The sequence below is a fragment of the Mesorhizobium sp. M0701 genome (assembly GCF_040320365.1).
Taxonomy (GTDB): Bacteria; Pseudomonadota; Alphaproteobacteria; order Rhizobiales; family Rhizobiaceae; genus Mesorhizobium.
In genome coordinates, this window is the sequence record NZ_JAMYPO010000031.1 from 1 (window position 1) to 57,671 (window position 57,671).

General features: G+C 57.6%; 48 protein-coding genes and 6 pseudogenes (1 of these 54 running past the window's edge). 15 read left to right on the forward strand and 39 right to left on the reverse strand.

Annotated elements, in window-relative coordinates; translation table 11 throughout:
* Together NKI24_RS24625 and NKI24_RS24630 are read left to right on the forward strand one after the other, a co-directional pair.
* On the forward strand, positions 1 to 547 hold a 547-nt coding region (locus NKI24_RS24625), incomplete at its 5' end, for a dihydrodipicolinate synthase family protein (RefSeq protein WP_352749071.1).
* 150 nt (positions 548 to 697) lie between these two features.
* Positions 698 to 1,225, forward strand: coding sequence for an FMN-binding negative transcriptional regulator (locus NKI24_RS24630; RefSeq protein ID WP_352749185.1), 528 nt, complete (start codon positions 698 to 700; stop codon positions 1,223 to 1,225).
* Between the two features lie 386 nt (positions 1,226 to 1,611).
* Here NKI24_RS24630 and NKI24_RS35995 read toward each other — a convergent pair whose 3' ends face one another.
* The gene (locus tag NKI24_RS35995; RefSeq protein WP_352642844.1) at positions 1,612 to 1,911 is read right to left on the reverse strand and encodes a recombinase family protein; all 300 of its coding nucleotides are present in this window, start codon (positions 1,909 to 1,911) and stop codon (positions 1,612 to 1,614) included.
* Here NKI24_RS35995 and NKI24_RS24640 point away from each other — a divergent pair.
* Positions 1,801 to 2,289: pseudogene (locus NKI24_RS24640) on the forward strand (Tn3 family transposase); the annotation flags it as partial. The gene NKI24_RS35995 and the pseudogene NKI24_RS24640 sit on opposite strands and share 111 nt — an antisense overlap.
* Here the strand turns inward: NKI24_RS24640 and NKI24_RS24645 are convergent.
* A pseudogene (locus NKI24_RS24645) lies at positions 2,282 to 2,620 on the reverse strand (Tn3 family transposase); the annotation flags it as partial. The pseudogenes NKI24_RS24640 and NKI24_RS24645 overlap by 8 nt on opposite strands.
* Positions 2,621 to 4,113: 1,493 nt before the next feature.
* On the opposite strand from NKI24_RS24645, the gene NKI24_RS24650 reads away from it, so the two are divergent.
* The gene (locus tag NKI24_RS24650) at positions 4,114 to 4,887 is read left to right on the forward strand and encodes a MurR/RpiR family transcriptional regulator (protein ID WP_352529055.1); all 774 of its coding nucleotides are present in this window, start codon (positions 4,114 to 4,116) and stop codon (positions 4,885 to 4,887) included.
* Between the two features lie 844 nt (positions 4,888 to 5,731).
* Positions 5,732 to 6,001, forward strand: a complete 270-nt coding sequence (locus NKI24_RS24655) for a DNA -binding domain-containing protein (protein ID WP_352579573.1) — start codon at positions 5,732 to 5,734, stop codon at positions 5,999 to 6,001.
* 275 nt (positions 6,002 to 6,276) lie between these two features.
* Here NKI24_RS24655 and NKI24_RS24660 read toward each other — a convergent pair whose 3' ends face one another.
* The 6 genes from NKI24_RS24660 to NKI24_RS24685 all read right to left on the reverse strand — a co-directional run bounded on the left by NKI24_RS24660 (position 6,277) and on the right by NKI24_RS24685 (position 11,813).
* Positions 6,277 to 6,870 carry a hypothetical protein gene (locus NKI24_RS24660; RefSeq protein WP_352749075.1) on the reverse strand — a complete coding sequence of 198 codons (594 nt, stop codon included), beginning with the start codon at positions 6,868 to 6,870 and terminating at the stop codon, positions 6,277 to 6,279.
* A complete protein-coding gene (locus NKI24_RS24665; RefSeq protein ID WP_352529059.1) occupies positions 6,867 to 7,547 on the reverse strand; it encodes a methyltransferase in 681 nt (226 codons plus the stop codon). Before NKI24_RS24665 ends, NKI24_RS24660 begins: the two co-directional genes overlap by 4 nt.
* Complete coding sequence (locus NKI24_RS24670; RefSeq protein ID WP_352749079.1) at positions 7,544 to 8,374, reverse strand: nucleoside-diphosphate kinase; 831 nt, start codon at positions 8,372 to 8,374, stop codon at positions 7,544 to 7,546. Before NKI24_RS24670 ends, NKI24_RS24665 begins: the two co-directional genes overlap by 4 nt.
* Positions 8,371 to 9,123 carry an amino acid kinase family protein gene (locus NKI24_RS24675; protein WP_352749081.1) on the reverse strand — a complete coding sequence of 251 codons (753 nt, stop codon included), beginning with the start codon at positions 9,121 to 9,123 and terminating at the stop codon, positions 8,371 to 8,373. Before NKI24_RS24675 ends, NKI24_RS24670 begins: the two co-directional genes overlap by 4 nt.
* 36 nt (positions 9,124 to 9,159) lie before the next feature.
* On the reverse strand, positions 9,160 to 10,428 hold the full coding sequence (locus tag NKI24_RS24680; protein WP_352529065.1) for a DegT/DnrJ/EryC1/StrS family aminotransferase: 1,269 nt from the start codon (positions 10,426 to 10,428) through the stop codon (positions 9,160 to 9,162).
* Positions 10,429 to 10,892: 464 nt separating this feature from the next.
* A complete protein-coding gene (locus NKI24_RS24685; protein WP_352749085.1) occupies positions 10,893 to 11,813 on the reverse strand; it encodes a transposase in 921 nt (306 codons plus the stop codon).
* 521 nt (positions 11,814 to 12,334) lie between these two features.
* Here NKI24_RS24685 and NKI24_RS24690 point away from each other — a divergent pair.
* The gene (locus NKI24_RS24690; RefSeq protein ID WP_352749088.1) at positions 12,335 to 13,192 is read left to right on the forward strand and encodes a sulfotransferase domain-containing protein; all 858 of its coding nucleotides are present in this window, start codon (positions 12,335 to 12,337) and stop codon (positions 13,190 to 13,192) included.
* A 414-nt stretch (positions 13,193 to 13,606) separates the two neighbouring features.
* Here the strand turns inward: NKI24_RS24690 and NKI24_RS24695 are convergent.
* Positions 13,607 to 13,860, reverse strand: a pseudogene (locus NKI24_RS24695) (transposase); the annotation flags it as partial.
* Between the two features lie 245 nt (positions 13,861 to 14,105).
* A pseudogene (locus NKI24_RS24700) lies at positions 14,106 to 15,064 on the reverse strand (IS110 family RNA-guided transposase).
* A 193-nt stretch (positions 15,065 to 15,257) separates the two neighbouring features.
* On the opposite strand from NKI24_RS24700, the gene NKI24_RS24705 reads away from it, so the two are divergent.
* Positions 15,258 to 16,283 (forward strand): IS110 family RNA-guided transposase, encoded by a 1,026-nt coding sequence (locus NKI24_RS24705; RefSeq protein WP_352642666.1) that lies wholly within the window; start codon positions 15,258 to 15,260, stop codon positions 16,281 to 16,283.
* An 88-nt stretch (positions 16,284 to 16,371) separates the two neighbouring features.
* Here the strand turns inward: NKI24_RS24705 and NKI24_RS24710 are convergent.
* From NKI24_RS24710 to NKI24_RS24775, 14 genes and pseudogenes are all read right to left on the reverse strand, one after another.
* Positions 16,372 to 17,045: pseudogene (locus NKI24_RS24710) on the reverse strand (IS630 family transposase); the annotation flags it as partial.
* A gap of 625 nt (positions 17,046 to 17,670) precedes the next feature.
* Positions 17,671 to 18,381 (reverse strand): HAD-IA family hydrolase, encoded by a 711-nt coding sequence (locus NKI24_RS24715; protein ID WP_352579681.1) that lies wholly within the window; start codon positions 18,379 to 18,381, stop codon positions 17,671 to 17,673.
* Positions 18,378 to 19,187 (reverse strand): phosphodiesterase, encoded by an 810-nt coding sequence (locus tag NKI24_RS24720; RefSeq protein WP_352579680.1) that lies wholly within the window; start codon positions 19,185 to 19,187, stop codon positions 18,378 to 18,380. The genes NKI24_RS24715 and NKI24_RS24720 overlap by 4 nt, the downstream gene beginning before the upstream one ends.
* A gap of 60 nt (positions 19,188 to 19,247) precedes the next feature.
* Positions 19,248 to 20,504 carry an ABC transporter substrate-binding protein gene (locus tag NKI24_RS24725; protein ID WP_352642660.1) on the reverse strand — a complete coding sequence of 419 codons (1,257 nt, stop codon included), beginning with the start codon at positions 20,502 to 20,504 and terminating at the stop codon, positions 19,248 to 19,250.
* Positions 20,505 to 20,544: 40 nt separating this feature from the next.
* The gene (locus NKI24_RS24730; protein ID WP_352579683.1) at positions 20,545 to 21,378 is read right to left on the reverse strand and encodes a carbohydrate ABC transporter permease; all 834 of its coding nucleotides are present in this window, start codon (positions 21,376 to 21,378) and stop codon (positions 20,545 to 20,547) included.
* 2 nt (positions 21,379 to 21,380) lie between these two features.
* On the reverse strand, positions 21,381 to 22,331 hold the full coding sequence (locus NKI24_RS24735; RefSeq protein WP_352579678.1) for a carbohydrate ABC transporter permease: 951 nt from the start codon (positions 22,329 to 22,331) through the stop codon (positions 21,381 to 21,383).
* A gap of 1 nt (position 22,332) precedes the next feature.
* Positions 22,333 to 23,481, reverse strand: a complete 1,149-nt coding sequence (locus NKI24_RS24740; RefSeq protein WP_352693667.1) for an ABC transporter ATP-binding protein — start codon at positions 23,479 to 23,481, stop codon at positions 22,333 to 22,335.
* Positions 23,482 to 23,556: 75 nt separating this feature from the next.
* Positions 23,557 to 24,396, reverse strand: a complete 840-nt coding sequence (locus NKI24_RS24745) for a MurR/RpiR family transcriptional regulator (protein WP_352749095.1) — start codon at positions 24,394 to 24,396, stop codon at positions 23,557 to 23,559.
* Between the two features lie 135 nt (positions 24,397 to 24,531).
* Positions 24,532 to 26,010 carry a sulfatase family protein gene (locus NKI24_RS24750; protein WP_352579675.1) on the reverse strand — a complete coding sequence of 493 codons (1,479 nt, stop codon included), beginning with the start codon at positions 26,008 to 26,010 and terminating at the stop codon, positions 24,532 to 24,534.
* Positions 26,011 to 26,090: 80 nt separating this feature from the next.
* Positions 26,091 to 27,392 (reverse strand): ABC transporter substrate-binding protein, encoded by a 1,302-nt coding sequence (locus tag NKI24_RS24755; protein ID WP_352749099.1) that lies wholly within the window; start codon positions 27,390 to 27,392, stop codon positions 26,091 to 26,093.
* Between the two features lie 24 nt (positions 27,393 to 27,416).
* A complete protein-coding gene (locus tag NKI24_RS24760) occupies positions 27,417 to 28,241 on the reverse strand; it encodes a carbohydrate ABC transporter permease (RefSeq protein WP_352579673.1) in 825 nt (274 codons plus the stop codon).
* 2 nt (positions 28,242 to 28,243) lie between these two features.
* Complete coding sequence (locus tag NKI24_RS24765) at positions 28,244 to 29,122, reverse strand: carbohydrate ABC transporter permease (protein ID WP_352749103.1); 879 nt, start codon at positions 29,120 to 29,122, stop codon at positions 28,244 to 28,246.
* A gap of 138 nt (positions 29,123 to 29,260) precedes the next feature.
* Positions 29,261 to 30,274: an SIS domain-containing protein gene (locus NKI24_RS24770; RefSeq protein WP_352749106.1), complete on the reverse strand. Its 1,014-nt coding sequence runs from the start codon at positions 30,272 to 30,274 to the stop codon at positions 29,261 to 29,263.
* Positions 30,271 to 31,245, reverse strand: coding sequence for an N-acetylglucosamine kinase (locus NKI24_RS24775; protein WP_352749109.1), 975 nt, complete (start codon positions 31,243 to 31,245; stop codon positions 30,271 to 30,273). Before NKI24_RS24775 ends, NKI24_RS24770 begins: the two co-directional genes overlap by 4 nt.
* A gap of 229 nt (positions 31,246 to 31,474) precedes the next feature.
* Between NKI24_RS24775 and NKI24_RS24780 the strand changes: the two genes are divergently transcribed.
* Positions 31,475 to 32,302, forward strand: a complete 828-nt coding sequence (locus tag NKI24_RS24780; RefSeq protein ID WP_352530987.1) for a MurR/RpiR family transcriptional regulator — start codon at positions 31,475 to 31,477, stop codon at positions 32,300 to 32,302.
* On the opposite strand, the gene NKI24_RS24785 is transcribed toward NKI24_RS24780, so the two are convergent.
* From NKI24_RS24785 to NKI24_RS24795, 3 genes are all read right to left on the reverse strand, one after another.
* The gene (locus tag NKI24_RS24785; RefSeq protein ID WP_352749113.1) at positions 32,299 to 33,516 is read right to left on the reverse strand and encodes a D-arabinono-1,4-lactone oxidase; all 1,218 of its coding nucleotides are present in this window, start codon (positions 33,514 to 33,516) and stop codon (positions 32,299 to 32,301) included. The genes NKI24_RS24780 and NKI24_RS24785 overlap by 4 nt on opposite strands.
* 1,331 nt (positions 33,517 to 34,847) lie before the next feature.
* Complete coding sequence (locus tag NKI24_RS24790) at positions 34,848 to 35,630, reverse strand: metallophosphoesterase (protein WP_352530991.1); 783 nt, start codon at positions 35,628 to 35,630, stop codon at positions 34,848 to 34,850.
* Between the two features lie 377 nt (positions 35,631 to 36,007).
* Positions 36,008 to 36,178: a hypothetical protein gene (locus NKI24_RS24795; RefSeq protein ID WP_352579771.1), complete on the reverse strand. Its 171-nt coding sequence runs from the start codon at positions 36,176 to 36,178 to the stop codon at positions 36,008 to 36,010.
* A gap of 301 nt (positions 36,179 to 36,479) precedes the next feature.
* Here NKI24_RS24795 and NKI24_RS24800 point away from each other — a divergent pair, with 301 nt between their 5' ends.
* From NKI24_RS24800 to NKI24_RS24810, 4 genes are all read left to right on the forward strand, one after another.
* Complete coding sequence (locus NKI24_RS24800; RefSeq protein WP_352749116.1) at positions 36,480 to 37,073, forward strand: DUF6088 family protein; 594 nt, start codon at positions 36,480 to 36,482, stop codon at positions 37,071 to 37,073.
* Entirely contained in the window at positions 37,066 to 37,287 is a 222-nt protein-coding gene (locus NKI24_RS36000) for a hypothetical protein (protein ID WP_502894689.1), read from the forward strand. The genes NKI24_RS24800 and NKI24_RS36000 overlap by 8 nt, the downstream gene beginning before the upstream one ends.
* 257 nt (positions 37,288 to 37,544) lie before the next feature.
* Entirely contained in the window at positions 37,545 to 37,997 is a 453-nt protein-coding gene (locus NKI24_RS36005; RefSeq protein WP_502901487.1) for a nucleotidyl transferase AbiEii/AbiGii toxin family protein, read from the forward strand.
* 305 nt (positions 37,998 to 38,302) lie between these two features.
* Positions 38,303 to 38,791, forward strand: a complete 489-nt coding sequence (locus NKI24_RS24810; protein WP_352749118.1) for a hypothetical protein — start codon at positions 38,303 to 38,305, stop codon at positions 38,789 to 38,791.
* A gap of 66 nt (positions 38,792 to 38,857) precedes the next feature.
* Here the strand turns inward: NKI24_RS24810 and NKI24_RS24815 are convergent, their stop codons facing one another.
* The 6 genes from NKI24_RS24815 to NKI24_RS24840 form a co-directional block, all read right to left on the reverse strand.
* Positions 38,858 to 40,519 (reverse strand): DUF6119 family protein, encoded by a 1,662-nt coding sequence (locus NKI24_RS24815; RefSeq protein WP_352749120.1) that lies wholly within the window; start codon positions 40,517 to 40,519, stop codon positions 38,858 to 38,860.
* 238 nt (positions 40,520 to 40,757) lie between these two features.
* Entirely contained in the window at positions 40,758 to 42,095 is a 1,338-nt protein-coding gene (locus NKI24_RS24820; RefSeq protein ID WP_352749122.1) for a ComEC/Rec2 family competence protein, read from the reverse strand.
* A complete protein-coding gene (locus NKI24_RS24825; RefSeq protein WP_352749125.1) occupies positions 42,077 to 44,011 on the reverse strand; it encodes a gluzincin family metallopeptidase in 1,935 nt (644 codons plus the stop codon). The genes NKI24_RS24820 and NKI24_RS24825 overlap by 19 nt, the downstream gene beginning before the upstream one ends.
* A gap of 70 nt (positions 44,012 to 44,081) precedes the next feature.
* On the reverse strand, positions 44,082 to 45,290 hold the full coding sequence (locus NKI24_RS24830; RefSeq protein ID WP_352749127.1) for a T6SS phospholipase effector Tle1-like catalytic domain-containing protein: 1,209 nt from the start codon (positions 45,288 to 45,290) through the stop codon (positions 44,082 to 44,084).
* 565 nt (positions 45,291 to 45,855) lie between these two features.
* Positions 45,856 to 46,191 (reverse strand): hypothetical protein, encoded by a 336-nt coding sequence (locus NKI24_RS24835; protein ID WP_352693688.1) that lies wholly within the window; start codon positions 46,189 to 46,191, stop codon positions 45,856 to 45,858.
* Positions 46,192 to 46,453: 262 nt separating this feature from the next.
* Positions 46,454 to 46,705 carry a DUF982 domain-containing protein gene (locus NKI24_RS24840; protein WP_352749130.1) on the reverse strand — a complete coding sequence of 84 codons (252 nt, stop codon included), beginning with the start codon at positions 46,703 to 46,705 and terminating at the stop codon, positions 46,454 to 46,456.
* 294 nt (positions 46,706 to 46,999) lie between these two features.
* On the opposite strand from NKI24_RS24840, the gene NKI24_RS24845 reads away from it, so the two are divergent.
* The 3 genes from NKI24_RS24845 to NKI24_RS24855 all read left to right on the forward strand — a co-directional run bounded on the left by NKI24_RS24845 (position 47,000) and on the right by NKI24_RS24855 (position 48,059).
* A complete protein-coding gene (locus NKI24_RS24845) occupies positions 47,000 to 47,239 on the forward strand; it encodes a hypothetical protein (protein WP_352749133.1) in 240 nt (79 codons plus the stop codon).
* A gap of 84 nt (positions 47,240 to 47,323) precedes the next feature.
* The gene (locus NKI24_RS24850) at positions 47,324 to 47,635 is read left to right on the forward strand and encodes a hypothetical protein (RefSeq protein WP_352749136.1); all 312 of its coding nucleotides are present in this window, start codon (positions 47,324 to 47,326) and stop codon (positions 47,633 to 47,635) included.
* On the forward strand, positions 47,607 to 48,059 hold the full coding sequence (locus NKI24_RS24855; RefSeq protein ID WP_352749139.1) for a Shedu immune nuclease family protein: 453 nt from the start codon (positions 47,607 to 47,609) through the stop codon (positions 48,057 to 48,059). Before NKI24_RS24850 ends, NKI24_RS24855 begins: the two co-directional genes overlap by 29 nt.
* Before the next feature lie 139 nt (positions 48,060 to 48,198).
* Here the strand turns inward: NKI24_RS24855 and NKI24_RS24860 are convergent, their stop codons facing one another.
* The 6 genes and pseudogenes from NKI24_RS24860 to NKI24_RS24885 form a co-directional block, all read right to left on the reverse strand.
* Positions 48,199 to 48,858, reverse strand: coding sequence for a hypothetical protein (locus tag NKI24_RS24860; protein WP_352749142.1), 660 nt, complete (start codon positions 48,856 to 48,858; stop codon positions 48,199 to 48,201).
* A 172-nt stretch (positions 48,859 to 49,030) separates the two neighbouring features.
* Positions 49,031 to 50,866 (reverse strand): hypothetical protein, encoded by a 1,836-nt coding sequence (locus tag NKI24_RS24865; RefSeq protein ID WP_352749193.1) that lies wholly within the window; start codon positions 50,864 to 50,866, stop codon positions 49,031 to 49,033.
* Positions 50,867 to 51,321: 455 nt separating this feature from the next.
* Positions 51,322 to 52,152 (reverse strand): annotated as a pseudogene (locus NKI24_RS24870) (T6SS phospholipase effector Tle1-like catalytic domain-containing protein); the annotation flags it as partial.
* Between the two features lie 92 nt (positions 52,153 to 52,244).
* Positions 52,245 to 55,583 (reverse strand): DEAD/DEAH box helicase, encoded by a 3,339-nt coding sequence (locus NKI24_RS24875; RefSeq protein WP_352749144.1) that lies wholly within the window; start codon positions 55,581 to 55,583, stop codon positions 52,245 to 52,247.
* Positions 55,584 to 55,972: 389 nt separating this feature from the next.
* Entirely contained in the window at positions 55,973 to 57,133 is a 1,161-nt protein-coding gene (locus NKI24_RS24880; protein WP_352749147.1) for an HNH endonuclease signature motif containing protein, read from the reverse strand.
* 198 nt (positions 57,134 to 57,331) lie between these two features.
* Positions 57,332 to 57,671 carry the 3' portion of a hypothetical protein gene (locus NKI24_RS24885; protein WP_352749150.1) on the reverse strand. It continues 1,232 nt past the right edge of the window, so only the last 340 of its 1,572 coding nucleotides appear in the window; the start codon falls outside the window, past its right edge; its stop codon occupies positions 57,332 to 57,334.

Consider the following 57,671-nt stretch of genomic DNA (forward strand, 5'->3'; position numbering starts at 1 on the left):
ACATTTCTCGACGGTGGCGTGCGAGAGCGGCCTGCCGATCGTCGTCTACGACAATCCAGGAACGACGCATTTCCATTTCACCCCAGCACTCGTCAGCCGCCTGGCAAAGGTGGGTGGGATTGTCGCTATCAAGAATCCGACAGACAAGGGCGATGCGATCAAGAGCCATCTGGCCGACCAGAGGCGCACTGTGCCGGAAGGGTTCTCGATCGGCTACAGCGGCGACTGGAACGCTGCAGAGGCCATGATCGCCGGCGCCGACACATGGTGCAGCGTCCTCGCCGGCATCCTGCCCGAGGTCTGCGTGAAGATCGTCACGGCGGCGCAACAGGGCGATGCGGCCGAAGCGCGACGGATCGATGCCACGCTTGCGCCGCTCTGGAGCCTCTTCAAGGAGTTCTCGAGCCTTCGCGTCGTCTATGCACTTGCCGAATTGCTCGACATTTGCCGTGCCGACCCCCCGCGTCCCATCCTGCCTCTGCCCTCAGCAGCGAAGCGCCAGATCGCCGCCGCGTTGGAACGCTTGCCATCGGATGCCAGCCGGTGAACAGCGAACCCGGCGGCCAGTGAAAGGAACTGTCATGTATTTACCCGCTCATTTCGATGAACCGAGCCGAGAAGTCCTTTACGAACTGATCGAGAACAACGCACTCGGCGTTCTGATAACCATGGCTGGAGCGGTCTCGACGCCGATCACATCCCCTTCGAACTCGACACGTCACAGGGAGAAAACGGTACCCTTCGCTGCCACGTCGCACGCAACAATCCAGTTTGGCAGGACGTGGCGACCGGCGATGAGGTGCTCGTGGTGTTCCGCGCCGCCGACGCCTACATTTCGCCGCGGTGGTATCCGAGCAAGCAGGAGTTCCACAAGCAGGTGCCGACCTGGAACTACCTCGTCGCACATGCATATGGACGGATCACAATCCACGACGACGAACGCTATGTCCGCCGCAATGTCGCCAAACTGTCTCACAGGCACGAGGCGACTGAGCCTGTCCCATGGAAGATGGGTAACGCACCGAAGGACTTCATCGACACTATGGTCAAGGCGATCATCGGCCTGGAGATCGAGATCACCCGCCTTGTAGGCAAAGCCAAGCTCAGCCAGAACAAGGAGGCACGTGATATCTGCAATGCCGGCGAAATGCTGAACGCCCAAGGCGACCGGCGCGTCGGTCAGGCGATGCTTGCAGCCGCCCGCCGGAAGCCCGAACAAGGCTGAAGAGCGTGGCCCATCGCACTTTGATGAATGTCAGCAAAGCTTGCCCTACTGGATGGTACTGCGAAAAGCCGAGCGAACGATAAGCGCCTGGCACACGAAATTGCACGCCGCCTTCCAGAGACCGGTCCAGCCGACCCAGCAACGTCAGCCTTCCAGGCGTAGCGGTCGGCCCAATTGAGCAGTCAACGACGAAAACGGGTCACGCTTTGCCCTTGAAGTTCCCAGAGCGAGAGTTTGCAAAGCGTCGGAAGTGCTCACTACGCTGGCCGACTGATGCCCAGTCGCCTCATTTCGGCGATAGACGGTCGATCGGCCGAGACCCAGTGCCTCGCAGCTTCGGTCGGCGACATGTTGGCCTTGATCAGCTTGATGGCGGCCTCGACCTTTTACATGTCGAGCGGTTGCCGACCGGGTTGTCTGGCTTTCGCCCGTGCTGCAGCCACGCCATCTTTCGTGCGCTCGGAAATCAGCCGTCGCTCGAAATGAGCGATCGCACCGAATACACGGAACACGAGCTCGCCTGCGGCTGAGGATGTATCGATCTTCTCTTCCAGACTGAGCAGGTCGATCTGGCGTTCGCCTCGACGCTGATCGAGGCCTTGGAATTCAAAGGCGGGCGGAGAAGCGCCCGCACGATCGCCGGAATCCGTATGCTCCGCGAACTGAAGAGATCGGGCAAACGCGATGTTCCGCCCGATGCGCCGATGCCATTCAAGAAGGACTGGCGCAAGCTGGTGATCGGCCCGGATGGCAAGATCAATCGCCCGCTCTATGAAACGGCAATGCTCGCCCATTTGCGCAACAAGCTGCGTTCTGGGGACGTGTGGGTGGAACGGTCTTCCGCGTACCGTCGTTTCGACAGCTATCTCTTGCCCGAGCCGGTGGCCGCACCGATCGTTTCGAAACTTGGGTTGCCGTCAGCCGCCGACGAATGGCTCGATCGGCGCGGCCGGAAGCTCGATTGGCGGCTGAAAAAATTTGCGCACCGCCTCAAGCGGAACAAGCTCGACGGCGTGCGCCTGGTTGAAGATCGCTTGCAGATTTCTCCTGCCAAAACCACGGCTCTTCGCGGACGTAGGCATCCTGCGTCCAGACGAGTTGGTCGCAGGTGACTCCTTGACTTGCGGCAGCCATGCGGGACAGGCCGAGATTCGTGGCATCGGCAAGGATGGTGGCCAACAGTGCGCTCTCGTTGGGACAGTTTTCGCCGGTGCGCATATTGGTGAACGCCGTCATGAAGCCTGTTTCGCGGGCGACTTCGTGCAGAAGTTCGGTGATGCGAATGCGTGACATCATGGCCGAGCCGGTCGGCGAGCGCTTCGGCATCGGCGGGACCGTGGTTTTGGCAGGAGAAATCTGCAAGCGATCTTCAACCAGGCGCACGCCGTCGAGCTTGTTCCGCCGGGCAGCCGATGCGTCTCAAGGAACTGGCTGTCGCATTCGGCAAGGCAACGTCGCGGTGCTCGGCGGCGTCTCGTCGGCCTTCATGCTGCTCGCATGGGCCCCTTTTCGATGTGGGAAGTCGCGGGTCGCCTCCAGGCCGGCGCCACGGCCCTGCACAAGGCCAAACCGGCGTGCTGCTTGGCGGTCAGTTGAATAGGTGTTCTCCCAGTTGCGCGGTACGAACCTGGTTCTGCGGAATCGGGCGGTGTGATCTTCAAGCAGCTCAAGCGGCTCGGCGCATGCTGCGACTGGTCGCGCGAGCAGAGGCAGAAGACGCTCAGCCATGCTCAACGATATGCCATTGCGGGACCGCTCGGCGATACCGGCAATTCAAGCGGTCGCGTGCCGCAGGCCTCCATCCCTCAACTGGGCTCATCAAGGGAAGCACAGCCGCCGCACGCCGGTGGCGGCGGGGCGATCTTGGGCGCCTCGGCGCTGCAGCCAGGTCGTTCAACAACAGTTTGCGTAGGTGCCGATAGGGCGTCCTCTTTACTCCGAAGATGCATCCCTTATCGAGGGTCTCAGGGCGGCACTCGTCGACCGGGGGAACAAAGAGGTAAGACGATCCGACTGTTTCGCCGCGTGGGCGGAGAAGAATTCGTCCTGGTGTTGCCAAACACATTAGCTGCTGCAGCGGAGCTGATCATCGCAAGGATGCTCAACTGTGTTCGCAACTCACGGCCGCTCAGGGAGACTTAGAATTTGGATACACCTTCTCGGCTGGAGTCGCTACTGCTCGCGCGGGCGACACCACCACCGAGATATGCTGGCTCGGGCTGATACGGCTCTCTATTCCGCCAAGATGGCGGGGCGCAATCGCATCCATCTTGCAGCTTGAACCAATCTGCGCCGATACTGCGTTACATAGGTGAAGAACGCCAAGGTGGGTTCGTCTTCGTAGCCGTGGGAGTGGCTCAGACCCAGTCAATCGTAAGAGTGCACAAGACCTAAAGCGCTAGGACCAACGGAGGGCTCAGCGGAGCAGGTTGGCCCCCGAAAGGTGCGACTCCGGCCTCGTCCCGGGGACTTGCGCCGCTGGAGAATGCGATGTTTGGTCGATCTGGCTGCCACACAGCGGGCCACCTTGGCTGGCTTACACAAACTTTGCCATCAGGTCGGCATGAACCTGTGCTCCAGCTGGAATGCGTGTACCCGAAATTCGCGGACACCGATGGAGAATCCGGTTTTTGGGTCGGAACGCCGTTGTCGTCGGAATCCGCACTGACATCTAAAGCGTGGTGCTCGGAATGGCTGCCGCCGCGAACGAAGCAGGCCGGAAATCCGGCATCGAACTTGTCTTTGATCTGCGTCAATGCACCTGCAGCAGACTCGAGTTATTCAGGGGATTTCCCTTGCCTTCGGGTAGGGGAGTTGAGTTCCAATTGAATCGAACACCTTAGGACAGTATGCGAGAGCCCCGACAGACACAGCAATCACTGCTAGACATGATCCATGATGTAATCAATACGGCTCCGAATGCGCTCGCACGTATAGCTCTGTATATTGAGCAAGATCCGAAGGCTGTTCTAACGATGTCCATCGCCGACCTAGCGCACGACACCGCAACTGGGCCTGCTTCAATAATAAGATTTTGCCGAAGGCTGGGACTCTCGGGATTCCGCGAGTTTAAGATTGCGCTCAGCGGCGACATTGAGCGGGTAACGCTGATTGAGCTGGCTGAACGCGCCGCACCAGAAGATATAGACGTAGCACCGGGGGTCGCCGCTCTCAGTACTGCTTTACAAAGCTCAATTGCCGCGTCCGCTCGAGGTTTTGACGATCTTCAAATTACTGGGCTTGCCAACCGCGTCCGAGCGGCCCGTCGCGTCGAAGTGTTTGGCGCGGGGCCGTCTTCAGTCTGCGCTGATATTTTGGCCATGCGGCTGATCTGGCTAGGGTTCCCCGCGCATTCCTCGGGGTCCGCCACCATGTCTCACGCTCTTGCGCGGAGACTTGGCTCGTCGGGCCTTGCTCTTGGCGTTTCCTCGCTTGGCCACACTGAGGAAACCAGGGCTTTTCTGGCAATTGCGCGCAAAACCGGAGCATATACGATTGCCATTACGACCCGCGCGGACTGCCCGATCGCTCAGACTGCCGACGAGGCGGTCTTGTTTACCTCGGCTGGAGCTTGGCCACAGTCCGGGTCGGCGATGCATGTTCCGCCTGTAGTATTGCTGAGCGAATATCTCTGCCAGTGTCTGCAGGTGAGGGAAGTTTGAACGCCTGACTAGGCCAATCCGGCCAGTTTCGACGCCATACCCGAATCTCACTTTGGGCACGTGCTCGAGCCAGAGGCGGCGAACATGAACCGCCGCGTTTCCTGCGAAGGTCGAGCCGCGCCACCTGGTGCTTGCTGCCAGCCCCCAGCACCGGAGATGAGATCAGGCAAGGGGGACGAGCGTGAGTAAACTCGACGAGCACCCGCCGCAACAGACATTTTAGCCTATTTGGCAAGCCACGGCCTAGCCGGAACGGTGCTGGGTCCAGACGGTATCATCAGCGCAATAGCTCGAGGATGCGAAGCGACCACTTTGTTGATCGTGCCGTGGCTCGAAAGAGGGTGTCAACTGCTGTCGGGCCTTTTCGATTGCCGGCAATCTGCGCATTTCGCAAAAGCCGGACAGGGGTGGGGTACACTCCAGGGCTGTGTCCGGGAATTGCCGAAACACGCAGGCAATCTGCACTATGGGTCGGCGAGTCAAGCAGCGGGGATTGGTCAAGCCCCGTCGTCATGACGCGGATCAAAAGACGATTTTGAGCTGATTCCGAGTTCGCGGGAGCGGTTGCGCAGGACCGACTACGCTTCTCATCCTGTTGGAGGTTCTTTACGAAGCCCTGTCCGAGCAGTCCTCGAAAACAGATGTGCAGCCGCATGGTATTGAGCCTTTTGCGATTCCTTTCTAACCTGGGCCTGATTTGCCCCGCAGATGCGCACATCGCCACGAGCGGGGGCTTGCGGACCTTAATCGGGACCTCGTCTTGGAGACGATGTTTCCTCTCCGCTTAGCCCGCGTGTCGAAGGAAATTCTCGACTTCCGATTCTTACTTCCGGAGCCCGATGTGATGGTGAAATACCCAGACGTTGAACCAGGCCTTAAAGAGGAAGTCCCTTGGTCCGACAGCCTGACCACCTACGATAGGGAGCACTTCAGGACCTATCTAAGGTTTGTCGATGCATCTGCCGACAACGCCAGCTATGAGGAGATGGCTCAGATCATCCTCGGCATCGATCCGGTGGAAGAACCGGAGCGCGCGCGGAAAGCCGCGCGAAGCAATCTCGAGAGAGCGAACTGGATGGCGACCGCAGGTTACAGGGAATTGTTCGCCGACTGAGCCGAACAGGCAGCAACACCCTGCTCTTGCCAACGGCAGATATGATCACGCGTAAGGGGAAGAGGCGACGCAAAAGGGAGCGCCCCAATCTGGCGAAGCCGGAAGCTTGCGGAAAGCCGGAAAGCCAATGAATGGTTCGGTGAGCGACATGATGGATGAAGGTTCCGCTATCGGATCAAGCCGTGGACGAAGTTCTCTCGTCCGTCAGGAGTTCTGTCAGAGCGGCCGAGCAGACCTCATGTGCCGACCTTTAGGTTCACATGTATAGTCTTAGTCTAGTCTATGAAAGATCGTTCCGTGACTGGCCAAATGTGGTCATATATCGATCTGTGCGGGCAAGAAGATTGGATTTGACCCGTGTCCTGCGAGCCCTGGACTAGCGCGGAAATCATAGCAACCAATTTGTCCCGGCTGATTTCGGGAGCCATTAAGGCGGAATGATCCAGGAGTGCAAGCAGATCATCCCGATGCTTCGAATGATGGTCCTCCAAGCACATCTCAATCTTTCGCGCGATGACGTCCGCGAAGCTCGCCCGTGTCCCAAGAAGCGGATCATCAACTAACGCCGTTGGTCGTTCCTCTTCGAGAACCCAATTCAGCGCCAAGGTCCCGTTCGACCTCAAAAACACGATCTCCAACTCCGCGCCGGCAGGTCGCTGTGAAGCGATGGAGAACCCGGCGTACGCCAGAGCCCTTGTATCCTTGTCCACAGCTTCCGTAAATGCGTCCAAATTGACATGATGAATGTCAACATCACTCGGCACACGATGGATGAATTGCGAAAGGACGCTGCTGCCGGCCACCCAACTATCTTTGCACCGATTGGGCGAAATAGCGACAAATCCAGTGTGCATCAGGTCGGAAATCATATCCTTATATCCTTCTTGGATATTGAGAACAGCCTGTAAACTACCTTCACGTGGGGATAGGTTCCGGACCGCAGCATCACAGTTGTGAGATCATTCGAAGCCGCAATGTGTTCAAGGAGATCGTCACGGGCATTAGTCCCGAATCCTAGAACGATACGACCTGTTTTTGTAAGAAAATTTGGGCCTTCCGACAAAAAGCGCTTGAGCAAATTATACCCTGGATCAATCGCGCCACATTCGATGTCATCCACATACTTGTAGTCTTCTGCAGCGAAGTTCGACGGGTAATTCCAAAATACAATGTCGAATCTCCTGCGACGGGGGATGTTTGTGAATAAATCGCTTTCGATAGCTTCCACGTTCTTGATGCCGTTTCTTTTCGCATTCTCCAATGTGTTCGCGACCGCCCTCTGGTTGATGTCGCAAGCTACTAACGACCGCGCACCACTTTTTGCCAACAGAAGGCCGGGAAGACCGAAGCCGCAGCCGATTTCCAATATGGTCTTCCCGGCGAATGGGGGGAAATTCTCGCTGATCCAACGCCAACCCTCGAAACTCTCAGGAGGAAAAACCCCTTCCAGTACGATCAGATCAAGCCCGAATTCCTGCAAATGGCGCGGAAAGTTGCCTTGTTGGCTTGTCCGAAGCATTGTCCTGATACTATCGAGTTCGCTCATATGTGCTCCCCCAGATGGATACGGTAGTCGTCGCTACCTGATTCAGGCTCGACGGCATCGACGGTTCGCTTCAGCAGGGAATGCCAAAGAGGCATTGAAAACAGACCGGCCTCAAGAACGAGGCGATCCCAAGATGAGCGGACAGACGCATGCTGAACAATACCTTCTAGACCGGCTCGATCCCCCTGAAGGTACCGGTGGACGGCCGTTGTCAGGCCCCTCTTTGATGCGAGTAGGAGTGCTTTGCCGTAACTTGATCTCGCGTGAGCAAAGGCGCTACCATCACCCCCATTGTCCGGCATCGGCACAGATCCCCTGTCGCCAAGAACGTGTAACAACATCTGGAAAGATGAATGGGCGATTTGGCCGGTATCGAGGGAATTCCAAGCGGCTACTTCGTTGCCCAAGAATTGGCGCCGAAGTATTGTCAGCTCGGCCTGCATTACTTCTGGACTGTCGCTCACATGGAGGAGGTTCGTCACGGGATTGTCGCAAAAAAAGAGACTACGTACGGTGCCGCTTCTAGCATGGGCCGGCTGTGTATTACCCTTTCGTCCTTGCGATAGGTGCAGCGCATTAGGTCCGCTCCAGATTGTGGCGCAAACCGGACGCATGTCGAACAAGTCCAGCACCAATGGCCAATGGTTCCCGCCGGTGGAATGTGTCAGGGTATAAAACGCATCGATCGATCTACGATTGTGGATTGAAAAGAATCGCTCCGCGAGTTCCAAGCCGGTTCGCCTGCGAATAAACTCGTCGAGCAGCCACGTGATTCCGGAGCGAGCGACTTCTGGGCCATAAACTACTAGTGCCGTGGAGGGCATCATGCCGCCCCCCCAGATCCTCGGTTCCGATAGGCTTTCCTGCTTCCGACGGTGATATTGGTCGCTTTAACGCGCTTCCCTTCGAGCCAATCAGAGAGACGAGAAGAATGACGAGCGTTAATCACCACGCCGGGGAGGCGTTTCTGTGCCATGAACTGGACCGCGCACGCGTCAACCGACGTGTGGCCGAGAAGGACAAGATCTTGAGCAGCGATCTGCTCTATAAGTGCAGCGGGATCTTCGGTTGCTCCACCACGATACACGCCATCAACATCTGTCAAAATCACCAGCCGTGGTGCTCCGGTGAGCCAAGCGACCCACGCGGCAACGGCGTCGGATGTAACATCCCAACTCCATTCCACTGGATCAGCTGCAAACAGCAAACGGGAAGGTAGCAGGACTGGAATCTTTCCGACTCTCGCGAGAGTTCGGCACTCACCTAGGCTGGCCGATGGAACAAGCTTGGAAGAGAAGGCGGCGTCCGCAAGCAAATACCCCGTTTGGTCCTGTGCTAGCGCACACGCATGATGCGCCGTAGACGACTCCAATGGCTTGGCCGCATCAATCATTTCAATTGCTTTGTCTGGGATGCCGCCGCCCGGAACAAGTAGTATTCGATGGCCGTCACCGGCGAGACGCTCAAGTTCAGCCAGTGCAAGCTTACACACCGCAAGATCACGCATGATGCTCCCGCCGAATTTCACAACAATTGAAAAGCCATATGGCAGAAAGCCCTTTATTAAGCTGTCCATCGTCTCGCCCTCCTGCCCTCTGGCCAAACACACGATCTAAGGGAATTTTGAGGTTAGATTTGGAAGCGCTGCCCAGACCTTTTGAAATGCGGCTGCGTACAATTTCATCACTTCTGCGCCGTTTGGCGGAGCGATCTCCGACACGCAAAACATAGTGTTCAGTAGCATCATCGTGTTTGGGAAATCGGTCCTTGACCATCTTTTGCTGACATCCGGGAGATAGTCAAAAACGGGCTTCGTCAGCCAAACCATGACCGGAACTCCCTCGGCTTGAAGGAGCTTAACGATGAAATCCCTGGCCGAAGGGCCAGCTAGAAAACCGAGCTTTTCCGGCTCAAGACGCAGCGGGAGACTAAGCATTGATTGTTGATCAACTGCTGGATCGAAAAGAGGCAGAAGCCCTGAGAGATGGCCAATTTCCTGCCAGAGGAACATTGCGTTGCTTCGCCTCTTTTTGAGCTGCCGGTCTAGGCGCTTGAGCCTGTGATTGGCTATAGCAGCAGAGAATACGTTGGGTCGGTAATTGTAGCCTTTCGAACTCGGGGAGAAAATTCTAGCTCCACATCGCGACGAGCTTGTCAGCGAAACCTTATCGACATGGTGAATCAGAGCAGGGTCCCTTGTCAGAACAAACCCAAGCTCACCCGCTCCGAGGTGTTTGGCCCCATTTCCTGAAAGAGCAAGTGCGTCGGTCTCTAAGTAAGATCCATTGACAATGTTTTTCGCAACGCCAATCGATTGACAAACATCGTCAATAATGGCCACGTCACTCGCTCGCGCAGCCAGCCTAAGATCCGGAACCAAAATGTTATTTCCGAACAGATGAGTTATGAGCACCACCGCGTCGCCGGGCTCGATGAGAGCGGCCGCCATCTTCTGATCAACTCCCGCAAGGTTTGGCTCTACATCGACAAACACCGGCTCGAGTCCGCTGATCGCGATGGGGCCGACGGCTCCTGGCCAGTTCAAAGCCGAGGTGACAGCTCGGCGGCCTCGATTCCGGTAGTAGTCGAGGGCCACGTGAATAGCGGCTGTGCCGCTTCCAACAGCGCGCACAGACCAGTTGCCCGACCACTCCGCTAGGCGCTTTTCGAGCTCAGTGACAATAGGGTGATTAACTCGATGATATTTGCCGCTTTTGACAACACTGGCGAGCGCCTTCAGATGCTTGCGTTTGGCGGCTGGCCAAGGGACAACTCGCCCGGCCGGCACTGTAGGAATCCCTCCGAAGAGGGCGAGAGAAGTGTCGTTCTGGTGAATGCGCGTTGCATTTGCTTCCGAGACTAAGCTTCCATGCTTGTTCATATAGTCCTCCAGACGCCAACCTCATCGTGGTGTCGGCCATCGGCCACTCGCGAATGCAGAGCCGAACCAACCCACCTTTCGATCGCTTTACGCGTCCGAGCGGAGGCTCGGCCCACGGCGGAACGGTCAAGAGCTGAGAGTTCGCCCCTGAGAGGAAAACCGGGTGCCGTGACACCCTCGGCACGTTGAGTTCAGAAAGGCGGCTTCAAACTCGTGACCGGCGTTTGTGTGGTGAGAATTATCCTCACAAGGATCCGTATCAGATCTGACATGCTGTCTGCTTTCCTTCATTTCATCCGTTGCGTTTCGCACCACAGGAAGCTATTCGGCAGCTTTCCTTGCTTTGTACCCGGGCAGCTCAAAACTCGTGCCACCTTGACTGGCTCTGTCCCAAAGTTGGTACTCTCGGCGAAGTCAGCACTTCGGGCTCGACTGGTGGAGAGGGCCGTTGATTTTCTGGGTATTCAACCGACCCGAGGGGTATTGCCGCTCTCGTCCGGCGACCCCGTGAGGCCGGCGTAGCGCGCCACGGCGCGGCGGTCGCGCAGCTTGCGCGACAGCATCTCGTTGACCAGCATGTCGGCGGTCTCGACGCCGATGCCGATGATCCGCGCGAGCAGGCGAACCATCGCGTGCGGGCCGTTCGCCGCAGCCGGAGCCGCCGCCAGCCGGCGCAGGCGCTCCTGTTCGATGGCGCGGATCTGCGCGCGCACGAGGTTGAGCCGCTCAAGGAAGCGGTAGAGCTCGGCGCGGGTGTTGTCCGGCAGCGGCGTTCCCTCCGCCGTTCGGATGCTCTCCAGCCTGTCCGCCGCCTGGCGCAGGCTCAGCCGGAAGCTGCGGACGCCGAAGCGGGCGAGGATCGCCTTGATGCGGTTGATGAGCCGCGTCTGCTCGCCGACCAGGGTCCCCCGCTCGCGGTTCGGCCGCCGCGCGTCCTCCTCTTCGAATGTCGGGATTGCCGCCATGGAGCAATGGCGCTTCTCGCCACGCAGCCAGCCGAGAAAAGCGCGCATCAAAAGCTCGGTGTCGAGACGATCGGTCTTGGCGCGCTGGTGCTCGCGCACACCGGAACGCTTGAGGGATGGATGGCATAGGCCTCGATGCCGTGCGCCCGCAACCAGCGCGCCAGCCAGAAGCCGTCGCCGGCCGGCGACGGCGATCCGCTGGACCGTGTGCCCGGCCCGGCCGGCTTCGTCGCGCCAGCGCTGCAGTAGCTTCAACAGTGCTGGCGCGACGGCATCGATCTTCTTGAGGGGCTGGCGCTTGAGACCTGGAATAAGCGCGGCGACGAGCCACTTCCCCTTGCTCATTTCGATGACGGCGATGATCGTGTTATCCTGTTCAAGAGCGGTAAGGGAGCGGCTCGTGTCAAAAGATTGCGACATGGGACGCCTCCTTCTGATGGTGGTTGAAACAGCGAAGGATGCCACACCCTCGCCGCTCCCCCCATAGCATCTACTCGGCGGGCAAGATTCACCGATTGCTTGCTTTCTCCTGGAAAGAAGTTCACGGTCCGATCCAAGACAGAGGCAGGACAATGAAAAGCCGGCTAGATCCCTAGTGAACGCGGAAGTGTCGTCGGTAATTAGCTCATCGGCAGCTTTCGTAGGCGTCTTCGGGCGACTCTGAGTTTTGACATGACGTATGATTGTCTCTCAGCGACGATCGCCAAGCGGGGCGAGCCAACGGCGTGCCGATCTCCTTCGCTCTCAGCTATCGGAATACCAGCGCAGCGAGCTGGCCAGAATCGTCGCACATGGCCGACGCTCTCAATAATTCCGTCACTCATGGGCGGCGACAACAGGGCGCGACTGCCTTGGGCCAAGCTGGCAGTCTCCGAATGTATCCACAGTCCGCATTTGCTACCTTGATTGCTTAACACCTTGCAAAAGTGAGAAGATACGCAATGGTCCACCCGCTTCCAGAAGAGCTGCGCGTTATCGCGGGTCAAAATTTTCCGCTTTACCCCTGCTCAAATGAAGCTTGGTCAATTAAGCCGACGGGCGGCGCCACAAGCGCGCGGGTTATGATTTGTTCCATTCCGAAGGCGGGCACCCACCTATATGCCGGTCTGCTAACCATGCTCGGGCTTGAACAGTCCGATGTGTTCTTTAATAAAGAATATCTGGGAGACTTCCGCTTTGTGGATGTCGAGAGAGCTCGGTTCACTCATTCTGAAAACATCCTGTGGATACCGATCGAGATATCATCTCGCTTTATTCAGCCCGGTCAGTTTGGCTATGGGCATCTGCCGTGCGACATGGGCATTCGCCATTGTTTGGCGGATTTCAAAGTCATCTTCCTTTCGCGTGAAATGCGTGCGGCAATTGTGTCGCAGATGCGATATGTCGGGAACAGCGACTGGTGCCCGCCTGGGAGGGCTGAGATCAAGTGGCGCCATGAGCCGAACGGGCCCGAGAAAATGCTGAAGTACTTTGATGAGATTGCGCCTTTCATTTTCAACGAACGCTGTCACCCGTTGGTGCCGTGGGCAGATGAGGAGGATGTTCTTGGATTGACCTATGAGCAGATCATAGGTGACCAAGGGCACGAAGTTCAGCTCGAGACCATTCGCAAAATTGCTGAGTTTTGCGAGATCCAGTCACCGCAGAAGCCGGAGCTGATCTTGAACCAACTTATTGGAGAGCAGACCTTTACCTTCTCCGGCAGGCGAACTTCGTGGGAGGCTTGCTGGAGTCCGGAGATTGAGGCGCGGTTTACCGCGCTCGGTGGGTCAAGACTCAACGAGCGATTCGGATTTTGATCTGGAAATGGCCGACGAAAATGGAAACCCCTTTCCTTGGGAGAACCATGGTGTCCTGTTGCTGCTGGCCCGGCTAATTGATGATCTTTATCGACGATTGCCGGAACGATCACCGCGCACCTACGCTGCGGCTCGATCGCGTCGCTCACCCTTTACGAGCCTCGACTAAACGACGCGACTGCGCATACTCTCTGCGGCGTGGACCCGGATGGGCGGCGGGCATGGAAGCCTGGCTTGATAGCTCAGTGCCGCCGGTCGGCGCGAGCAACACAAGGACACGCACGAAAGGCTTTGGACCCTGGCTGGCTTAAGAATGTTGAGGCGTCGCATCACTCCAACAGGATTAATTGAAAGGCGTTCATCGGCGTCAGACGCCGACCGCAGTGCGACGGTTTTGGCTAGAGCGGGATGAATTTAGGTTGGCGCATAGCCGGCCTCGATGAAGTAAGTTCTGCATTCGGTTGAAGTGACGGTGCCGGGGATATGTCCAATGGCATCGCAGACGGCCTCGACCGTTCGCTTGGCAGCTTTGCGCAGCCAATGCTTAAGCTTGGCGACGAGCTTCTCGATGGGGTTGAGGTCGGGCGAGTATTTCGGCAGAAAGAACAACTGGCGCCGGCCGAGCGGATGGCGCGGCGCACTGCCTTGCTCTTGTGCGAACCGAGATTGATGGGGTTGTCTAATCGCCGCTGGGACGTCAAGCATGTAATTGCGTCGAGACGACGCTGCCGGGTGCATGGTTGTCTTCGCGGTCGACATCAGTCGCCGCATGATGGAGCTCCGCGGACGAGCCTTCAATGTGGACGACGCACTTTGCTGAGACAGCGGTGCAACCCCATCAGCGGAATGGCTCGGCTCACGTCCCGGCAGGGACGTCTCAGGCGCTCAGATCCTGAACGCTATTCGCAAGATTTCATGCTGTGGCGCCTGCATTTCGATCAAAGAACTCACCGGTCTTGAGCATCGAATGCATTATCACCGCCAGTTTGCGCGCCACAGCCACGGCAGCTCGTTTGAAGCCAACCCTCTCCCGGAGCTTGAGGCCCCACGTGCGCAGGCTGCTGTCGATCGAGCTGCGTGTCAGGATGACCGCCGCAGCCTCATAGAGAAGTCCCCGCAAATGTCGATCGCCGCGTCGGGATATATGGCCGTCATAATCGACTTCTCCCGATTGGTAGCGGCGAGTTGTCAGGCCGATCCAAGCGGCAACAGAGCGGGACTTCTTGAAGTTGCCCGGATCTTCAATGGCCGTGGCGAAAGAGGTTGCGGTAATGGCGCCGATGCCGGGGATCGACATGAGTATGCGGCATGCTTGGCTTTGGCGTGCATCTGCGACAAGCTGGCGCCCGAGCTCGGCGGCACGGATGCGAATGCTGCGCCAGGCTTCCAACATCGGTAGCACGACAGGAGCAAGCTCGCTCTGATCGATAAGAAGGCTCCGGACATTCTTTTCGAATGTAGATCCCTTATCGGCGGGAACGAGCAAGCCGAACGTTTTCGTGGTCCCTCGGATCTGGTTGGAAAGCTCCACGGTGATCCGAACCAGCCGGGTGCGTGCTGCCACGAGCGTGCAGGTCAACATACTGTCGAAGCCTTTCACGCGCACCTCGCGAAAGAACCCTGCTTCAGCAAGACGCGCCAAACCATCGGCATCATTCGCAATCCCTCGGCGCGCAACGCATGATAGAACCAAACTGACAGCGGGCCGGTTTCGAACATGACGCGCTTTGCGGCCGGCGCCCGCTTGCGGACAAGCTTGGCAATGATCCTGGGATCAGATGCGCACTTCCCGCGCCAGATCCGTTCGCCTTCACGGCGGATCGACACTGCCGTCTCTTTCATCGACACGTTGAGACCGATATGTTCTTCCATGGTTGTTCTCCGTTGATGCTGGGCCCGGCGTCCAGTCGTGAGCCCGTATTTCATCTTATCGGGGAACAGCCACCCTCCAAGGCTATGATCGGTTCCAGGGCGCGTCGCTCCCGCGATTACCCCATGTGGACGCCCCTCACGGCATCGCTGTGCCAAAGTGGTGTCGTTGATCATCACTTGAACGGAGGCGTCCATGTCGGAAGTTAGCATGATCGGGTTGGATCTAGCGAAGAACGTGTTCCAGGTGCATGGTGCAGATGCATCGGGAGCTATCCTGTTTAGAAAGAAGCTTCGCCGCGATCAGATGCTTAAATTCTTTGATGCGCAGCCGGCTTGCACGGTTGCCATGGAGGCCTGCGGCAGCAGCCATTACTGGGCGCGGGAGATCACGAAGCTGGGACATAACGTCCGGCTGATCGCTCCGGGCTACGTCAAGCCTTTCGTGAAGAGGCAGAAGAACGATGCCGCCGATGCGGAGGCGATCTGCGAAGCTGCGCAACGGCCGACGATGCGTTTTGTGGCAGCCAAGAGTGAGGAACAACAGGCTGCGGCGATGGTGTTTCGCGCTCGCGATCTTCTGGTGCGCCAGCGGACCCAGACCATCAATGCGATACGTGGCCATCTTGCCGAATTCGGGCTGGTGGCCGCGCAGGGCCTTTTCCATGTGGCCAAGCTTGTAACGGCGATCGAGGATCATGGCTCCGCCATCCCAGAGGCCGCCCGTCCGATCCTGTGTCTGTTCGTGGAACAGTTGCGCTCGCTGGATGAGAGGGTGGCTGTGCTCGACCGCGAGATCGCCCGGCGCGCCAGGGAGGACGCGGAATCGAAACGACTGATGACTATCCCGGGGATAGGATCGATCACCGCGACTGCTCTCGCCGCTCTGGCTCCGTCGGCTCAGACCTTCAAAAGGGGGCGTGATTTTGCGGCCTGGCTGGGGCTCACTCCGTTGCAGCGTTCCACGGGCGGGAAGCAGAAGCTTGGCGAGACGTCCCGCATGGGCGAACGAACTCTGCGCCGCCTGCTCATTATAGGGGCCAGCGCTGCCGTGCGCTGGGCGATGCGGAAGGGGAAATCTGCGGACCCATGGCTCATGCGCATGCTGGACCGTAAGCCGCCCATGTTGGTGATCGTCGCGCTTGCCAACAAGACGGCACGCATCGTCTGGGCATTGATGGCGAAAGGCGGAACCTATCGGGCTCCGGCGGTGGCGGGTTAGTTCCGCTCGGCCGGAAGGCCTCGAAAGTGTGAGAAGGTCAAACGGAGAGTATGGCGCAACGGTCAACGAGACGGGATCGGGAAAACCCGCCGGGCTTGAGGGTGGGGACGAGAACCTTATCGACATAGAGCTGGACACGCTCGCCGTTGATCGGTCCGTCGATGAGCCATGGTGCATCGACACGGTCGTGGCGCAGCGCCGCCAGGAAGGTCATGGTCTTCCAATGGCCGTGCGGCACCTTGGCTTTGATTCTCTCGCCGCGCAGCGCCCATCCCCTGAGCGGTGCCATATGGGTCTTGGTCCATGTCTCGTCGATGAACACCAGGCGGGAAGGATCGATACGGTCCTGATACTTTGCCCACTGTGCCCGCCGGCGCGCTACATCCGGGCGATCTTGCTCAGCCGCGATCAGCGTCTTTTTTTGTGACTGAGCTTGTCGGCGTGGACGAACTCCCACACCGAGCGGTAATCGACCTTCAAGCCGCGCTCGCCAAATTCGGCCACCAGTCCACGCAGCGTAAAATCGGCGGCTCGGCAGCGCACCAGCAGCCAGTCCCGATGCGGGCCAGCAATCTTCTTCGGCCTGTGCCCACCCCTTTTTGCCCGGCGCAAGACTGTTCGTCTCGCGAACCGGCTCACCCATCTGACCACGGTGCTGATACCAACCCCATAGCGCGCCGAGGCTTGCCGTCGTGACAGCCCCTCCTGCTCAACCGATTCAACAACCCGTTCGCGAAGATCCATCGAGTAAGGTTTGCCCATCCATGCTGACCTCCTTGCCCAGCAAGAAGGTTGAATCAGATTTGCGCGTCTAAGGGAATCTCCCGCCGATTCAGCCTCAATTCATTTCGCTCTAGTCGCAGTGGTCGCCACCGGCTTTGGCATTTGGGCGAGGCATTTGCTAATGTCGGCCTCCTGGCCCACGTTAGGGAGCGGCTATAAGATCGCTTCGAGTTCATGTCGTTGCTGGTCGCGATCCCTGGGGTCTCACGATCGACATCTCGCCACGCGTCCACATGGGTGGTGCGCTCCTGGTAGGCGGCATCGCGGCGACGCACTACACCGGTATGCCCGCATTCGAGACCGCTGGCTGCTCGTTTGGGATGTGCCGCTCGTGGCCGCCTCGCTCATTCTTACTTACCAGGCTTGTCCGGCGGTGGCGAACGGGGATCTGGGTATTTCCTCCCCTCCCTACGCTAACCTTCAGATCTGCGTTGCCGCGATGCTCACATGGCGCGTCAAAAACATTGCTCGGGAATAATAGATATGGTCCAGCCTCATCCTGTCGCGCTTATTAGCCGTTCCGGGGTGCAATGAGCGTCGAAAGGTGGACGTTCGTGGAGGCCGAGTGTGTTCCCTAGCCACGAAGGCGTTGCAGCACATGCTACTACCGGGTCCCTTCTGCGATCTTTGAACGCGGCTGAACCTCGCTCGTCATCAGCAATACGCCAAGTTCTTCAGCTGATCGCGCGACGACAGCAGCGCCGGCTGAGAGCAATCGTTGACCGTGGTCCTCGAAACAGTGGCCGCCCGCCGTGAAACCGATCACCGTCATCCCAGCGGCCACACCGGCTCCGACGCCGGCAATGCTGTCCTCCACCACGACGCAGCGCGCCGGCTCAGTGTCCATTTGAGCCGCAGCGAACAGGAACAGGTCCGGTGCAGGCTTGCCCGCCTTTACCATGACGGAGCTGAACACGTACGGATGGAAGTGCGGCCAAAGCTCCGTCAGTTCAAGCCCCAGTCGCAGCTTGTCGGGGCCGCTGCTTGAGGCGACGCAGCGAGGTAACGACAACTGATGCAGGAGCCGGTCAATACCACTGATGGCTTGCAGTTCCGTCCGGTAGCTTTCCTTGATCCGGGATTGCACGATGGTGTCGAAGTCGCTGGGGAGAGGGCGGCCCCAGTCTTCTTCGATCATCTTCCGCATGGTGGCTGACGACAGGCCGGTAAAGCGCAGAACCACATCAGAATACGACGTGGGATAGCCGATGCGGGTAAGTTCCTCGGCATCAATGCGACTTGCCAGCGTCTCGCTGTCGATCAGAACGCCGTCGCAATCGAAGATGACCAGTTCATAAGGGTTCTGTTGTTTCATTGCACGTCCTTCGGAACCGGGCCCGCAACGGAGACCTCAACCACATGTCGGTCGTTGACTTCGAAACGGTGGACAAGGACGCTATCATCGTCGATCAGTGCGACGTCGAAAGCCGGGGCGTCCTCGACAAAATCCGCATCCCTGCGCGCTAAGTGTGGTATGATCTGATGTGCAACCCCACGGCTTGCGCTGAACGGAATGCCGCTCCAGGTGCCGCTGACATCGACGTGCACATGACCATGGAAGACGTGCCGCACATTGCCGGCCCCCACCATTGCCCGCATAGTCTGGCGCCAGTTCTCCGTATTCCAAGGCTCAAAGTGCGGCAGGCCGATCGGCTGTAGCGGATGATGGGCGAAGAGGTACGCCGGCGCCTGCGGCCTCTCGGTGAGCCGCTCTAACAGCCATTCCAGTCGTCCCTCGTTCAGCGCGCCATGCCCAAGACCCTCCACCAGGGTGTCGAGGAAGATGAGGCGCCCGACCGAGGTGTCATGGACTGACTGGACAAAACCGTTCCTATCGCGCGGCTCGCCGGGGAAAGCGCGTAAGAAGTTTTGACGACTGTCGTGGTTGCCGAGCAGAAGCCGGATGGGCACGCGCATCTCCTGAAGCAATTCGCGTAACAGTTCGTAGGAAGCGAAGTCTCCCTCGTCGGTGAGGTCGCCGGTCAGCACGCAAAGCTCGGCATCGGCGTGATCGCGGTTGATGCGCTCGATGGTCTTGCGCATTCGCTCGGCCGGATCGAAGCCAAAGAGCATAGCGCCGGCCGGCACAAGGTGGAGATCAGTCAAGTGGATCAGTTTCATTGGTAAATCCGCGAAAAAGGGAGAGACGCCGCACGGCGTGCAGCGTCCCGGACGAGACGATCAGTTGGTTTTCGGCAGGAGTGCGCGAACCTGGGACGCCATGTCTGCGAGGGCGGCCTCCGGTTCCTTGGATCCAAGCGCGATGGCCGTCATTTCGTCGCGTAGGACCTCGCCGATCTGAACACCGTTGTCACCGGGCCAAGAGAACCACGGGCGGGCGCGGGGCGTCTGGAGCACGCTGGTGTACCAATTCGGATGCTTGTCGTAGAACGCGCCGAGATGATCCTTGTCGAGGGCAAGCGTGTTCGTCGGCATATATCCGGTATTAGGTACGACAATGCTCTGGCCTTCAGGACCAGTCGCGAACTTGACGTACTCCCAGGCGGCGGCGCGCTTGGCGGGATCGTCGGTGAGGATTACTGCGACCATGCCGCCCGTCGGCATCGTCGCATCTTCAACGCCTAGCGGCTGCTTGGCGGTGCGGAGCTTGAACCGGTCTCCAACATCAGCTTCAAAGCCACTCACACTGCCGGCAGAGGCGAATAAGAAACCAAGTTTGCCGGAAGTGAAGAGCTGCTGGGCAGCGCGCGAGTCGATCGTCGGCTGAGCACCAGCGGTATGGAATCTCTTGAACAGCTTGACTGCGGCCTGGCCGGCAGGACCGTCAAAAGCGATGTCGCTTTGCTTGTCGTTCATCATCCGTCCGCCGAAGCTGCGCACCAGGTTCTGCGTGGTCCAGTCGTCCGAGCCAAGTTGGTAATACATGCCGGACGTTCCATTGCCGAGCGCTCCAATTTTGCCGGCAAGTTCGACGAAGCTATCCCAGTCGCCTGGGATCTTGTCAGGATCGCCACCCGCCTTCTTCACGAGATCGGCATTGTAGTAAACAACCGGCGTCGACATGGCGAACGGAAGACCGTAGAGATGGCCGTCGATTGTTGCGAGAGAAAGGACCTGATCCGTGTAGCCTTTCTCGGCTAGGTGATCCGCGGCAGCGAGATCGTCGATGGGCTTCACGAGCCCACGCGCCACGAGCGGACGCAACACATTGAAGCCGACGTAGTGGACGTCCGGCAACTCGCCCGCCATGCTCTGGCGGATCAACGTTTGGACAGCCTCATCATAACTCGGCGCGGCGACGCGGAAGTTGATCTTGATGTCCGGGTGGTCCTTCATGAAGCGATCGGCAATCGGCTTATGGATTACTTCGTGTTCGGGCCAGGCGTAATAGACATCGAGTTTTGTGTCGGCTTGCGCCGGCATGGCTGCCAGCGCGGCAGTGATGCCGGCGGCGAGGATCATTGCAAGGGTTTTCACATTGCTCTCCTGAGGTTCGAGATGAGGTTTGGAAACGGAGCTAGTGTCGGCCAAGCACCAGGCCCCGGATGAAGTGTTTCTGCATGAGAAGGAAAAGAGCGACTAAGGGCGCGGTCACGAGAACGCCCCCGGCCATAAGCGCACCGACATTTCCGGCGCCTTCGCCCGCCTGCCGGAAATAGGCAATTCCAAGGGAAGGCGTCATCATGTCGGGAGTGGTGATCACCACCAGTGGCCAATAGAGATCGTTCCAATGGGCCACGACAGAGAAGATCGAGAAGGAAGCGACGGCCGGCCATGCTGCAGGCAGCATGATCCGCCGGGCGATCGAGAGCTCGCTGAAACCGTCCAGCCGCGCCGCGTCGAGCACCTCGTCGGGAAAAGTCACGAAGAACTGCCGGAACAGGAAGATGGCAAATACCGAAATGATCCAGGGCAGAACCAGCGCGGCATAGCTATCGAGCAGCCCGGATTTCGCCAGCGCTATGTAGATCGGGATCGTTGGTATCTGCACCGGCACCAGAAGACCGAGAAGGACGGCCGCAAGCAGAATTGGGCGGCCGGGGAAGGATAGCTTGGCCATCGCATAGCCACACGGGATGGCGATCGCGACCTGCAACACAAGAATTGTCAGGCACACGACAAAGCCATTTCCCATGAACCGAAGAAGCGGAATTGCCGAAAGCGCGGTGCTGTAATTGTCAATCGCGCCGTTAAGGGTCGGGGTTGGCAGCAGGCTGCCGTCGAAAATCTCGCTCTGTGGAGTCATAGAGGCAAGGATCATCCACACAAAAGGGAAGACCATTATGATCGCGCCGGTCACAAGCACGGCATGCAAGGCAATGCGGGATGCGGAAGATTGCGCCAGGATCATCATCATCGACCTCCACTTGCTTTCCAGCGCGCCCGGCGCTCGGAGACGTGCATCTGGACGAGCGACAGGAAAGTCACGAAGACGAAGAAAGACACGGAGATCGCTGACGCATACCCCACCCGGAAAAAGCGGAAGCCCTCTTCATAGAATGTGTAGAGAATGACGGAGGTGGACTTCATCGGGCCGCCCTGTGTGAGGACTGCAACCGTTTCGAAGACCGAAAAGGCGCGGATGATTGTCATTACGGTGACGAACAGCGTCACCGGCGCCAGCATCGGCCAAGTCACCAGCAGGAAGCGCTTCAGCCCCGTGTCCGCTCCGTCGATCGCCGCGGCTTCGTAGAGCTCCTCCGGAATGGTTGAAAGACCGGCCACGAAAAGTATCATGTTGAAGCCGACCAGCTGCCAGACGCCGATCGCCGAGAGCGCATACATGGCCGTCGAGGGATCGGACAGGAAGCTGACCGGCGATGCGCCCAAAAGCTGCAGCAATGAGTTGGCGAAGCCGAGACTTGGATGCAGGATCGCTTCCCACGCGGTTGCGAGAGCGACCAGGGTCGCGGCCACCGGTAGGAAGTAGGCGGTGCGATAGACGATGGCAAATCGTGACCGCGCGATCAAGAGAGCAACCAGCAGGCCCCACCCGATTGATGTCGGCACGACCACAACCACATAGAGCGCGGTGTTGCGCAGGCTCTGAGCAAAACCTGGGTCCGTCAGCATGCGCGTATAGTTCGCAAGCCCGATGAACCGGACACCGGCCAAACCAAGCGAAGCATCTGTAAAAGACAGAAAGAAAACTAGAACGGTGGGCCCGATGACAAGAGCGGCAAGCAGCAGCGTCGCGGGTGTGGCCAGGATCATTCCGGCTTGTGCCTGGGCGCGAGCAGGGCGGTAGCCGCCTGAAATGTTCTGAGCCAAGCGACCGATCGGATTGTCGTCGACCACGGCCATATCAGGCTACCCTGCTGTGATCGCGACTCTGGCGCGAGCCGTCCCAAGGAAAGAACCATGCCTTTTCCGAGTCGATGGTCAGTCCCAAGTTGTCGCCGCCACGCAGTGATTGTGCTCGCTCGGCCGAAATCCGGGCGACGAACTCAGCGCCTGCCCCGGCATGGACAAAGACGTGAGCGTCCATCCCTGCATGCTCGATGCGCGTGACGCAAACCGGCAGGGCGCCCGGTCGGTCCCTGTCGACGAGGGATGCATGCTCCGGCCGAAAGGCCAGCGTTCCGGCCTGTCCGGATCCGAGCGCATCGCGAATGATGATCCTACTGCTGTCGATGATGAGCGCGCCGCCGACAGGGGCGGCCACCTCGACCTCGTTCAGGAATGGCTGGGCCAGGAACCGGGCAACATCGAGATCGACGGGTTCGCGATAAAGATCGGCAGGGGCTGCAACTTGGCGCAGCTCGCCGCCAAAAATGACGGCGACACGGTCGGAAAGTGCGGCCGCCTCGGCCTGGTCATGGGTAACGAAGATAGTCGTCGTTTGCATTTCCTTGTGGAGCCGCGCGATTTCGCCACGCGTATGAATGCGCAACGCTGCGTCCAGATTTGCCAAGGGTTCATCCATCAGGAAGATCTTCGGCTTGCGCACCATAGCGCGTCCCAAAGCCACGCGCTGGCGCTGTCCACCCGAAAGCTCCGCCGGCCGGCGGTCGAGCAGCGCATCGAGCTTGAGCAGCGCCGATGTTTGACGGACCCGCTCCTCGATCGAGCGATTGCGTTGGCCGGCCCCTGGCAGCAGGCCGCCAATCACCGGAAGCCGTTCCAAGCTGGTCAGCTCGCGCATGACCAGCGGGGCTGCGATGTTGTCGTACACACTTAGATGCGGATAAAGGGCGTAGCTCTGGAACACGAAGGCCAGGTCGCGGTCCTTCGGCGCCACGGTATCCAGCGCCTTGCCCCCTGCACGCACGTGGCCCTGATCCGCGCGCTCCAGCCCTGCTATTATGCGAAGAAGCGTGGACTTGCCGCAGCCGGAGGGCCCAAGCAGTGTCACAAATTCCCCGGCAGCAATCCTTAGACAGACGCCGCGAAGCACATCAGTCGCGCCATACCGCTTGCCGACATTGTCAATGTGGAGATCCAACGCAGCCATTCCGAGTTCCCTTTCGGTTGGCGACAGGGCTTAATGGAGCTTTATTTCATATTCATGACAATACGGAGTTTAATTTCATTTCGCAACCGATTTCTCCATCGCCTTTCCCAGTGCCAGCATCAGGCTTTCGATCACGAAGATCTTGCCGATCATCGGGGTCAGCGTGCCGCCGATCGGATGGTCGTCAAGGCCGGAGGCCTGCAAGATGAAGTCCGCCGACTTGCCGAGCGGGCTGCGGGCGCGGTTGGTGATGGCGACGGTCAGTGCCCCTGCGGAGCGGGCGCCCTTGAGGAACTGAACCGTATCAACGGTGAGGCCGGATATCGAAAGGCCGATCGCCACGCATCCGGGACTGAGTCCGTTGGCGACTTCGTGAGCCATGTTGGAGTTTCTGAACGCCAGCGCCGTAAGCCCAACTCGCAAGAGCCGATAGGCGAGCAGTTCTCCCGTCACGCCCGACATTCCTGCTCCGTAAAGATCTATCCTTCTGCTCGCCGCAATCACTTCTGCGAGCTTCTCGAGGGCCTCGAGATCGGCATTGCTGTGTGCGATCCTTAGATTCCGAGCCATCGTGTCGTGCAAGGTTTGCAGGGCGGCGTTGGGCTGCTGCGCGGCGGTGGATGGAGGCCTGGGGCGGCCAATCTCTGCCGCCAGCGCCAGCTTGAAATCGCGAAAGCCGGAAAAGCCGATCTGGCGGCAAAGCCTCACAATGCTGGCTTCCCCACTACCCGCGAATTCGCCTAGTTCCCCGACCGAGTGGTGCAACACTTTCTCAGGATTTTCCAGGATGTATTTGGCGATCCGAGCGAGCGCATTCGGCAGATGATCGATGTCTTCCTGCAAGCCAGATAAGATGCTCTCGCGCTCTGCCGCTGTCGCGGCGGGTGAGTTAATGCTCATCGTCATGATACCCATACCTTATGAAGCCGCAGAAAAGAGAGCCAGATGCCATCGGCCCGTCCGACGATTGGCTTCCGAAGCGCGCGCGACCAGGGGCCGACTTCGAGATTGGGAGAACAGGACTAGCCAGTGCTCGCCCGACTGGGAAGACTAGTAGTCCTCAATTCTGTTCGGGCCGGATCCACTTCTGAGCATCATAGCGGAAAAGCTGCGCCCTAAAAGGTCGCATTTCAAGCCCCTCTGATGGGCGCTATCCCAGAGATCATAGTGCTCATTGGGGTCTTCTTTATGATCGAACAACTCTCCTATTCCAACATCATGATATACATTTAGCTTATAGCGTCCATCATAGTACATTGATGCGCGTGACCCCCGGCTCCCGTGGAATCGGAGAGAATTGTGATACTCGCTGACCACGTACGGCTTGTGGTATTCCAATGAGGTGTTGCCAAGCAGCATCTGGTCGAGTGACAGCCCCTGCATAGCGCTGGGGATCTCAAGACCCGACAACGAGAGCAATGTGGGTGCAATATCAACCAGCTCGACGAGTGCATTCGACACCGATCCTTGGGCTGAGCTGCCGGGCACGGAAATCATAAGCGGGACATGCACCAGACCCTCATAGAAACGGCAGCCTTTGTAGAGCAGGCCGTGGTCACCCATCATGTCACCATGATCGCTCATGAAGACAATGATGGTGCGATCCAGCTGGCCGGTTTCCGTCAAAGCGTCCAGTACCCGGCCGACTAGATCGTCGACTTGAGCCACCTCCGCATGATATGCCGCTCTCATCTCCCAAATGTCGAAGTTCGTGGGTGGCGCTTCATGCGTAGGCCCGGCGATCTCGTCATTGTGCGCCTGACCGACGGCTGCTGCGGCCTGCCACGGATCCACCGCGAATTTTGCCTGCTGATCGACTCGTTCAAATTTCTTCTGATGCTCGAGATCGATCGGCCTGAAGACAGGATCAGGCATATCACTTGGGTTGAAACGCCTGAGGTAGTCAGGCGGGGGATTGAGAGGCGGATGAGGTGCGTCGATATTAATGCCTAAATACCAATTACGACCAGAATGCATCTTGATGAAACGCTCTGCCCGATCGCCTGCCCAACGCGCCTGCCGATATTCTGCGGCCGGTCCCGGGCCATAATGTTGGTCAAGATACGGTTTGAAGTAGGCTACGGGATCGACCCCTTTTGACCACATCCACGCATGATAGTCATGGTTGCCTGACCACTCCGGAAATGGCTCAGGGCTCCAGTAGAACTCGGCAAATCCATCGTCGGGGCGCTTTTCTATCATGCCACGAGTGGCAGATAGGTGCAGCTTCCCTATGTGCCCCGGGTAGTATCCGGCATTCGCCATCAGTTTTGGGAGCAAAACGAGATGCGAAGGAAACGTGCCGGCGCCGTTTTGATGCACTTGGTGTGCGATCGGATACAACCCCGTCAGAAAGCTCGTTCGGCTCGGCGTGCAGATCGGGCTTTGACAATACGCACGAGCGAATGCTGTACCCCTCGCGGCCAGACGGTCGATATTGGGAGTTTGCGTGCCCTTGAACCCGAGACACCGCAGCGTGTCCCAACGTTGTTGATCACTGCAAATCCAGACAATATTAAAGTTGCCCAACTCTGATCCTCAAACGCAATAGAGGTCTAATTCGTTCGCCACCGGCGCGTCAATCGCGCCGGTGGCCGGGTGCGTGAAGACTACTTCAAATATCCAGCCCGTTTTAAGATATCCACGGCCTCAGTCTGAGCATCATCCAAGGCGGCCTGGGCACTTTTGCTGCCAACAACCGCCTCCTGCAGGGCTCGACCGAGGCGGTCGCCGATCTCCTTGAATTCAGGGATTCGAGGATAATACCACTCCGGCGCGACCCGAAGAGTTTCAGCATATGTTGCCGCGAACGACCCGTGGCCATAATTGTAGTCGTGCTTGGCACGTATCTCCGGATCGTTCCACAGGGACGATCTCGTGATCGCGACAAAGGTGCTATCGAGTGAAATGCGTTTCATCACATCTTTACTTGTCGCCCACTGAAGGAATGCGGCTGCGGCTGCCTTGTTTTCTGATGCCGCCGGGATGACATAGGCCTGTCCCGCAAATGGCGGGAACCTCCCACTTACTCCGCCGGGCGGCAAAGCGAATCCAAGCTTACCTACGACTTTCGACAGCTTGGGGTCGAGAATGCGGCCGGCAGTAGGAGCGCCTTCCACCGTCATTGCAATGCGGCCCTGCTGCATCGCAATGACGACGTCATCAAACGTTGCTGAGGTGCTGCCAGGCACGGTGAACCTGGTCATCACGTCTGTGTACCATTTCAGCGCCTCCACAGCGGCGGGTGTATTGACCGTGGGCGTCAGATCCGCCGGTTCGTGCGCGAAATATTTGCCGCCGAAAGCATACAGGACCTGGCCCCAAAACCAGATATTCTCACCGGTGTCGGGTTGCCCTCTTAGTGCGGTGCACTGAATATCAGCCTTTTTCAACAGCTCGCAGTCATCGCGGAATTCCTCCCACGTTTGTGGTGGCTGTTTGATACCGGCCTTCTCCAATAAGTCGGGACGATAGTAAAGGAGCTGCGTCGCCGCGAAATGCGGCAATGCCAGTTGTTTGCCGTCCTTATTGTACAGGCGAAGCACGGGAGCGATGAAATCCTGTACATCGGCACTCTTCATGTCGATGTAGTTGTCGAGCGGCTCCAGGATATCGCCAGATGCGTATCGCCCGAACTCCTCGCTCCCTAAGTAGACCACGTCGTAGCTGTTTGAACGTGTCAAGAGCTCGACCGACACCTTCTGAACGGTCGGCGCATAACCGAAGAGATCGAACTGCACTTCAGCGCCGGTCTTCTCTGTGAACTCGTGCGCAAATTTTTTGAGCTCAAGATCGTATGCTGAGTTTGTCGATAGGATCTTTATCTTTACGCCGTCGTACCGCTGCTGAGCCGATGCTCCCCCGCCAATGGCAACACCTAATGCGACAGCAAGAATTCCGATGTACCTCATTGCTTCTCTCCTTGAGCTAACGTTTCACCCTTTCACGGAACCGGTCGTTGTTGAGCCGGCGACGTACTTCTTTACGAACGGCACGAAAACCACGATCGGAACCAGCATAAGCACGCAGGCGGCTGCCGCTTTGCCCCAATCAGTTCCCTCAAACGGCATGAAATTCAGAATTGCGACGGCTGCAGTTTTTGCGTTATCGCGTGTTAGCGTCAGCGCGAAAAGAAACTCGTTCCAAGAACCAATAAAGACTAATATAGCCGTTGCTAAGATGCCGGACCTGGAAATAGGTATCGAGATAAGTGTCATCACCTGCAGCGTTGACGCGCCATCTATGGTAGCGGCCTCTTCGATTTCACGAGGAACTTGGTCAAAAAACGCCGATAAATACCAAATCGCGAGCGGGATAGCGAACGTGGTGTTGACGATGATCAGCGCAATCTTCGTGTCGACCAAATCTACTTGGCGGAAAAAGAGAAAATAGGGGATGATGTAAATCATCGCTGGCGCAGCCCGGAGCGCCAATACCAACGTCAACAGCCTGCGCATGGAAGTCTTCTGCAGATGGGAGATGCCAAATGCCGCCGGGACCGAAAGCGCCATGGTCACTACAATGGTGCTGCATGAGACCACAATTGAATTGATGAGCGCCGAAGAAAAGTCCTTGTCGGCGATTATCGCGGTATAGTGCTGAATGGACGGCTCTCCCACGATCACCGGCGGCCATTGAAACATCTCTGTCGGCTCTTTGAGAGATGTCGAAAGTGTCCACAGGATTGGAGAGAATAGGAATAGCGCGAATGCAGCACAGATGACATATCCGTAGATGTATCGTCCAAGGTCTCGATGCATGATCAGCCCCCGACTCGGCCAGCCGAGATTCGGCGAACAAACCAAAAGCAAGCCCCGACGATTGTGGCTGTGAACGCCACGAGAATTGAGGCGGCATAATCGAGGTCAAGATATGTAAATGCGGTCAGGAAAGCGTAGAAGTTAAGGGGCTCCGTCGCCCCTGCAGGCCCGCCTCCAGTCAGCACGAAAATCACCGGGAAAATGCCGAGGACCTCCAAGGCTTGAAATACTGCAACGGCTCCCATTGCAGGTAAGACAAGCGGTATGGAGATATGCCGTTGGGCCTGAGCCCAGCTTGCACCGTCGAGGCTGGCCGCCTCATAAATCTCGTCGGGGATTGAATCCAGGGAGGAAAGAAGCAGCAAAGCAACTATAGGAACCCCAAACCAAACCGACACGATGATCACGGTAGCAAGCGCTGAGGCCTTGCCTCCCAGCAAGTCGGCGTCGAAATTGTGTCCGAAGAAGCTTGCGAAATAAGACAGGCCGCCCACACCAGGAATGACAAACAATTTCCACACAATTCCGCCTACCGCTGGCGGTACTACGGAGGGAAGCAGGGAAGCTGCTCGCATCCACCGTGTACCGATGAGCTTCTCCTTCAAAGCTAATGCCAGCGCCAACCCACACAGGAGTTGAAGCGCGACGGGCATAACGATTAGGGCAAAAGTCACGAAAGCAGCGTTGATAAATCGGCCGTCGGACAAGAAGCGTGTGTAATTGTAAATGCCGATGAAGGTCGTCTTTCCGGGGAAGGCGATGTTGAAATCCACGAATGAGAGCGCAACGACAGCCGCAATCGGGACGAACGTCGCAAGGCATAGGAACCCGATCGCGGGGGTAACCAGCGCCCAGGACACATTAAGCCGGGAATATGCCATGGGTCCGTTCCTCCTTGATGTCTATGCCCATGTTGAAAGCCTGGCCTGGCTGGCATTGGCGAGCTGAATGGGACCGAGTGCGTCAAAAGTCCGGCTAGGAAGGAGGTCCGGAACGTTGTTATGTCCGGACGTGCGAGCTCAGATCTGCGTTTCCGTTTCGTCCATCGCAACCTTTGTGTCCGTTTGGCTATAACGGAACGGGACATCCGTAAGTCCGGCCGCGTCGGACAGCTCGGCCGCCAGCAGCTGGGCGGGCAGAATGTCTACGATGGCCCGGGCAACACGGTTCTGCAGTGGAGGCACTTTCACAACTGTCAGGGTTTCGTGGTCGTGAGGCAATTCGCTCGCGGTTACTAGAAGAACTGCACAGCCGATTTCGGCTAACTCCTGCGCCAACCGCACTTCGCGACCATCGCCGAATATCAATATCCCAGTCGCCCGATCCATAGATTCCATCGGACCATGCAAGTAGTGCAGCGTGTCGCTGGCGCCTGCCGGAACCCTGACAGCCTCACGAATAAGCAAACAAGCTTCGCCCGCTGTACCAAAGGCGGATATTGCGCCAACGCAGTCGATGGCTCGCTGGTCACGGAAAATTTCGCCAGCACGAGCCATTTTCTTCGCCGAGGTCTTCAGGACCTCGCTTGCGATGTGGGGAATGTCGTTCCAATTAAAGCTCTCTCCACCGCCAAGAGCATCAACCAGCAGCCCGCCTGCCAAAAGCGACCCTGTGAAGCCGGTACTTGATGGCAGCGAATCCAGCCCGGACTCATACCGAATTGCCGTTGAAGCGGCGCGCGATAGCGGGTCATTGCCTTCATTCGTGATTGCAAGGGACGGCAACTGACTGTGCACGTTAAGCGCAGCAATGGGCTCGACGCTCCTTCCTCCGACAGAAAGCACGATAATGGAATCGCCAGGATCTCCCGGCTCAACGAGATCGACAGCGCGCCAGGTATTTGCCCGCCTACCGCGACGCTGAAGTTCGCCGGTCACCACCGCCGCAGCTTCGTAACTCGCGCCTATCCCTGTAACGACCAAAGTTCCGTTTTTGAATTGGGAAAGATCAAGTTTCCGAAGCTGCGGTCGGACAACTTCCAACGCATGGCGAAACTGATCAGGCTGACGGGCAATCGCCGATCTGTAAGTCATTGAACATCCTTGTGTTGAGGCATGATTGGACCTTCAGTGCTGGCCCCACCCGTGCGAAGTTGCTGCGCCATGAGGCAGGCTCCCAAGACCGGCGGCCTGTTAAGGAAAGTGACGGCTACTGTGGCCCCGAAGCGGCTGGCAATTTCGTGAGAAAATGCGTCGGCTAAAAGCGGTTGAGCAAGAATGACCCCACCGCCCACCACAACATGTTTGTCGTGCACGCCGCCTAACATCAGATGGTGGACCAGCTGAGCCAAGGCAGAGGCACCCTCGTTGATGACGCGTTTGGCCAACAGCGAACCGGCATTGGCTGCCTTGAAGACTACGGGTGCGTGGCGGCCCAGAGCGGACGCGCTGCCTTCCTGCGCGATTGAAGTGCCGATGTTTGTGGGGCTGGTCAGCCCAAAGGTTTCACAAAGTGCCTCTACAAGGGGCTCCGTCCTGGCGCCCCCCAAATCAATATGTAACCGCACCGCACGGCCCGCTTCCCGCATCAAACCAGGTGCGCTCCCTTCGTCTCCGATTGCCCATCCCCAGCCGCCTGCGACATGCATTTTGCCGCTATCGTCGCGAGCGACTGCGATCGAGCCAGTGCCCGCGACGACACCTATTCCGCTGGAAAATCCCATGGTGACGGGCAAAAGCTCCGCATCATTGACGACCTTTAAGGGACAGGCGAAATGATTCGACAGTTGCTGCTGAAGCAGGCCGCACTCGGCATCGTCATCGCATCCATGAGAGCCAATCGCGATGCTGTTGGGCGTGGCGTCAGCAGCAAACCGGCGGACTAGCGCGATGAGTCCAGGGATATTGTGGTCACAGGCACCAGAGCGCCACTCACTGGTTGGCACGATCAGGTCGCGGGCCGTACCCTGGTCCGAGCACCCCCTCAAATGCGTTTTGGTGCCACCGATATCGACACCGATCGAGATAGAACACATCTCTTCATCTCTGTTCGTAGTCGCGTGCATCAACCGCGTTTCCAGTTTGGCGGCGGAGAATATCACTATCTCAACTCTGATGAAAGATGATTTTTTTCATCATAACGACGTCCGGTGATTGGGGTCGGTCGGCAGTCCGGAAAAGGTAAGCGGACGGTAGCGGCTCCCTTACGAGAGGCTGTTCACTGCTTGGCTTTCTGCTGAAAATTTCCTATAGCCAGCGGACCTGGACCCTCGTGATGCACGGGATTCGTTTTTAATGCAGGAAAACATTTTAGCGCGATTGCGATCGTCTCAGCCGAGCCTCAGTCCGGCACTCCTTCGCATCAGTGAGTACGTCCTCAAGGATCCCGCGAAGGTCGTGCACCAGACCATCACGGAGGTCGCTGACGGATCTGGATCGAGCGAAGCGAGCGTTTTGCGGTTCTGCAGAGACATCAAATTTTCGAGCTTTCAGCGTTTCAAACTGGCATTGGGAATCGAACTGTCAACTAACCAGACAATCAGACATGCCAGCCCGTCCGGCGACATCATCGACGATACGCTGTCTATGGCCGTCACGGCACTCAATCAGACAAAGGACCTGTTGAACCAGGCCGCCCTTGAATTGGCGGTAAAACATATCATACGAGCGAAAAGTATCGATCTCTACGGTTTGGGCGGCTCTGCGAACGTAGCCCGATATGCGCATTACTTGTTTATTAGATCTGGACTGATGTCGCGCGTGCTGGACGACCCGCATCTCGCCGTCATGAGCGCGGTGAATCTCGGACCCAAGCACGTGGCGCTGGCAATTTCGGAATCTGGCTCAAGCAAGGATACCATCAACTCACTCATGGCAGCCAAGGCTGCTGGCGCGTTCACCATAGCAATCACATGTCACATACGCAGTCCAATCGCTGCCAAGGCGGACGCTGTGCTGGCAGCATCCTCGACGGACACCCCCATCATGCGAGGAGCATTCTCCCGGGTCGCTGGACAATATTTGATCATCGACATCCTCGCCAACATGATCGTTAAAGATGGCAGCAAGTTCCAGGCGGCTATGCAGCGAACCGCAGAGGCTACCATAGATAAAAGCTTTTAACCGAAACGTTCGCGCAGGTAGTCGTTCAGGAAACGACCGTCCGGATCAAAGCGAGCCCTTTGGGAAACAAAATCGCGGTACCTTGGGTACAAGCCTTCGATCTCCGGCCGCCCCAGACTGTGAAGTTTGCCCCAGTGCGGACGACCGTTCGCGGAAGAAAAGATTGTCTCGCAATCACGAATGAAATCCCAGTAATCTTCTCCTGCTGCGCCGGACACGGATATCATCGCAGTCTTTCGTTCAAAGTATGGACTCAGCCAAATGTCGTCAGCCGCTACAGTTCTATACTCCACCGGAAATATCTGCGACGGGTACTTTGTCTTTATCAACTTGCGCATTTCGCGGAATACCGACGGACCGTCCCCGTAAGCCACCGCGTACTCGCATTCATTGTGGTTCGGCATCGGAATTGAACCCGGAAATATCCGGTAGCTCGGCCCTATTCTCTCGCCGACCCGATCTTCGACAGACTCCGGCGATTGAGCCGTGACGTTCAGCGTCCTCAGTTCGCAGACATCGGATTTGCTGCGAGTACGTCCCATGCCAAACGTGTTGGGCAGGCTGTATAACGAGGCCGAGTGTTCGGTCGGGCACCAGAAAACGCGGAGACTCCGGTTTTGTTGGCATAGCTGATCCAGGTGATCCATGCATTCTTCGAAATCCTCACGCCATATTTTGTCATGAAGATCAAAGGCGGGAACAAGCTTCATCGTGACGGAAAGTACTACGCCGAACATTCCGATGGAGACTTTTGCAGCGTTGAGGGCATCCGCGTCCTGTGAAGCATCGATATTGACGATTGATCCGTCGCCAGTAGCTATTCGCATTCCAACTATCGGCCCCGCTAAGCATTTTAAACTGTCACCACTGCCATGCGTACCCGTCGATACGGCCCCGCTTATGGTTTGCAGATCGATGTCGCCTTGATTCGGCAACGCCCAACCTGCAGAGCGCAGTTCAGAGCCGACGTCACAAATCCGCGTTCCGCCGCGAAGCGTCACCCGGCCGTTGGCATGGTCGATGTTTTCGATCCCGGATAGGCGCTCCGCGGAGATCAGAACGCCGTCCGTGGGGACAATTGGCGTATATGAGTGCCCCGTACCAACAACGCGAATTCGCAGGTTGTTCAAGGCTGCTGCCTTTATCGTACTGCAGACGTCATCGTCCGAGCTTGGCATCTCGAAATGCTTTACCCTGCAAACCTGATTGCTCACCCAGTTCCGCCAAATCAAGCTCGGGCCGAGTGTCGGCGATCCCGGTTGTGAAGAAGGCAATGGAGTTCTCCTGGTATGTGTTACTGGGTCCTTTGACGGATACGAGCACGGGCGTGATGGGTATCATCATCGCGCTGTATATAAAAGACGATTTTTTTCATTCTTATTCGAATTGCACCGAGGCGGAAATCCGACTCTCATGCGTCACCAATCGAAAACCGTCTTGAACGGTTTCCAGGCCTCATCGGAGCCGGGCTCTGCTCATCTCAAGCCTTGATGGCTCCCGAACTCAGGCTCGGAAACTAGAGCCCCGCATTATGCGCGGAGGCAGCGGCAGTCGATGGACCAGTGTTGAATTTCGGCTGCATGCGAGCTCAGAAGGGAGGTATCCAAGGGAGCAATAAACATCCACTGTCGTGCCGGACCGAACCTCAGCAGATGTTCTGCCAACCGCACGTATAGGGCTTAAGCGTCATGTGCTTGCTCGTTGTCGAACTTGATTTACTCTAAGACATCACGATTCATCCTTTGATGACCTGCCCGCGCTTTTCATTGCATGCAGGATACCGTGGCTCCCGGAGGTAGCTTCAGTGCGTCACCGTGCCTCATGCTAGGGTGTTACCCCCACAGGTGCGGGCGGAACTCGTCCACGCCGCTGCTAAACCTTCAACATTGGGCAAAGCAAGCCTCTAAGCTCCTCCAACGATGCCTTGGGCTCAAACATTCCTCAGCTGACTGTGATGATGGCGCGCGCGCACTAACGCGCATTAGCGCATATTTGCATTTCGCGCGGCATTAAGGCCGATGAAGCCGTCCTGAATGAGAACGCGCTCGCTCGCAGACACGCCCATAACTTCGCGGCTATCAGCAGCACGGAAGGGTGGGGCTTGCGGACACCGATGTTATCGGAGGAGAAGAGCCGTGGGCTTGCAAGCCCCAAATGTCAGCGGCTCTCATGCGGTGGATGAGTCGAAACTGATGTACTCGATACGACACAAAGGGAATGGTAAGCCAGTGGAGCAGTTCAATTGAGCAGGTGTCGCCAACAGGCTCATCGAGGGGCCAGCTGGATCTCAACCTCGACTGTTTCCATTAAGTGTTCCGGCCAGCTTACACGCCATGACGCTTAGTATAGGCGGTTGTTGATCGTCTCGCTCAATTCCGGAGAGCGTTGCCTGATTCCTTCCGGATGTACCGGGACACCTTCTGCGGCGAGTTTTGTCGAACACCTCGGATGCTATGATTTTCGTCTCCGCAAGGGTGCCCGTCAAAATCGAAGATGATCAGTCCAGGCCGAGGCCGATCGGAGGTCGTGATTGAGGATGCGACACTCATTTCGGGTCACCCGGACGAATAACGGGCAACAAATCAAGTCCCTCGTGACGATGGACGACGACATCCGTTCCGTCCAACATGATGACGTCGTATGAGGGTGCAGCCGCGACGAATATGGGCTTGCCATATTGTTCCCAGTCCAGAACGATATGCTGCGCCGTGCCACGGCTGGCAGTGAAGGAGATTCCTGACAGACTGCCTGCTGCAGCGACATGCCGATGACCAAAGAGCATGTGGCGGACCGATGCGTTTTTCTTAACAATGGAAAAGAACCGCTCGGTCTCCTTCATGTCGCATGTCCTAAAGCAGGGCACATGCAAGTCCGATGGTGAATGGTGCATAGCAACCACGACTGGTCGGCCGGCGCCACGGACAAGCTGCTCTTGGAGCCATTCAAACCGGCCACCGTCGAGACAACCGCCAGGACTAATGTCGTCCTTCGAGTCGAGCAAGACGAGGAGCCACTCGTGCAGGTCTACAGCCGCCTGAACGAAGCCTTCTCCGCCGAAGACGCCTCGAAACGCGGTGCGGTTGTCATGGTTGCCGATGGTCAGATAGACGGGGAGCCGGACGTCCGACAAAATCTCGCGCAAGAGCACATAGGCGGCCGGATCCCCCGTGTCAGCAAGGTCGCCGGTAATAAGGATGAGTTTCGCATCTGCGTGTACGCGCGAGACGTGGTCCAAGGTGTCGCATAATCTCTGCGCCGGATCGATGCCGTAAAGCATCTTGCCAGGTGCGACAAAATGGGGGTCTGTTATATGAATGATTTTTTGCATTGCTCCACACTTACATAAGCCCGACTCCGGAAGGAAATGGGGCAAGAAACAGGTCTTAGGTTGGACCAGTAAATGACCATTCGTTATGGGGACCATTTATCGGCCACAAAAGCGACGATTTCAGCGGCGCTGACATGGACCGGGCGCCGCAATATGTTGCCTTGAGGCCCATTATGCGACCGCCTTCGTCGCTTCGTTACACAGGCACCTCAAAATTTGTGCCATTTCCGCCCGTTCAGAGTGGACGGCTGCGTACCGCTTGCAATCGTTTCGGCCGGGCCGGTAGAATCCTCGACCTCCCGCTAGGTCACCTTGATTCATGGAGTGTCAGGCGAAAAGTTTCCATGCGGAGCCGGCCCCATTCGAGCGGCCGGGTTTTACTTTCCGGCGTCCTGCACCAACGCAACGAGGCCCGGCGTCGGCGTCGGCTCCAACTCGGGGAAACCGCGCAAGCCTAGCAGGGCCAGGCACGCCTTGTTGCGGGCATCCACGACCGCCTGCAGCCGCTCCAAGGATGCCGCCCGCCTGTGCTGAATCAGCGCATCCACGATCGCGCTACGTACCGGTTCCCTCCGAAAATGGTCAGGGGCCACTCCCACTTCGATGTGGGTCCGCCGCTGGCTTGGGGCTTGGGGCCGGTTAGACCGCGCCGAAGCCCCGCGGGCCTTCACGGCCTAGATGAATTTTGAACGTGCCTCTCTTCCGGGGCTGCCCAGCTTTCTATGAAATCCAGCGGATCTACGCTTTCCATCATTGCCCTCGCGAGCGTCATACGGCGCCAAACACGGCCCTTGATTGTCAGAAAAATAGAGTATGAAAGCGAGGGCACCATCAGCGTCAGATCAGATTATGAAGCGCGCGCACGCCAGCGGCCGCGGCAGTGTTTTCACGCCCAGTGATTTTCTCGACATTGCTGGCCGTGCGGCAGTCGATCAGGCTTTGTCGCGTCTGGTCCAAGGCGGCAAGCTCCGACGCCTGGCCCGCGGCCTTTACGATTTCCCCAAAGTGCACGCAAAGCTTGGTCCGCTATCACCGGCGCCAGACGACGTAGCTCAAGCACTCGCCGGTGAGACTGGATCGCAGGCACAGATCACTGGAGCCCGGGCAGCAAATGCCCTTGGCCTATCCACGCAGGTGGCAGCCAAGAGCATTTATCTCACCGACGGCCCATCCAGGCGTGTTGTGCTTGACAAGCGAACCGTCGATTTGCGTCACGCTTCCCCGAAGCATCTGATCGCGCCGGGTAGCCCAGTCGGGACCATTGTCCAGGCCCTGCGGCATCTTGGTCCCTCCCGCGCCATCGATATCGCTCATGTGGCTGCCCGCAGTCTATCTGCCGGCGACAAGAAGGTGCTTCCTAACAGTGCCGTACAAGCCCCAGCTTGGATGAGGCCAACGCTTATGTCTATCGCTCTAGGCGCGTCCGGGCCGGCTGATGGATAAGGTTGCTGTTTCAAACCGCTCCGATCGCTCCGCGCTGTTCGGCCAGGCAGGCGCGGCGCGTGGCGTCGACAACACCATCATCGAGAAAGACTTCTGGGTCTGCTGGACGCTGAAGCGGCTCGTCGAGTTACAAAAAGAAAACGCACCCGCCCTCGTGTTCAAAGGCGGGACGTCGCTGTCGAAAGCCTTTACACCTCTCCTTCGATCGGACTGACCTTGGTTACACTGGTGAGCGCGATCCCGAGAAAGAAGGCCTTAGTCGAAAAGCTGCGGGCAAACTCATCGATGCCCTCCTAGCCGATACCGAAAGGTACATCGCGGATTCAGTTTTGCCGCCACTTCAAGACGCCATCGCCCTCGCACCTCGGCATTCCAGATGATGGTGGATGGTCACTGGGAATCGACGGTAACGACCCCCAGACCGTTAACTTTCACTGCCCCACTGCCCTGTCGGCGGGAGAGTACGCAGGCATGACTTACATCACACCTCGGGTGAAGCTAGAATTCGGCGCCCGAGGCGATCCATGGCCGACCGAACAGCGGACCATTCGCCCATATGCGGCCGACGACTTTCCGGATTTCTTCGACGATCCAGACTGCGCCGTAACCGTGCTGTCGGCACGACGCACATTCTGGGAAAAGGCCACTGCACTTCATGCGGAGGCACACCGGCCGGATGAAATTCCGACTCCGCAATACTTCTCGCGGCACTACTATGATATCGCGATGCTCCTAGAAACTGCGGATGGGAAGGCCGCAGCGACCAACTTCGACCTCCTCGAGCAGGTGGCGAGGCACAAAGCAGTATTTTTCCGCTCGGGGTGGGCTAACTACGATACCGCCCGGCCCGGCACGTTACGACTGATGCCCTCTGAGGCCAGGCAGAGAGACCTCCGCGCTTCTATCGCGACATGTCTCCGATGATGTTCGACGAGAAGCCATTAGCATTCGACGAAATCCTTGCCCGGATTCAAATGCTGGAGGGCGAAATCAACGCCCTAGCCTCGGCTCCCTAAATTCCTCCGAATAGTAATGTCGCATTCCGCTACCGAGCGAATCTATTCCAAGCGTTCCATCCCGTCTTAGGCCTGTTTTCCAGTGTGAATGTTAAAGGGTTAGTATGCGCTCGATTCATTCCCCATTCTGAGCTGTAGACAAGCGTCATCCGTTCTTGACTTGTTCCGAAATCATCACGCATATCAGTTACCCAAAGCTGGCGGAGCAGACGAATGAGCAATTTGGAGTTAAAAGAATTTCATTCCTTCCTTGAAGAGTTGATTGAGGAATCGTCACGCGAGGGACGGTTCTCGGTCGACAAGACTATTAGCACGATTGTAACCCGGTACCCCGAGCGCATTGCGAATGTTCAGGATCACATCAACGACCTGGGTCTCAGGGCGCTGGTTCGAAACAACTGTCGCGCTAAAAATAGCGCGGCCAGCACCGGCCCTGACATGTTTGGCCACTATCGCCTCGGCAAACGTATTTCAGTATCGTACCGAGATGAGAAGGGCAAACTGCGCTGGGATAGGAAGCGGCGCAGCGAGTTATCTTTTGCTGACCTCGATGAGATCGTGGCACGCTGGAGTGACCGTCCCACCCGTCAGTCGCAGGAACGCCGGGATTTCGACGATATCGCTAGAAGGACGAAACCATATCGCAACGAGGCGCACAGTGTCGGCGAGGCCCTCGAGATGGCGCAGCGAGACGGCCGATAGACTAGCATCCCGCGTCGGGCAGCAGCCTATTTCCGCTGAAACTTCCTAGCCTACCAGATGCTGGACTTATGCGGGTTCTACAACAGCTTCCGCATTCGCTGCGGCCTTTTTCTTACGCTTCTTTTTCATTCCTTCCGCGTCGGCCGAGTTGTCGGATACGAAGGTGTAGCTGCGCTCTATGCCCCGCACATGAAGAGCCTTCATAGTTCTCATCATGCTGATGCGGGAAAAGAGAGGCAGATTGAGCGACCGGTTTGCCGGGTCCTTTCGGGTAACAATGACAAACTGAATATGGCACTTGCCATCGGCTAGGAGAGCCATTGCGTTTTCTGACCCCTCGGCATCCAGCGCTGCCGTAAGGAGCACCGCCAACCTTGCGACCGCTTCGGTATCCAGCCGAAGAAGCTCAATCGCGTTGATCCCTTGATTGAAAAGGTGGCTGAGCTGAGCCGAGAGCGTCGAAATCTTAACATGATAGAATACCGCACTTCCGTTCTGGACTGCCAGCAGGTCGCATGGTTCCACCTGCGTCTGGCCTTCAGGAGCGATGTTCGTTTTGTCGAGGCACGCAATTCCGGCCTGGGCCTGGGCAACGGCCAGATTGTACGCACCTTCGCTCAACTGCGTATAGGCGGGAAGATTTGCGGCGATGTAGAGCGGATCGAGATAGGTGGTGAGGCGGGTAATGTAATTGTTGTCGACGCGGTACCATTGTCCTTCCGAGAAGTGGAACGTTGAGCCACCCGCAATCGCGAGCGTTGTATCGAACACAAGGCTCTTGAGAATGCTGTACCTGTCTCGCGAGGCCCCGTCCTCATCCGTGAGGACGAGGCTGTGGTGAGACAGGTCATTAAGACCCACGTCGGCCAGTTCGAAACTCCTGCTGGCGAGGTAGTCATAGTAGCGCCCGATATACACGTCGTCATATATGAGGCTGGGGCCAGTGCCAGAGAAGGCGACGAACACGTTGTCGCTGTAGTTTATAATCTCCGGGACCGTGAGGTTTAGGTCCGGGTCCTTGGCATGTAGAGCCGCCAACAACTGTTCGTTCAGAGCAACGAGTGTTGCCGGATCCTTCACTGGCACGATGTTCTGTATACCTGGAAATGATACTTTGAACTGCTCGGCGCCGTATAGCTCCAGCAGCTTCTCGCAGAGCTGAGCAAGACCCTCAGCGAGAGTGTCGGTGCTGATGCGCAGATTGCTGGCACCGGTAGCATGGCGAAATAGTTCCTTGTGTTCGTCTCGCACTTTGCCGGTAAGGCTCCGCAGGATGGTGCTGTCGCGATCGAAGTCGAAAAGTGTCAGCTCTGACTCGATCGGCAGCTGCGTACGCTGGCGCTTTGCCGCGCTCGGCTCGAGCGTGTCCGTGCTTTTCAGCTTTTTCGGATCGAGGCTGTTGAGCGTGACACGCAGGCCGAAGTCATACTCGTAGCTCGTATCCCTGAGATTGTGTGCTACATGTCCGAACGATAGCGCGAAGCACCTGCCGCCAATCGGAAGAAAAACGAGTGCACCCTTGCTCACTTGGTCGAGATTCTTCTGGACGCCGAAATAGCCCCTCCACCAAGGTGGCCGCGGGTCACTGTCGAGCACGAAAAGTGTGGCCCCCTCGGGCAGGAAGCCAGCTTGGACCTCTGCATCCAGCGGATGGTCGTCGACAAGCGCATTTGCTTGGTCGAACCCCGGCTTGAGCAGATAGATTGAAAAAGATCGACTCTTGGACATGCATCCCCCCAAACTGTAATGGTAAGGGGATGGGAGGCAAAATACAAACAGCGTGCGCTACTGATTATTGAATATCCGCGTGGCTTTGGCCTCGTGGCTTTCGCTGGGCTGCTCACCGGGGACCGTCAGTCGCGCTAACTGCCTCGATTGCGGCAACATCGACCTTCCTCATGTCCATCGTCGCCTCAAACATGCGTTTTGCTGTGTGACTTACCCCACTGAGATGCTGGAGTTGCATTCAGCTGAAGGCCACATCAATAAAGCCCTTTCCCTCCCTAATTCGTTCGAAGTCGGTGCGTAGGGGCTGGGCTTTATCGAGCCATTCCCGTTCATATGTGTCAAAGTCAACTGGGTCCTTCGGTTTGAAATTTTTGAGATCAGGCTTGTAAATCCGCGTATCGCCAACGCGCCGCGCGATTTCCGTCATCAGCAGCCCGCGCGGAATCGTGCGATATTTCCCACGTTCGGTCGACACAACCGCTATTGCTTTCGACTGCTGGCCGGCCGCCGGTACCGGCAGGATTGAATCCAGGATCGCAGTCGCTTCGCTGGGCTTTCCTTTGCCCATGTCCCAAGGTGTGCTGTTTTCACTACCATGATGGCCTATCTTGAGGAAGTCGACGGCTTTGCCGAGCAGATCTTGGCGCTCGTTCCACATCACATTCCACGAGCCGTTCATCTTGCTCTCTTTGAAGTCGCCATGCCATTCGGCGTCGCCGACAAACAGCAAGCGCTTCTTGTTCCATTCGATCAGCAACACAATGCTGGAGTTGTTTTTCAGCGTGCCATCCAGTTCCGCGAATGCCAGTGCGTTCGACTGCATGCGGGCGCGAAGGGCACGAAAAGAGGCTGGGCTGATATTGCGTGGCAAAGGTGGCTCTTGCGCTTCTTCTGTGACATCGAACTCTTTTTCCGCGTCGAATGCGGCCGCTCCCAGCACGCCCTTTAATGTTCGCTGAGCGGTCGCGCCGAGATAGAAACGATCGAAATCAGCCTCCGGGCCAAGGATGTTGATTTTCGTCTTATGGAGTTCAATGCCATGCGTTTCATTGGTTTCGCCGGCGTGGACATAGGTCGGCTCCCCGCCATCGAGCAGCGTCTTGCGCAAGGTCTGCATGGCGCCTTTGTTGTCGATCTGGAAAACTGACAAGAGCTCGCTTGCGCGAGGGCTGAGACTGGGGCCAAGTGCTGCAAGCCCCCGCATGGCCTGCTCAGCGACCCCTCTAATCTTGCGGGTCTTTCCCGCCTGCGGATGTTTGGGATCCATTGCGCAATTCATCCAAACCCCGCCGACCTTCATGTTACCGAATAGCTTGGGATCGAAGCCCGCTATGTGATCCTTGTGTTCATGCGTGACAACGACAAGATCGAGCCGCTTTTTTCCGTCCTGTGCGTCTGGCAACTCGCTCTCGAGCTGTTTCATCGCCGCGGCAAGATACTTCTCTTCGCTCCAGGTGCCGCAGTCGATCAGCATATGGAAGGCGTCTTCCTTTTTGTCGGTCTTGCCGGGGATGCGGACATAAATGCAGTCGCCCAGACCGACATCGTAGAGGCGGATCAGGAGCTCATTTGCCATCTAAGCGCTCCCAGGCTGGAATCATCGTCATCGTAAACATGAAAGTGCGGTGAGAGTTCAAACCGAACTGAGCCGTCAACTTCGCGCGCGATCAGCGGCGGTGTAAGGCTTCCAACGAGACCTTCGGGGCCGGCGAGTTCCTCACCAACCATCCCCTCGTCGATGCGCCTGACCAGCGCGTCGAGATACTCCTGCTTGCGCTGCTTGCCAGCCTCTAGTTCAGCTAAGGCTGCCTGCTCGGTACCAAAGAGCTTTTTCCCTGCTTTCACCTTCTCCATAGCCACGCTTGCGGTGGCAAAGGGTTCGCTGCCTGGCTTGCGCGCCCAATAAAGCAGGCTGCCATTTACGTCGAAGACCATCGTCCCGCCACAGAGGAGACTGGTCGTCTTGCCATTAAAGGAGCCAAACTGCGTGCCCACCAACGCCAAATCCTCGCGCCACAAATATTGGAGGATGATCTGTTTGGGCTGGAAGAGGCCCGGGCCGACCATTTTCTCGGAGGTGAAGACCTCATCGACGATGATGTCGATATGGTCGGGAATGGAGAGCTTGTCGCGGTTGTCATCGAGATAACGATAGGCAGCGGCACGCGAACTCCCGATGAGCTCCGGGTCGTGCGTAATTGTTCCTGGCATCCGATCGTACAAGGGCGCGCGCACCAGCAAGTCGGTCCTCTCCTCTGCGGTCATGATCTCGCGGTGGACGAAAATATCGGCGATCATCTCGCGATAGTTGTTGGGGTCGGTTGGATTTGCGATCGCGAGGTTGCGTAAGACAGCCCGCGCATAGTCGTTGAACGTAACCTCGACTGGCGGCAAAAGATCGAGCGCCTGGATAGCAATTATCTGCATCTGAGCGACGGCATACTGTAACGATTGAGCCGGTGTGTGTGTCTCCCCGTCGCTGCGCTCTCGCTTGAGATATTGCTCGGTCAACGCAACGAAGATGTCGAACATGGCTCCGGTCATCACCTCCGAGAGCACGTGAGGTTCGATCTCATCCTTGTATTTGCCCAGCAAATGATCATTGGCCGCGCTACGAAGGTATGGTTGTCCTGACACGGCGTTGCCGAACTCAGTGGCGACCGATGCGATGAGTTCGTCGCCGGATTTCGTCTTCAAGTGGCCCTTGGTCCGGACCGCAAGCTCCTTGCGGAATGAATTGTTCCGCAACGTCATCAAGATTGCGGTCAGGTCACCAAGGAATTCGTGAAAGGCACCCGTCTGCGGCGAGACCGCTTCCAGAAGATAAGGCCGAATGCCATCCAGCAGTGCATGACCAAACTCGTGATTGACGATATCGCTGGACAAGCAGGTGTGAATGCGCTGACCGCGGTCATCGTCAAAATAGTAGAACTGCAGTGATTTGCTCTCTCGGTCGTAGTAGGCGTTTGCACCGTAACCGGCATTCGGCGTGACCAGAAGCCGATTGCCTTCGAACGCCCAGGATATGCGCCGGCCGAGCCCGCTTGGGCTCTCGAAGAAATCAAGTGTGCTTTGCAAAATTGCCCAGGTGCTGACCTGGCGGAAGTGAGCGGTTTCTTTCAGAACTTTATCGACCTTGCAGCCCTTAGGATCGAGAAAAACCTTCTCGCCGACGCTCCATTTCGCCGGTTCTTCCAGCGTATTTGTGGTGCTGTCGTAATCAACAATAGCGAACCTCGCGCTTGTCGGGCCATCGCCAATGCGCGGCTCCCAAGGCACATAAAAATCGTCATCGATTTCCAGGCCGGGATTCTGCTTCGCGACAAGGGGATCCTTGTAATATGTGTCGAAGCGAACCTTGAGGCCGAGCTTCTTTTGCGTCGCCCCATCCAGAAACCGCCGGGAGGCATAGACATCTCGCGTCTCAGCAGGCGAAAGGCTCACCGCTACAGCCTTTTCGCCCTTCTTAACGGGACTGCTCTTTTTCGCCATCTGCATCCCCCTCGAATGACTGCGAATCGGCCCTGCAATTGTGAACTTGAAGATATCACGGCTGCCTGCGCTAGCTGCCGGCTTCTTTAGCCAACCGATCTTTCATGAGGTCACCATAAGGCTCAACATCGAATGCCGTTGGAAAATTCTCAGGCTTATATGCCGAGATGGCCGCCTTCCGATCCAGAACCGACTGATGAACAAACGGCCGCGGCTCCAGTCGCTCGATCGTGCGAGGCTCGGCCTGCGGAAGATAGAAACCGAGCGCCGATTTTCGCTTCCATTCACGCCATTTGGCCGATTTTGGAATCCACTCGAGCGGCTTCCAGCCCCAGGTCATTGAATCGTGCACGGTCCCAAGTGGATTGGGGCTGACGAAGTTCATCTTCCCCTCACCCTCTCCTGTTCCGAAGACGAGGCGCTCCCGCATCCGAGAATTGATCTGCAATCCAAATGCCGTGGCTTCATCAATCATCCAGTCGAGCGGAAATTTAGAGATAGCGCTGTCCTCTTCAGGATAGCCACTACCGACATCCGAATGACATCCGGCGAACCAGACTTGCCTGATATCTTGCTGGTTTGCCGGCGCAGTTTTGTCGAAAGGATTTTCGACGAACGGCTGCGGCTCGACCCACCGGTTCAGGCGGAACATGCGACGATGCTCATCGATCGCAATCGCATGGCGAAAGACCTCGACACTCGGATTGGTCCTTGTATGCGGCAGTGTCAGAAGCTGTGGCAGAAGTCGGTCTCGTCGCGGCACGATGACCGACGCCACCGTGTCCCATACACCAAGAAATTTGATGCGAGCGTCTCGGGCTCCTGAGACCTTAGAAAAGTGCCAGGCAACGCTGAGATCGTGCTCATCGCTGGCTTGCTTGTAAGAGCTCACGGCATACTGGACGATGTTGAGCTGATCCGGTTGCAGCAGGCCGATCATGTGGATCAAGCCCGCAACAGCTCGAGCTGTGTAGGCTCCTCGGCTGAAGCCAAAGAGGAAAATTGCGTCCCCTTCTGCGTAGTGTCGGCAGATGAATGCGTAGGCACTGGCGATTTCAGCATCGAGCCCATACCCGGTCGCAAGCTCAAACACAGATTTGGTGTTTTGTCGCCAGCGGGCCCAGGCGTCGCTGGCCCCGATCGTGCCTATGCCAGCGTCGTAGTAGACGCGCTGTTCCTCGCTCTTCTTCAGGATGCGGAACAGCTTCAAAACGTTCGAAAGATTGCGCTCGATCTGATTTCCCGTACCGTCGCAGCAGACAACGATGTTTTTCCCCACCTTGTTTTACGCTCCCCCACTGATGCATCTAGACTAAACTGGACGATTTTGAACCTGTATCGTCTAGCACGGTTTTTCGGTCGGACCTTCCTCGAAGCAGTCTAAATCTCCGTTTTAGGTTCGCGTTTCCTGCGGATACGGGCCGCAGGTCGGAAGCATACCGCGAATTGAAGTGCGACAATTGTTGCGCTCCTCTAGGATTCTGTAATCCGAATCACTGAGTGTAAGTTATTTCGTGGACAGCAACACCGGCATGGACATCCAAAAGGCGATTTCTAGCCTCCTCAATCCGTCGAAGCTAGGCGCGCACGTCGCCTGCGCCGTCGCGCACGACGCGCCATGCGAAGACGACGGGCCACGGACCGCACTACTCCATGTGCGTTTCAAGGAGGACGAACCGCAGATCGATGCCCTAGCGGAGTTTCTGTGGGGCCAGTGCATGTACTACGCCCTGCCGCGAAAGGGGCGGCTTGAGTACACGGCGGCGATCGAGAAGGATTTCACACTGATCGCCCGGTGCATCAGGCTGTCCGGGCGGCGCCTGGTGAAGCACTGCCGGCCCTTTTCAGCCTCTGGCGTCCGCCTTGGCCATCCGGGACCGAATAGTCTCCTTGCCGTCAGCGAGCTCTCCCGGAGGCGCCGGAGGAGCACGTAAAGGAATGCCAGCTAGCGCATGCCCCTGATGAACGTGGCCGCGCAGCTCATTGACGATCGCCATGTATGCGCCGAGCGGGATCGCGTCGAAAACCTCGAGCACGGCGGCCATGCCCCGCTCCACTAGGTCCGGACAGGCCAGCAGCAAGTCAGAGACGGCCGTCAGGCTGCTTTCTTCGATGAGCGCGTGGTTGGCCGCGGCCCTCAGCCAAGACACACAGGACCAACCGTGCATGCTCAGCGCCATGATTGTCGATCAGCCGGCGGATGGAGCCGACGGCGCGCGTCTAGCTTTCTTCGGATAGCGGCCCTTGGGGACGATCTCTACGTCGAACTCGCCACAGAGCGCGTCAACTCGCGGGTGACGTAGAGTGCAGATCCGCGGCTCCAGCCTTCTCGCGCAAGCATTCGGCGTCTCCGCATGATCGAGGCACGATGTTTGCACAAATGTAACGGCCGCTGCAAGAGTGATGCACGATGGACAGTGGTGGGCACGCGTTGACGAGACGTCAAGCGTTCAGGATTTTCGCTTCCTTGGCGGCGCTGAGAAATGCCACGCGCGCTATCTCCGGTGCGCTGCCGCCGCCGAGCACCTTTATGCACGCCATGCGAGCCTGGATGCGGCGCCCGGTTTCTCCAATGGGCCAGCGGTAAAGCAGCATTTCGGCGGCTTCGCGGGTGCTCGAAACACTGACTTTGCCCGAGGACAGCAAAACGGTCACGGGCTCTTCGAACGTGCCGACGTCTCGTTCGCAGGTCATATGCTGGTCTCCTTTCGCAACCTCCCCAAGACCTTACGGGTGAACCCTCCGTTCCGTTGCGTCACGTTTGTCCCGGTGGGCGAACATTCTGTGAGGATGGGAGCTCGTCCAGAGCGCGGGCTTGATCGCTCAGACTGGACTCGCCAACGCGTTGCGGTTCTCAACAGCGAGAACCGTCCTTATCGCACGGGCCACTTGCCGGCGCAGGCATCCGCAGACGGAAGTCAATACTCATTTCTGGGGATGGAAATCTCGCGTGCAGATCGGCGAAGCTGGGCAACAGGAGTGAACGTCATGACCGTTATTGCCCATAGCATTGCCAGCGACCCCCACGGAACATGGCGGGTTGTCTTCTTGCCTGAAGAGCTGCATCTCTACGTGGAGTTCAATCGGCCAGGCGCCGGCACGAATCCCGTCGACTGGATGAGTCTCGACGACTTCCCTGCACGGCGCCCAAAAGATGCTCTCCACCAGCGGGCGCGCGACAGACTGGTCTCGCTTATTTGCAAGGCGCTTGGGGCCTGTCCCGGCTGACGCCCAACCGTTCTATCGACTTGGGAAATAGCCTGTACTTCTATCCAAAGGCGATGGGGGAAAGCGCTATGGGCAGGCGGAAGAATGATCGCGGTTTTGGCCGCGGCTCTGGTGATTACCGGTTGCCAGAACAGCGGGTACTTGCTGAAAACATACAGCGCTTCTGTCGCGCGCAAGCACGTCGTCCAGACCGCTGGCGGTTCATTCTGGGTCTTCGATCGTCCGGACCTTGGCAAGATCATGACGTTCGCCGCGGTTCGCACGGTCATGCGATCGGTCGACGAGATCGTGCGTGACGACCCAGTCCAGCTATTCGAGGCTGAGCGAGAAGATCGAGGGCGTTTCATTGCAAATACTGATCGAGAGCATGTCGAAGGAGATGCTGAGCCGGCATAAGGAAGGGTTTTGGCAGGCTTATTTCTTCGAGAACCCATTCGTCCTCAAGGTTCTCTTCGGGCTGCCGGTGGTCATGTACACATCACAGGCCTCGGTCGGCCGCATGGGGCCTGGGCGCACCGGAGAGAAGTATGCCGACTACCTCCTCGAGGCCGGCATGTCAGGCAACCTCGCCATCGTCGAGATCAAGACGACCGAGACGCCGTTGCTAACCGAACTCGACCAGCAGCGGTCATTCGAAATTTTCCGCGGCAGTCAGCGGGATGTGCTGGTCATCACCTTCAGAGAGCTTCTCGCGAAACTGAAGGCGTTGCACGAATTCCTGATAACGAAACCAGGGTCGCAAAACCTTCTTGAGTTCTTGAGTTCGACGACCCTTTTCATTTTTGTCGCCAATAGGTGTGGTCCGCCCGTTGCCGACTAGGGCAGCCGTGGCCGTCGCATCGATGACGATGGCCGCTGTAGGTACGCGCGGTTCGCCACCCTGCACGCCGCACCCGACAACCCGCGCCCGAGTTGTCTGCACGATCGTTGTTAGCAGCAGGATTCTGGGGTCGTTCCTACTATCCAGCAACCATGCCACCAGCCATCGACTCCTCGCTTGCAGCCTTGGCGACAAGGGTGACTTCGATCTTTGGTTTGCCCGGAAGTCTGTCGGAGTTGGGTTCGCCTAACCGGCCTCGAAAGATTGCCGATAGGAACCATTGCCAGCTCATCATATCTAAATCAAACGGCTTCCTGGTCCCCAATGATCGAACGGCCACCGCTGGCACAACTTGAATCCCATTGGTGCTCGAATAAATGAGCAGGAAGGATTCGGTTGTATGGGCGAGCATTTTGTTCAGCTGCTTCGTCAGGCGCGCATGATCACCGGACGTCATCGACCGCGTGGGCTCGAGCTTCTTAGCCTGTATGACAGTGGTGGTTTTGATCTGCCACTGCGGTTCATCGCAACTAAACTTTATAAAGACATCGGCTCCATGCTCTGCTTCATCTCGCTTTTTCGTAAGCTGAGCCCTCAGCTCGATCCCATGCCTACTTTTCGCGAGGCCTGTTCGAGAGACAGCCATAGCCGAATTCACTAAAGCGCCAAAAAGAGCCCCGGTGGTCGACTCTTCATCTGGCCAATCGTCCGTAAAGGATTCGGAAAATAGTCTATGCGACCTAGCGCCTAAATCGAATGCAAGGTCGTGCAACGCTTTCTGGAATTGGCTCGCATCCATCGAGTAAGTCCTGTTCAAGTCCAACCAGCCCATACGTGTCCGCCATCTTCGTGGAGACGCTCACCTCCAGATCAGTCGGCATTTCATTCGTCAGATAGAACGTCCAAAAGGAGTTGTTGCCGATATGCGGCGGCAATTCTCACACAAAGGTGGAATGTTCGGTGTACAAGAGCTAAAGGTCATCCCCATCCGCCACAACGGCAAAGCTGGCGCCCAATGAGAAACAATCGGCGCGCGCACCCAACAGCAAAGCATCGAGTTGCTGCATACGCCTTACTGCCGCGTCGGTCGGCTTTCCATCATCCATCTTCTTGCGTATAGCGTTGAAAACCGAGCGGCGGACGCGCGGCTGAAACACGACCACCTTTTTACTGAGGTTGAATCCGAGGCCCTTAAGGACCTGCAGAAACGCCTTTCGGTCTTTTTGTCTCTCGCCCTTGTACCAGACCGCATCTTTGAGCACGCCCGTCGCGTTGGCGCTCAGCTTGCTTTGAAGCAGCCCCCTGTCAATGTGGCGAAGGTTCTTTACCGCCTGGCCAACGACGACTTCGTAATCGGATACGGAGAGATCGCGCTTGGCATTCGCCGAACCACTTCCTTTGACATGAATAAGCGTTAGCCCGGGCGGGCTAACGCTGTCGTCGAGATGGATGAAGTCAGCGGACTCCATTGCTCCATCATCACAGACCAGCCAGCCGGTCGGCTTGCCCCTTACATCCATGTTCGGCCAGTGCCGGGCCACCAGGCCGAACAGGGACTTGTCTTCAGCCTTGCCGATGTCCTCGACCGCAAAGCGCCTTCCGACCAGAGGTTTCTCGTTCTTGAAGATGGTCTTGTCGCGATCCATGCGGACCCATTCCCAATCCTCGAACCGAGCATCCCGGAGTCGCGTCTCATAGAACAAGCCGCGCGAATATGTGTGGCCGGTGTCGAAGTAGATCGTCAGGTTTTCCGGGCCTTCACAGATCTTCAGAAGTGCCTTCTCGACCTCATGTCCGTCGAAGCCATCGATCTTGCGCGACTTCAATCTCGCATCCGATTCGGACGTGGGCTCGAACTCGTAGGCCAGCCGGCCGAGCTTCGCGTCTGCCCAGAAGACGTCGGCTTCAAAGTTTGGGCTGCCAGCCGCGGTGGTTATCTCAAAACGAGCCGCATCGCCAAACTGTTGAAGCCACCGCGATTCACCATCAACGTCTGCTCCATTTCCATCACTGGCCTGCTCGGGCACGATGAAGGCGATGTCATAGGGCCGCTCGATCCCTTTCAGATCGACTGAGGGCGAGGCCAAAATCGGCAGCGGCGTGCCCGACCTCCCCTCATCGTCCATATGCTTTGCCGCGCGTGCAAAAATCGCGTCGACCAATCCCGTGAAATCATCCCAGGACTTCGTGGGTCCGATCCAAAGCCGGGCGCCACCAGGGCTGGCGCCAACGACCGTCGGCCTCTCGCCCTCCGCCAGCGGCATCGTGCTTCTCACCGAGCTGAAGTAGTAGGATTGGTCGCCCAAGGGATCGAGGGATGTTTCCAATTCCAAACCCGCAAGGACCTTCGAATCGGCCTTTATGACGGTTCGCCGCTGGGTGCCGCTCAACCACAGCGTCCGCACCTGCGTTTCCACAAACGCCTTGTTGATCTGCGTAGCAGACAAGCGCTCGACTTCAGACAATGCCCCTTTTGCAGTCGACCCGAACTTCCTGGCGACGGCGGCCCTGAGCCCGTTGTCGGAGAAAAGAAACGCATACAGGCTGCCACGCTGCGCGACGATCACGAGATGATTCAGGATGTCTGTAACGCCATCTCCGGTAAACCAGCTCGGCGGCCGTTTCTCGACATAATGAACCCATTCGAAAATCGTCCCGTCCTTCTCGACAAGAGGATTTTCGGCGGCAATGAACCGTGGACGGTCGAGATCTTTCCTGTCCGCGATCTCTTTGGAGACGTCACGAATACCATCGATGAGATCGCCGGGGGTCGGCGATTTTCCGGCCTTTGCCTTGCAGAGCGACACCGACAAATACGGGGCGCATTGATCAAATGAAACGGCCACTGCGATACCTCAAACAGCCAGGAAGAAGCGCGACATAGCAATGTTATAGAACTTGCGAAGCTAACATAGCTCAGAGCTTCTACCCTCTTACTCCGCAAAAACTCTTCTGGCATGTTTGGCAGAGGCCCCCCGCTCTTAGCACGGTCAATTACAGATTGATGAATGCGAGCGCCGGACGGTATCGAGCGGCGAGCGAAGAAAGGAATGATCAGCCTCCCTCTCTGCGATACCCCGTCGCCCTTTCGTCGCCACTGAGGAATGAACTCCAGCAGACTCCATGCCCAGGTCATCGAATTGTGCTGGCTGGCGTGCGGATCCGGCGCAACGTAGGTCTTGTCGGGATTCTGGCCCAAGACGAGATCGTTGACGGTCTGGGTCCTGTAGAACAGTCCTGTGGGTCGGGTCTGTTCAATCATCCATTGCAGCGCAATTTTGGTCAGGCCGCTTTCGGCCTCAGGATAGCCGCCACCGACATCACCGTGGACGCCGGCGAACCATACCTCGCGGACGTCCTGAGGTTTGGCTGCGGCCTTGTTGAACGGGTTGCCCCAGTAATCCTTTCCTTGCGGCCATAGCCGCGGCCGGAACATCGTGCGGCGCTCGTCGATCGCAACAGCATGGCGCACACTTTCGACGCTCCAGTTTCGCTTGGTAAAGGCATGGGAACGCAGCCGAGGTCCATAGCGACCGTGCTCAATGGCGGAGGCGACCGTGTCGAAAAGGCCAAGCAGACGGATCGGCGGACGGTCCGGCGCGAGAATGCGTTCGTAGAGCCTGACTTCTCCGAATTTGTCTTCGCCATTCTCGCCGATTCCCTTGTAGGCTCGATAGGCATAGTCGAGAAGATTCAGATTTCGTTTCTCGATCAGACCGACAGCATGGACGAATCCTGCGAGCACACATGCTGAATACGCGCCCCTGCTGAAGCCGAATATGTAGATGCTGTCTCGGGAACTCTGGCCCCCTCCTCCATCTCGCCCGTCATCATAGTTTTCTACCAGAAACCGGTAAGCTTCCTTGACGTTGTGATCCAGACCCCATCCGGTGACCAGACCCCAGACTTCAACGGCCTTCCTCCAGAACCGCAGCCATGCATTTTCGGCTCCGAAGGTGCCTACACCAGGATCGTAATAGACAAGCTGTCGATCGCTTTTCTCCAGCGTTCCGTACAGCCGCAGGATATTGCTTCGGTCGGCAGAGATCTCGTTAGAGGTTCCGTCGAGCAGAATAACGATGTTTTTCGGCATGGTTGCTCCTGCTCAAAAAGAACGGAACGATTAGACTTACATGCTGACTTTCCGTTCAGCCATTCTCCCAATAGACCGAGCATTCCATATATCTAAGTGCTGCTCCAGAAGCTAAGGCTGATATTGTACGTTTGATGGAGATAGGCCTGTACCGAGCCCAGAATGGGGAGATGCTCCCTGGTCGCCTTTGCCTTTGAGTAGCCTGGCTGGACAAGCGTCATGCTGAACCGTGCCACGAGGTCCCGTCGGTTGGTCAACCAGTCGTCGAGCATCGAACGATCCCCCACGATGAATCGGGTTTGTTGGCCAGCCTTTTGTCGGTTCTCCTCCTGCCGACGGAGCCTCTGCAAGAACTTGCTCCGCGGATCGGCCCATCGAACCGCCTTCATTGCCTGTCCGCATATTTCATAGAGGTCGGCCACACGAGCGCCGGGCTTCTCCTCCGAGGAGAACTTGCAATGGTACAGCGCGACGTCCAGGAAACGTCCCTGTCTGCGAACTGCAACGACGTCCGCCACCTCGCCTGAGGCGTCGCCGTCGAAGATGAGATCGTAGGAAGGATCCACCGCCAGCAATCTGGCTATGGTTGCGTTCTGCACCGTTCCCACCCGTCGGGATGGACCCTGCGACTCCTGCCTGATATCGACGCCCTCCCAGGAGAGGGCTTCCATCGTCGTCACATCGAAGAGGGGTTTGTCATCTCCAGGCGCGGATGCCAAATCGGCGCCGATCAACATGTCACCATCGGTGAATCGTATTGCAGGTGGATCTTCCCGAAACAGATCGAGGATATCTCGCGTACGCTTCCCCCTAGTGATGCTTACTAGGGCATCGGTGCGACGAAGAAACGTAGCGACGCCATCGCGGATGTTGGCCTCGAACTCTGCTGACAATCCGGCACTGCGGAGCCGAAACAGCACGGGGACACCTGTCTCAAAAGCTGAGATCTCGAGATCACACTCCGACAATGGCACGGGCTGCTCGCCGAAAGAAATGTCCGTGCGATCCTCATCCGATATTGAGAGGCCTTCTGGCCAATCGATCGAAATAGGTATCTTCCCGGCCGGAAATTCTTGCTGGCGCTTGGGGCGAAGTACGTTGCGCAGAACCACGTCGGTGTTGATCGACTCGTCAGCGATCTTCGGGCCGATCGACTGGCACCATCTGATCCAGTCGTCCGGGGAGACAGTGCCCTCTTGGGACCAGATCTTGCCCTTCGTGGAGCATCCAATGCTCCTTTTCCCTGCCTGGAGTTCGTCGACGTCGTCGCCGGCATAGACCGGCTCATCAACATATCCGGTACCGAATAGATTGGTTTTAATCCTCGATCTGTTCTCAACAGTTAGCTCGAGCTGTTCAGTGATATCGATACCTGTAGATAGTTGAAACCGGATCGGCTTCACCTGCGTTTCCTTGACGCCTAGGTTAGTCAGCATCACCCGCCTGAACCCGTGGAGCACGCGGAAGACGGATTCGCCTTGCAATAGTTCGACGTCAGTCCCGCACAGAAGCTTGGCGACGGCGATTACGAGACCGTCTTCCGGATAGCTGTGCACATAGAGCAGTTCCTTTTCCTGATCCCAGTGGGCCATCACCAGATTGTAAACGATGTTGGTCGGCTCCTTGACGCGGGTCCAGCGGAGACCGTCCTCGTGGCGGGTGACCGCCATTACAAGCCGCAGTTCGTTATTAACGATGGGGCCCTCGACCAGTCCGACGGAGGGTGTCTCGATCCGTTCCAATGCCTGCGGATCCCAGAGGTCGCAATGGGTTCTAAAGACGTGCGTGTTGAGCTTAGGCGTGACGGTTTCGACAGGAATGGCTTCGAAATCTGCATCGAGGCCTGTGTAGAGTTCTTCACGTCGTCGCTGATGCTCGACGCGGTTTTCGCTTCCGGTCTCTAAAAGCGTGTTCCAATCGGCGTCCTCCTTGTAGAGCGCGTTGAGCCATTCCTTTGGATCTTCGAGCGAAACCCCCGCGATAACAGTGGCATCGCCAAGCCCCGTTTCGGCACGAGTGAACCGCCCGATGAATTGCAAAGTCACCGCCTCGCTGTGATGGCGATCATGAAGGCCTGCGATCTTGAGACGAGGAAGGTCGAAGCCTTCTCCGAGCATATCGACGCAAACTATGATGCGGATTGCTCCGCTGCGCAGCCTCTGCAATGCGTCCTCGCGTTGGCTCGCCGGCATCTTGCTGTGGACCAACTCTGCGGCATGTCGTGGCAGGTGCTTGCGATAAAGGTCGAGAAGGCCCTGCGCCCTGTCGATGGTGCTGGTGCGTGCCATCGCCAGATGGTCGAGCCCCTCACGCAGATCCCTGTCGAGCGCCTCGCCTACCTGCCGGATGATCGACAGGTCAGCCCAAACGGGGTCGGCTTCCATAACAGGGATATAATGGACAGGACGAAACAGGTGCTGCTCGCGGGCACGACGCAGCGGATAGACGAATATGAATTTCCCATCCACGCGCTTGTTGTCGTTCCGGTAGGGCGTCGCGGTGAACTGCACGATAGAGCGCTTCTGCCGCATGAAATGGGCTTTGAAGGCCTTCCACGTCGCCGCACCTAGGTGATGTGCCTCGTCGACGAAGAGATGCGTGACATGCGTTGCGATACGATCCTTCAGCTCGACCGGCAGTCGAGAGACGGACTGCATAGTTGCGACTACGACCTGCGCACGGCCGAAGATCGCATCGACTTCTTCGAGAGAAGTGGGCGCCTTCTTGAGGGTAGCGACAATAGGATAGAGGGCAGTCTCCTTCAGCAGGCCGAACTTCTTCAGCACTCCGAGGTTGATGAACTTCTCGCTAATCTGAGTGCGCAACTGGTCGGATGGGACGATGACAAGAAGCTTGTCGACATCTGTCGACACGAAGACACTGAGCATGGTTTCCGTCTTGCCCGTCCCTGTGGGCATCACAAGCGTAGAAGGGGCATCCGACACGACCCAATGCGCCTTAATCGCGTGAATGGCACCGATCTGTGGCGGTCGAAAACCCATTACGACGCGAAGATCACCTTCGTATTCCTCCTCCCTCAGCGAAAGAGCATCGTTCCAAGTCGCTCGGATGGCTTTGTGCCGCTCCGGGAAATCTTCGAGGGATATCTTTGTCGGCTCCAGAGGAGCGGGCTTTTGCCAGCGCACCGAGGGGCGGGATAGAATTTCCTGAATCGATGAGACCGGCGCCACTTCATCGATTCGAACGATCTGATCGTAGCTCGAAGGAGGCTTCAACCCCCGTCGCAACAGGACGAGGTTCGGTCGCTCGACTACATCGCCGAAATAGCCTTTTGTATTGGCATCTAGGGCGACGTTGCACTCTGTCTGAGCTGAATCAAGCTGCCGGACGAGATTCCCTGCGACACGACCACGTATCAGATATCTCTCAGGCAGTGTTATAGAAACCCGCTGAGTAAACAGATCGGCCAAATAACACCCCTCGACGTTGAGCGCAGTATATCCCGATTCTCTCCGCATTTAAGGGGACTTCAAGGTTTCCACTGCGAATACGACGGATCGCCCGGGCCTACAGTAGCGAAGTGGCGATTCCGATTTGCTCAGCACGATTATTCAACGAGAGACATAAAGCGCCGCGTTGTCCGTCGTGAACAACCTCGTTTGCAGACGGGCGGCTTCTTGGCATCCGAAAGACGGGAGCCGACATTCAGCTAGCTCGAAGCATTGTCCTACGACTGGGCTGCCGTGTTCTTCCAGCGGGTAAGCCGCGTAAGCTTTGTCATTGGCAAGCTACACAGGCAACGGGACGGCGGGCGCATCGATCCAAGGGGGACAGTTTGAATCTCGTTCAGCGCGCCATTCTAGGAATAGTCGTCTATGGTCTCCGCGTATGCATCGACGGATCCCCCGATCGCGACGAAATGCGCCTTCATTGCGCCTTCGAGCGTGAAGAATGTCCCTCCGGATTCATGGCAGAAAACGTCACCTTCCAGGAACACGCGCGCGTGACTCCAGTCCTTCACTCCGGATGGCATGCTGCAAACGACGGACAGCATGCCGTCGGGCCCTGTTGCCGCCGCTGAGACAACATTGTCACCATAGCGGTTACGGGCGAACACGGTGCCTAACTCAAGACGCGCGAGGTACTTCGCCAGCGCGTCAACCGACACCGTTGCAGGACACTGCGGAAACTCTGTGGGCGTGCGCCAGCGACGCTGTATCGCGCCAGCCGTCAGCGACGGAATATCGATCGGCTCCGGTGGCAGCGCCACCGCTGCACGGCGGCGACGCGGCGCGTCTCCTTGTCCTGCCCCCGACTCGAACACCGGCACATCTAGCGCCTCGCGTTGGGCTGCTTCCACACTGGCGACAACGTGCACGCCGGAAGCCTGAGCAATCTGCAACGGCGGCTCCGCTATCGGCGCGTAAAGCCAGTTTCCAAGGGCCCCGCCTCTTCCCAATTGCTTCGTCTCTGCCCACGCGAGCAGCCGGGTACGGCTCTCCTGCGCCTGTTCACGAGTAACGACTTTCATCCAGTCCCAGTGAGGGATGGTGCAGGCGCCCGGGTTCTCGAAGAAGGCGTCAAGCGATCCGAAGGCAATCTCGATGCGGGCGCGCGTGATCGGATTGAGAAGGATGTTCTCAAGCCTTGTCACCCAGCGCAGATTATCCGCACGGTTGTTCAGCCGGTTGGTATCGATGTGATCGACGACATGCTCCGGCGAAGGCTGCGGCCCGTGAAACGCGGTCGCCACTATCCGGTGGACGACATGGCCGCCGCTCTCGAAATAGCCGGAGTGCCTGTTGAGCGTGCCGAACGTCCAGAAATCATCGAGCTTGCGTCGCCTGACGTCTGGCCGGGCATGCCGGAGCACTGCGCCATTGTCGCGCACGCTATAAATTTCGTCCTTGAACAGGACGTCGCATTCCGTCTCAAACAAGAGAAGTATTTCAGCAAGCGGCGGCTGCTCAGCAGTCGAATCCAGTGCTGGCATCCGCGCAAACAAATCCGTGTCGTGCATGGCACGCCTCCTTCGATTGTTCCGGGATTTCATCAGCATTCCCAGTACATACTGGTGCTGGATTATTTACGGCCGCAGTACTCGAACGGTGCCAGGCGCAGCCTTATGCTCACATGCACATGTGAATTCTGCGGGTTGACCAGACCTCTGTCAAGACCGGCCATTTCGAACGTCCCGAACCGTAGTCCAGGCTGCTGCCTATAGCTCCGCCGCGAGCGCCTCGGCCAGCCGGCCGGTGTCATTCTGCCTGCCCTTATTGCGCCGCGCGGCCCTCGCCAGCGGGTGTCGGAAATAGTGCTCGTTAAGCGTCTTTCTGATCGCGGCATTGGACGCCTTGTCCGCGTACTTCTTCAGCGCCTCGCCACCTTTCCAGTCCAGCCTGATATCCGCGCGGGGCGGCTGGGCGGCGAGCCACGCCAGCGCGTCGTCCGCGAAAGGCCCATTCGTCCAGATCTCAAAGGTGAGCGCCTTGCCCTGAAAGCGGCCCTCCATCCGCAAGATGCCATGCAGGAGCGGCACGCGGTCATCGTGCCATTTC

Excerpts from the sequence above, each read along its gene's own strand:
- NKI24_RS24670 (WP_352749079.1), bottom strand. The coding sequence starts at position 8,374 with ATGATGCCCTCCACGGCACTAGTAGTTTATGGCCCAGAAGTCGCTCGC.
- NKI24_RS24690 (WP_352749088.1), top strand. The coding sequence starts at position 12,335 with ATGGTCCACCCGCTTCCAGAAGAGCTGCGCGTTATCGCGGGTCAAAAT.
- NKI24_RS24790 (WP_352530991.1), bottom strand. The coding sequence starts at position 35,630 with ATGCAAAAAATCATTCATATAACAGACCCCCATTTTGTCGCACCTGGC.
- NKI24_RS24855 (WP_352749139.1), top strand. The coding sequence starts at position 47,607 with ATGTCGAAGGAGATGCTGAGCCGGCATAAGGAAGGGTTTTGGCAGGCT.
- NKI24_RS24840 (WP_352749130.1), bottom strand. The coding sequence starts at position 46,705 with ATGACCTGCGAACGAGACGTCGGCACGTTCGAAGAGCCCGTGACCGTT.
- NKI24_RS24660 (WP_352749075.1), bottom strand. The coding sequence starts at position 6,870 with ATGATTTCCGACCTGATGCACACTGGATTTGTCGCTATTTCGCCCAAT.
- NKI24_RS24705 (WP_352642666.1), top strand. The coding sequence starts at position 15,258 with ATGTCGGAAGTTAGCATGATCGGGTTGGATCTAGCGAAGAACGTGTTC.
- NKI24_RS24835 (WP_352693688.1), bottom strand. The coding sequence starts at position 46,191 with ATGGCGCTGAGCATGCACGGTTGGTCCTGTGTGTCTTGGCTGAGGGCC.
- NKI24_RS24665 (WP_352529059.1), bottom strand. The coding sequence starts at position 7,547 with ATGAGCGAACTCGATAGTATCAGGACAATGCTTCGGACAAGCCAACAA.
- NKI24_RS24675 (WP_352749081.1), bottom strand. The coding sequence starts at position 9,123 with ATGGACAGCTTAATAAAGGGCTTTCTGCCATATGGCTTTTCAATTGTT.
- NKI24_RS24775 (WP_352749109.1), bottom strand. The coding sequence starts at position 31,245 with ATGCACGCGACTACGAACAGAGATGAAGAGATGTGTTCTATCTCGATC.
- NKI24_RS24860 (WP_352749142.1), bottom strand. The coding sequence starts at position 48,858 with ATGGATGCGAGCCAATTCCAGAAAGCGTTGCACGACCTTGCATTCGAT.
- NKI24_RS24730 (WP_352579683.1), bottom strand. The coding sequence starts at position 21,378 with ATGATCCTGGCGCAATCTTCCGCATCCCGCATTGCCTTGCATGCCGTG.
- NKI24_RS24770 (WP_352749106.1), bottom strand. The coding sequence starts at position 30,274 with ATGACTTACAGATCGGCGATTGCCCGTCAGCCTGATCAGTTTCGCCAT.
- NKI24_RS24765 (WP_352749103.1), bottom strand. The coding sequence starts at position 29,122 with ATGGCATATTCCCGGCTTAATGTGTCCTGGGCGCTGGTTACCCCCGCG.
- NKI24_RS24760 (WP_352579673.1), bottom strand. The coding sequence starts at position 28,241 with ATGCATCGAGACCTTGGACGATACATCTACGGATATGTCATCTGTGCT.
- NKI24_RS24815 (WP_352749120.1), bottom strand. The coding sequence starts at position 40,519 with ATGTCCAAGAGTCGATCTTTTTCAATCTATCTGCTCAAGCCGGGGTTC.
- NKI24_RS24820 (WP_352749122.1), bottom strand. The coding sequence starts at position 42,095 with ATGGCAAATGAGCTCCTGATCCGCCTCTACGATGTCGGTCTGGGCGAC.
- NKI24_RS24735 (WP_352579678.1), bottom strand. The coding sequence starts at position 22,331 with ATGGCCGTGGTCGACGACAATCCGATCGGTCGCTTGGCTCAGAACATT.
- NKI24_RS24740 (WP_352693667.1), bottom strand. The coding sequence starts at position 23,481 with ATGGCTGCGTTGGATCTCCACATTGACAATGTCGGCAAGCGGTATGGC.
- NKI24_RS24810 (WP_352749118.1), top strand. The coding sequence starts at position 38,303 with ATGAGCAATTTGGAGTTAAAAGAATTTCATTCCTTCCTTGAAGAGTTG.
- NKI24_RS24800 (WP_352749116.1), top strand. The coding sequence starts at position 36,480 with ATGAAGCGCGCGCACGCCAGCGGCCGCGGCAGTGTTTTCACGCCCAGT.
- NKI24_RS24825 (WP_352749125.1), bottom strand. The coding sequence starts at position 44,011 with ATGGCGAAAAAGAGCAGTCCCGTTAAGAAGGGCGAAAAGGCTGTAGCG.
- NKI24_RS24720 (WP_352579680.1), bottom strand. The coding sequence starts at position 19,187 with ATGAAACTGATCCACTTGACTGATCTCCACCTTGTGCCGGCCGGCGCT.
- NKI24_RS24850 (WP_352749136.1), top strand. The coding sequence starts at position 47,324 with ATGATCGCGGTTTTGGCCGCGGCTCTGGTGATTACCGGTTGCCAGAAC.
- NKI24_RS24845 (WP_352749133.1), top strand. The coding sequence starts at position 47,000 with ATGACCGTTATTGCCCATAGCATTGCCAGCGACCCCCACGGAACATGG.
- NKI24_RS24655 (WP_352579573.1), top strand. The coding sequence starts at position 5,732 with ATGGTGAAATACCCAGACGTTGAACCAGGCCTTAAAGAGGAAGTCCCT.
- NKI24_RS36005 (WP_502901487.1), top strand. The coding sequence starts at position 37,545 with ATGACTTACATCACACCTCGGGTGAAGCTAGAATTCGGCGCCCGAGGC.
- NKI24_RS24715 (WP_352579681.1), bottom strand. The coding sequence starts at position 18,381 with ATGAAACAACAGAACCCTTATGAACTGGTCATCTTCGATTGCGACGGC.
- NKI24_RS24880 (WP_352749147.1), bottom strand. The coding sequence starts at position 57,133 with ATGCACGACACGGATTTGTTTGCGCGGATGCCAGCACTGGATTCGACT.
- NKI24_RS24650 (WP_352529055.1), top strand. The coding sequence starts at position 4,114 with ATGATCCATGATGTAATCAATACGGCTCCGAATGCGCTCGCACGTATA.
- NKI24_RS24680 (WP_352529065.1), bottom strand. The coding sequence starts at position 10,428 with ATGAACAAGCATGGAAGCTTAGTCTCGGAAGCAAATGCAACGCGCATT.
- NKI24_RS24745 (WP_352749095.1), bottom strand. The coding sequence starts at position 24,396 with ATGGGTATCATGACGATGAGCATTAACTCACCCGCCGCGACAGCGGCA.
- NKI24_RS24780 (WP_352530987.1), top strand. The coding sequence starts at position 31,475 with ATGCAGGAAAACATTTTAGCGCGATTGCGATCGTCTCAGCCGAGCCTC.
- NKI24_RS24755 (WP_352749099.1), bottom strand. The coding sequence starts at position 27,392 with ATGAGGTACATCGGAATTCTTGCTGTCGCATTAGGTGTTGCCATTGGC.
- NKI24_RS36000 (WP_502894689.1), top strand. The coding sequence starts at position 37,066 with ATGGATAAGGTTGCTGTTTCAAACCGCTCCGATCGCTCCGCGCTGTTC.
- NKI24_RS24685 (WP_352749085.1), bottom strand. The coding sequence starts at position 11,813 with ATGTCGCAATCTTTTGACACGAGCCGCTCCCTTACCGCTCTTGAACAG.